Origin of the sequence: Paraburkholderia sp. CNPSo 3272, assembly GCF_024206495.1 — a bacterium.
Classification (GTDB): domain Bacteria; phylum Pseudomonadota; class Gammaproteobacteria; order Burkholderiales; family Burkholderiaceae; genus Paraburkholderia.
This window is the reverse complement of the sequence record NZ_JAMBPQ010000011.1, coordinates 1-57,671: the sequence shown is the minus strand read 5'-3', so window position 1 is coordinate 57,671 and position 57,671 is coordinate 1. Positions and strand designations below refer to the sequence as shown.

46 protein-coding genes and 10 pseudogenes (1 of these 56 running past the window's edge) are annotated in these 57,671 nt (G+C 57.1%); 25 read left to right on the top strand and 31 right to left on the bottom strand.

What is annotated here, in order from left to right:
- The 13 genes from M3I53_RS15915 to nodB all read right to left on the bottom strand — a co-directional run.
- Nucleotides 1-1,061, bottom strand: the 5' portion of a protein-coding gene (locus M3I53_RS15915) for an NAD(P)/FAD-dependent oxidoreductase (protein ID WP_133189702.1). Its footprint begins 628 nt before the window's first position; the window shows 1,061 of its 1,689 coding nt (coding positions 1-1,061); its start codon is at nt 1,059-1,061; its stop codon lies beyond the left edge, outside the window.
- A 661-nt stretch (nt 1,062-1,722) separates the two neighbouring features.
- The gene (locus tag M3I53_RS15910) at nt 1,723-4,767 is read right to left on the bottom strand and encodes an efflux RND transporter permease subunit (protein ID WP_254316869.1); all 3,045 of its coding nucleotides are present in this window, start codon (nt 4,765-4,767) and stop codon (nt 1,723-1,725) included.
- An 11-nt stretch (nt 4,768-4,778) separates the two neighbouring features.
- On the bottom strand, nt 4,779-5,930 hold the full coding sequence (locus M3I53_RS15905) for an efflux RND transporter periplasmic adaptor subunit (RefSeq protein WP_254316868.1): 1,152 nt from the start codon (nt 5,928-5,930) through the stop codon (nt 4,779-4,781).
- A gap of 94 nt (nt 5,931-6,024) precedes the next feature.
- Complete coding sequence (locus M3I53_RS15900; protein ID WP_375541821.1) at nt 6,025-7,524, bottom strand: efflux transporter outer membrane subunit; 1,500 nt, start codon at nt 7,522-7,524, stop codon at nt 6,025-6,027.
- Between the two features lie 186 nt (nt 7,525-7,710).
- Nucleotides 7,711-8,328, bottom strand: coding sequence for an adenylyl-sulfate kinase (gene cysC / locus M3I53_RS15895; RefSeq protein WP_254316866.1), 618 nt, complete (start codon nt 8,326-8,328; stop codon nt 7,711-7,713).
- A gap of 77 nt (nt 8,329-8,405) precedes the next feature.
- A complete protein-coding gene (nodU, locus tag M3I53_RS15890) occupies nt 8,406-10,124 on the bottom strand; it encodes a nodulation protein NodU (protein WP_254316865.1) in 1,719 nt (572 codons plus the stop codon).
- Between the two features lie 13 nt (nt 10,125-10,137).
- Nucleotides 10,138-10,767: a nodulation methyltransferase NodS gene (gene nodS, locus M3I53_RS15885; protein WP_254316864.1), complete on the bottom strand. Its 630-nt coding sequence runs from the start codon at nt 10,765-10,767 to the stop codon at nt 10,138-10,140.
- Between the two features lie 85 nt (nt 10,768-10,852).
- Nucleotides 10,853-11,443, bottom strand: a complete 591-nt coding sequence (locus M3I53_RS15880) for a NodA family N-acyltransferase (RefSeq protein WP_254316863.1) — start codon at nt 11,441-11,443, stop codon at nt 10,853-10,855.
- 218 nt (nt 11,444-11,661) lie between these two features.
- The gene (locus tag M3I53_RS15875) at nt 11,662-12,393 is read right to left on the bottom strand and encodes a sulfotransferase (protein WP_254316862.1); all 732 of its coding nucleotides are present in this window, start codon (nt 12,391-12,393) and stop codon (nt 11,662-11,664) included.
- Nucleotides 12,394-12,501: 108 nt separating this feature from the next.
- Nucleotides 12,502-13,290, bottom strand: coding sequence for an ABC transporter permease (locus M3I53_RS15870; protein ID WP_254316861.1), 789 nt, complete (start codon nt 13,288-13,290; stop codon nt 12,502-12,504).
- Nucleotides 13,291-13,293: 3 nt separating this feature from the next.
- Nucleotides 13,294-14,208, bottom strand: coding sequence for a nodulation factor ABC transporter ATP-binding protein NodI (gene nodI / locus M3I53_RS15865; RefSeq protein WP_254316860.1), 915 nt, complete (start codon nt 14,206-14,208; stop codon nt 13,294-13,296).
- A 64-nt stretch (nt 14,209-14,272) separates the two neighbouring features.
- A complete protein-coding gene (nodC, locus tag M3I53_RS15860; RefSeq protein ID WP_133189682.1) occupies nt 14,273-15,508 on the bottom strand; it encodes a chitooligosaccharide synthase NodC in 1,236 nt (411 codons plus the stop codon).
- Between the two features lie 427 nt (nt 15,509-15,935).
- Nucleotides 15,936-16,601 carry a chitooligosaccharide deacetylase NodB gene (nodB, locus tag M3I53_RS15855; RefSeq protein WP_254316859.1) on the bottom strand — a complete coding sequence of 222 codons (666 nt, stop codon included), beginning with the start codon at nt 16,599-16,601 and terminating at the stop codon, nt 15,936-15,938.
- Between the two features lie 245 nt (nt 16,602-16,846).
- On the opposite strand from nodB, the gene M3I53_RS15850 reads away from it, so the two are divergent.
- Nucleotides 16,847-17,755 (top strand): LysR family transcriptional regulator, encoded by a 909-nt coding sequence (locus M3I53_RS15850; protein WP_133189678.1) that lies wholly within the window; start codon nt 16,847-16,849, stop codon nt 17,753-17,755.
- Between the two features lie 8 nt (nt 17,756-17,763).
- Here the strand turns inward: M3I53_RS15850 and M3I53_RS15845 are convergent.
- The 4 genes and pseudogenes from M3I53_RS15845 to M3I53_RS15830 form a co-directional block, all read right to left on the bottom strand.
- A pseudogene (locus M3I53_RS15845) lies at nt 17,764-18,534 on the bottom strand (IS5 family transposase).
- Nucleotides 18,535-18,585: 51 nt separating this feature from the next.
- Nucleotides 18,586-19,899: an acetyl-CoA carboxylase biotin carboxylase subunit family protein gene (locus M3I53_RS15840; RefSeq protein ID WP_254316858.1), complete on the bottom strand. Its 1,314-nt coding sequence runs from the start codon at nt 19,897-19,899 to the stop codon at nt 18,586-18,588.
- Between the two features lie 14 nt (nt 19,900-19,913).
- Nucleotides 19,914-21,137, bottom strand: coding sequence for an ATP-grasp domain-containing protein (locus M3I53_RS15835; protein WP_254316857.1), 1,224 nt, complete (start codon nt 21,135-21,137; stop codon nt 19,914-19,916).
- Nucleotides 21,134-21,847, bottom strand: coding sequence for a hypothetical protein (locus M3I53_RS15830; protein ID WP_133189674.1), 714 nt, complete (start codon nt 21,845-21,847; stop codon nt 21,134-21,136). The genes M3I53_RS15835 and M3I53_RS15830 overlap by 4 nt, the downstream gene beginning before the upstream one ends.
- A gap of 456 nt (nt 21,848-22,303) precedes the next feature.
- Here M3I53_RS15830 and M3I53_RS15825 point away from each other — a divergent pair, with 456 nt between their 5' ends.
- From M3I53_RS15825 to M3I53_RS15790, 8 genes and pseudogenes are all read left to right on the top strand, one after another.
- Nucleotides 22,304-23,236, top strand: a complete 933-nt coding sequence (locus M3I53_RS15825) for a LysR family transcriptional regulator (protein ID WP_254316856.1) — start codon at nt 22,304-22,306, stop codon at nt 23,234-23,236.
- Between the two features lie 439 nt (nt 23,237-23,675).
- Nucleotides 23,676-25,322, top strand: coding sequence for a nif-specific transcriptional activator NifA (gene nifA / locus M3I53_RS15820; RefSeq protein WP_254316855.1), 1,647 nt, complete (start codon nt 23,676-23,678; stop codon nt 25,320-25,322).
- A gap of 229 nt (nt 25,323-25,551) precedes the next feature.
- Complete coding sequence (gene nifE, locus M3I53_RS15815; RefSeq protein WP_133189668.1) at nt 25,552-27,045, top strand: nitrogenase iron-molybdenum cofactor biosynthesis protein NifE; 1,494 nt, start codon at nt 25,552-25,554, stop codon at nt 27,043-27,045.
- 22 nt (nt 27,046-27,067) lie between these two features.
- Nucleotides 27,068-28,423, top strand: coding sequence for a nitrogenase iron-molybdenum cofactor biosynthesis protein NifN (gene nifN / locus M3I53_RS15810; protein WP_133189666.1), 1,356 nt, complete (start codon nt 27,068-27,070; stop codon nt 28,421-28,423).
- Between the two features lie 55 nt (nt 28,424-28,478).
- Nucleotides 28,479-28,892 (top strand): annotated as a pseudogene (gene nifX, locus M3I53_RS15805) (nitrogen fixation protein NifX); the annotation flags it as partial.
- A 75-nt stretch (nt 28,893-28,967) separates the two neighbouring features.
- A complete protein-coding gene (locus M3I53_RS15800; protein WP_246089400.1) occupies nt 28,968-29,168 on the top strand; it encodes a CCE_0567 family metalloprotein in 201 nt (66 codons plus the stop codon).
- Between the two features lie 15 nt (nt 29,169-29,183).
- Nucleotides 29,184-29,492 (top strand): ferredoxin III, nif-specific, encoded by a 309-nt coding sequence (gene fdxB / locus M3I53_RS15795; protein WP_133189662.1) that lies wholly within the window; start codon nt 29,184-29,186, stop codon nt 29,490-29,492.
- 16 nt (nt 29,493-29,508) lie between these two features.
- Nucleotides 29,509-30,075, top strand: coding sequence for a nitrogen fixation protein NifQ (locus tag M3I53_RS15790; RefSeq protein ID WP_254316854.1), 567 nt, complete (start codon nt 29,509-29,511; stop codon nt 30,073-30,075).
- A 340-nt stretch (nt 30,076-30,415) separates the two neighbouring features.
- On the opposite strand, the pseudogene M3I53_RS15785 reads toward M3I53_RS15790, so the two are convergent.
- A pseudogene (locus tag M3I53_RS15785) lies at nt 30,416-30,820 on the bottom strand (transposase); the annotation flags it as partial.
- 39 nt (nt 30,821-30,859) lie between these two features.
- On the opposite strand from M3I53_RS15785, the gene M3I53_RS15780 reads away from it, so the two are divergent.
- Entirely contained in the window at nt 30,860-31,894 is a 1,035-nt protein-coding gene (locus M3I53_RS15780; protein ID WP_254316853.1) for an IS630 family transposase, read from the top strand.
- A gap of 925 nt (nt 31,895-32,819) precedes the next feature.
- On the opposite strand, the pseudogene M3I53_RS15775 reads toward M3I53_RS15780, so the two are convergent.
- Nucleotides 32,820-33,110: pseudogene (locus M3I53_RS15775) on the bottom strand (IS110 family transposase); the annotation flags it as partial.
- A gap of 299 nt (nt 33,111-33,409) precedes the next feature.
- Here M3I53_RS15775 and M3I53_RS15770 point away from each other — a divergent pair.
- Nucleotides 33,410-33,627 (top strand): annotated as a pseudogene (locus M3I53_RS15770) (IS66 family transposase); the annotation flags it as partial.
- Between the two features lie 112 nt (nt 33,628-33,739).
- Here the strand turns inward: M3I53_RS15770 and M3I53_RS15765 are convergent.
- The 7 genes and pseudogenes from M3I53_RS15765 to nifV form a co-directional block, all read right to left on the bottom strand.
- A complete protein-coding gene (locus M3I53_RS15765) occupies nt 33,740-34,225 on the bottom strand; it encodes a hypothetical protein (RefSeq protein ID WP_254316852.1) in 486 nt (161 codons plus the stop codon).
- Between the two features lie 76 nt (nt 34,226-34,301).
- Nucleotides 34,302-34,601: a ferredoxin family protein gene (locus M3I53_RS15760; RefSeq protein ID WP_133189656.1), complete on the bottom strand. Its 300-nt coding sequence runs from the start codon at nt 34,599-34,601 to the stop codon at nt 34,302-34,304.
- Nucleotides 34,598-35,911, bottom strand: coding sequence for an FAD-dependent monooxygenase (locus M3I53_RS15755; RefSeq protein WP_254316851.1), 1,314 nt, complete (start codon nt 35,909-35,911; stop codon nt 34,598-34,600). The genes M3I53_RS15760 and M3I53_RS15755 overlap by 4 nt, the downstream gene beginning before the upstream one ends.
- A gap of 11 nt (nt 35,912-35,922) precedes the next feature.
- Nucleotides 35,923-37,035, bottom strand: coding sequence for an electron transfer flavoprotein subunit alpha/FixB family protein (locus M3I53_RS15750; RefSeq protein ID WP_254316850.1), 1,113 nt, complete (start codon nt 37,033-37,035; stop codon nt 35,923-35,925).
- Nucleotides 37,032-37,883, bottom strand: a complete 852-nt coding sequence (locus M3I53_RS15745; RefSeq protein ID WP_133189650.1) for an electron transfer flavoprotein subunit beta/FixA family protein — start codon at nt 37,881-37,883, stop codon at nt 37,032-37,034. The genes M3I53_RS15750 and M3I53_RS15745 overlap by 4 nt, the downstream gene beginning before the upstream one ends.
- Before the next feature lie 85 nt (nt 37,884-37,968).
- Nucleotides 37,969-38,196: pseudogene (locus M3I53_RS38635) on the bottom strand (nitrogenase-stabilizing/protective protein NifW); the annotation flags it as partial.
- A gap of 65 nt (nt 38,197-38,261) precedes the next feature.
- Nucleotides 38,262-39,398, bottom strand: a complete 1,137-nt coding sequence (nifV, locus tag M3I53_RS15740; protein WP_254316849.1) for a homocitrate synthase — start codon at nt 39,396-39,398, stop codon at nt 38,262-38,264.
- A gap of 407 nt (nt 39,399-39,805) precedes the next feature.
- Here nifV and nifB point away from each other — a divergent pair, with 407 nt between their 5' ends.
- From nifB to M3I53_RS15710, 6 genes are all read left to right on the top strand, one after another.
- A complete protein-coding gene (nifB, locus tag M3I53_RS15735) occupies nt 39,806-41,407 on the top strand; it encodes a nitrogenase cofactor biosynthesis protein NifB (protein ID WP_375542536.1) in 1,602 nt (533 codons plus the stop codon).
- Nucleotides 41,408-41,474: 67 nt separating this feature from the next.
- A complete protein-coding gene (locus tag M3I53_RS15730) occupies nt 41,475-41,669 on the top strand; it encodes a 4Fe-4S binding protein (protein ID WP_133189644.1) in 195 nt (64 codons plus the stop codon).
- 64 nt (nt 41,670-41,733) lie between these two features.
- Nucleotides 41,734-42,138, top strand: coding sequence for an iron-sulfur cluster assembly accessory protein (locus tag M3I53_RS15725; RefSeq protein ID WP_254316847.1), 405 nt, complete (start codon nt 41,734-41,736; stop codon nt 42,136-42,138).
- A complete protein-coding gene (locus M3I53_RS15720) occupies nt 42,135-42,599 on the top strand; it encodes a nitrogen fixation protein NifZ (RefSeq protein ID WP_133189642.1) in 465 nt (154 codons plus the stop codon). Before M3I53_RS15725 ends, M3I53_RS15720 begins: the two co-directional genes overlap by 4 nt.
- A gap of 116 nt (nt 42,600-42,715) precedes the next feature.
- Complete coding sequence (nifT, locus tag M3I53_RS15715) at nt 42,716-42,934, top strand: putative nitrogen fixation protein NifT (RefSeq protein WP_133189640.1); 219 nt, start codon at nt 42,716-42,718, stop codon at nt 42,932-42,934.
- Between the two features lie 13 nt (nt 42,935-42,947).
- Nucleotides 42,948-43,214, top strand: coding sequence for a hypothetical protein (locus tag M3I53_RS15710; RefSeq protein ID WP_254316846.1), 267 nt, complete (start codon nt 42,948-42,950; stop codon nt 43,212-43,214).
- A gap of 572 nt (nt 43,215-43,786) precedes the next feature.
- Here the strand turns inward: M3I53_RS15710 and M3I53_RS38630 are convergent.
- Nucleotides 43,787-44,473 (bottom strand): annotated as a pseudogene (locus M3I53_RS38630) (neprosin family prolyl endopeptidase).
- Nucleotides 44,474-44,705: 232 nt separating this feature from the next.
- Here M3I53_RS38630 and M3I53_RS15705 point away from each other — a divergent pair.
- Nucleotides 44,706-45,293 (top strand): hypothetical protein, encoded by a 588-nt coding sequence (locus M3I53_RS15705; protein ID WP_254316845.1) that lies wholly within the window; start codon nt 44,706-44,708, stop codon nt 45,291-45,293.
- 21 nt (nt 45,294-45,314) lie between these two features.
- Nucleotides 45,315-45,845 (top strand): transposase, encoded by a 531-nt coding sequence (locus M3I53_RS15700; RefSeq protein ID WP_254316844.1) that lies wholly within the window; start codon nt 45,315-45,317, stop codon nt 45,843-45,845.
- Between the two features lie 510 nt (nt 45,846-46,355).
- Here M3I53_RS15700 and M3I53_RS15695 read toward each other — a convergent pair.
- The 4 genes and pseudogenes from M3I53_RS15695 to M3I53_RS15680 all read right to left on the bottom strand — a co-directional run bounded on the left by M3I53_RS15695 (nt 46,356) and on the right by M3I53_RS15680 (nt 50,028).
- A pseudogene (locus tag M3I53_RS15695) lies at nt 46,356-47,671 on the bottom strand (IS701 family transposase).
- Between the two features lie 822 nt (nt 47,672-48,493).
- The gene (locus M3I53_RS15690) at nt 48,494-48,736 is read right to left on the bottom strand and encodes a zinc ribbon domain-containing protein (RefSeq protein ID WP_254316843.1); all 243 of its coding nucleotides are present in this window, start codon (nt 48,734-48,736) and stop codon (nt 48,494-48,496) included.
- Between the two features lie 12 nt (nt 48,737-48,748).
- Nucleotides 48,749-49,330 carry an ankyrin repeat domain-containing protein gene (locus M3I53_RS15685; RefSeq protein WP_254316842.1) on the bottom strand — a complete coding sequence of 194 codons (582 nt, stop codon included), beginning with the start codon at nt 49,328-49,330 and terminating at the stop codon, nt 48,749-48,751.
- Between the two features lie 89 nt (nt 49,331-49,419).
- The gene (locus M3I53_RS15680) at nt 49,420-50,028 is read right to left on the bottom strand and encodes a hypothetical protein (protein ID WP_254316841.1); all 609 of its coding nucleotides are present in this window, start codon (nt 50,026-50,028) and stop codon (nt 49,420-49,422) included.
- A gap of 436 nt (nt 50,029-50,464) precedes the next feature.
- On the opposite strand from M3I53_RS15680, the gene nifH reads away from it, so the two are divergent.
- The 6 genes and pseudogenes from nifH (at nt 50,465) to M3I53_RS15650 (ending at nt 57,435) form a co-directional block, all read left to right on the top strand.
- On the top strand, nt 50,465-51,346 hold the full coding sequence (gene nifH / locus M3I53_RS15675) for a nitrogenase iron protein (RefSeq protein ID WP_254316840.1): 882 nt from the start codon (nt 50,465-50,467) through the stop codon (nt 51,344-51,346).
- A gap of 79 nt (nt 51,347-51,425) precedes the next feature.
- On the top strand, nt 51,426-52,889 hold the full coding sequence (nifD, locus tag M3I53_RS15670) for a nitrogenase molybdenum-iron protein alpha chain (protein ID WP_254316839.1): 1,464 nt from the start codon (nt 51,426-51,428) through the stop codon (nt 52,887-52,889).
- Between the two features lie 71 nt (nt 52,890-52,960).
- Nucleotides 52,961-54,520, top strand: a complete 1,560-nt coding sequence (gene nifK, locus M3I53_RS15665; protein ID WP_254316838.1) for a nitrogenase molybdenum-iron protein subunit beta — start codon at nt 52,961-52,963, stop codon at nt 54,518-54,520.
- Between the two features lie 162 nt (nt 54,521-54,682).
- Nucleotides 54,683-55,439: pseudogene (locus M3I53_RS15660) on the top strand (IS5 family transposase).
- A 351-nt stretch (nt 55,440-55,790) separates the two neighbouring features.
- Nucleotides 55,791-56,156, top strand: a pseudogene (locus tag M3I53_RS15655) (ATP-binding protein); the annotation flags it as partial.
- Nucleotides 56,157-56,187: 31 nt separating this feature from the next.
- Nucleotides 56,188-57,435 carry an IS701 family transposase gene (locus M3I53_RS15650; RefSeq protein WP_254316997.1) on the top strand — a complete coding sequence of 416 codons (1,248 nt, stop codon included), beginning with the start codon at nt 56,188-56,190 and terminating at the stop codon, nt 57,433-57,435.
- Nucleotides 57,436-57,671: the final 236 nt, after the last annotated feature.

The following is a 57,671-nucleotide window of genomic DNA, read 5'->3' as shown; positions in this document are numbered from 1 at the left end:
CGGCTGAGAAACGTTTCGTCATCTGTCAAGCAATGAACCATCTGCATCGCCCTGTTGTTGCTGGTGACGATCACCCGGTCAAAGGTCGCAATTTCGTTATTGTCGGTCACGAGCTTGATCTCTGCACCTTCTTTGTAGATGCGACCGACGCCGCTGAAGCGAACCCGTTCGGCGACGGTGCTTCCATAAATATTCTCGTTTGCAATACGTTCAGCCAACGTTGAAATTCCGCACGAGATGAGGCGTTGATCGTCCATGTAACCGTTAATGACGAGACGCAAAATTTCGGTGAATCCGGCCTGATAGACGGAGAGAAAACCACCCGAGCCAATCCCAAGAGATCCAAATAGCTCGAAGTCGTACGGCCTTTCCCAAGCAGTACCTCCAGGCGGGCAAGGACCCGTGAAAATGGTGACGATGGCGGCATAGAACGAACTGTCGCGAAATAAATCCAGCCATGTTTGCCACGCGGCGCATGCCTCATTAAAGCGCTGCGATTTCAACATGGCCGTAATTTCGGCCGGCGCGACGAGAGATGTGCCATTGATCACGCATCCATCCTGCAAGAGAGCTCTCCAGCCTTCGTGTACACGCCTGAATAGAGGCGGTGGGGGATTTCCGGCCGGCCAGATATGGCGAACGCCGCGATAATGTAGTTCCGTATCAACGACTCCAGGATCGGGGAACGATGCTGTGGTGGGAATATCGTACCGGTCAAGGTAATGAAAAAGACCGGTCGCACTTGGAGGAAACCGCATTGCGCCCATTTCGGCGATGAGATCTGGGTGCTCTGAATCAAACGGCTGTGACCACAACCTGCCGCCAATGCGATCGCGAGCTTCAAACACAGTGACGTCGCCTACACCTGCTCGCATCAGTTCGTTCGCGGCCACAAGGCCGCTGACGCCTGCCCCCACGATAGCAACGCGTGGACTTGCGATATCCGAGGAAAGCGTTCCGATTGCCCCAACAGATGCGCCCCGCTCCAAAAACGGAGCATAGTCATACAGTAGATCGACGGTCGGCGATGGAACTTTCGAAGATGTGACGTAGTTTTTCATGGATTCCTCTCCTGTAATGGCAATGCATCGAGGCGAAAGACGATGATGGCGGGAATGACGCACGCATCTCGATAGAACAAGTCGAGATCCTATAATTCGTTGCCGATAACGTGTTGCTCGTCAGTAGAAAATGCCGCGCCGGAATGTCTATGCAATCGACGATAGCAATCTCCTGTAGCGGAATCAAGCAAGTAAAATTGATGTCTTTAGCAATCTGACGCGGGCTATGGATAGTTGTGTCGATAGTGTGAAAATGGAGGTGCTATACCTGAGATCCGACAATGTGCTCTGGGTCAACCTTAAGGGCGGTGACAACGATGGACTTTTCATCGGGTCAGAAACCTCGTCGCGCCCGCGCGTTTGCGTCGGGTCACGACGCCAGCACCTTGATCCATGTGCCATTGCAAGCGTGTGACGCTTCATTGTTCTCTTTTCCACCTCATTGCCTGTGAGCTCAATAGCGCTCGACGAGCACGACCAGTGGACCTTCCAGCATTGGCTTCCCTAACTGCAGAAGGGTGGGTTAGGCGTGCTCCACGAAATCCAAAGCCAAGCAACGCATCGCTCGTCCTCACGCGGCAATTACGCTGACGCACGGGTGCCGGGGAGTGCGTATTTGGAATAGGCGAAGACATCGCTACTGCACAGATGGACAACCAGTTCATGACTGGTCTTTTGGCGTCCCTTGATGATTTGCACCCAGCAACATATACATTGCTGGTACGACGAATAGTGTGAACGCAGTGCCGATCGACAGTCCGGTGAAGATCACCAGGCCCATTGCGTTCCGGCCTGCTGCGCCCGCGCCCGAGGCGACGACTAAGGGCAGTACGCCGAGCACCATGGCGACCGTCGTCATGAGGATCGGGCGCAGGCGTGCACCTGCGGCTTCCTCCAAGGCTTCTCGCTTACCGCGGCCCATGCGCTGAAGCTGGTTCGCGAACTGCACGATAAGAATCCCATGTTTGCTGACGAGCCCCATGAGCGTGACAAGTCCGACCTGCGTATAGATGTTGAGCGTCGAAAAGCCGGTATTGATGAAGACGAGAGCACCGAAGAGCGCCATTGGGACGGATACCAAAATGACTAGCGCATCGCGGAAGCTTTCGAACTGCGCTGAAAGCACAAGGAACACGATAATCGTTGCGAACGTGAGCGTGACCAGGAAGTTACCAGAATCTTGCATGAACTGGCGCGATAGCCCTGCGTAGTCGGTGTTGTAACCTGCCGGAGCTGCGTCGGTCGTGGATTTACGAAGGAAGTCGAGAACTTCGCCCTGGGAGACGCTAGGTGAGATCACAGCGGAGATCGTTGCCGCATTGAGTTGCTGGAACCGATTGATCGATTCGGGGACGACCGTTTGCTTCAGGTACGCAACCGTCGCCGCCGGAATCATGTTGTCGTCCGGCGTGCGCAAGTAATAGTCGAGTACCTGTGACGGATTCAGTCGATCTATTTGCTGGACTTGCGGAATCACCTTGTATGAGTGGCCAGCGATCGAGAAGTAGTTTGCGTAGTTACCGCCGAGTGCAGCGCCTAGCGCCTGTCCCACATCGCTTTGCGTGAGGCCGAGCGACGCGATCTTGTCGCGGTCAACCGTGACGACGGCTTCAGGCTCGTCGATCCTTAGATCGCTATCGACAAAGAGAAACATGCCACTTTCACGCGCTTTCTGAAGCACGGCTTTCGTCACCTCGTCGAGATTCTCGAAGGGCTCTGTCGTGCTGATCACGAATTGCACGGGGAAACCCTGTGCGCCCGGCAAAGGCGGGAACTGGAACGCGGCGACACGAGCACCAGCAACGCTATTCCACCTCTGCTGAAGGTCCTGTTGTAGGTCGGTTGCGCCTCGTTTCCGCTTGTCCCACGTCTTGAAGAGCACGCCGCCGAAGCCCTGATTCAATGTCGGCAGGCCGGTCAACTGAAACATCTGGGCATACTCGGGCAAGCGCCTTGACATTTCTAATACCTGATCGGCGTATGTCTGCATTTGCTGGACTGTGGCATTAGGCGGCCCCTGGATCAGCGATAGCACGATGCCTTGGTCCTCCTGCGGCGCAAGCTCTGCTTGCGATGTCGAAAAGAGATACACGGTTCCGCAAAGCAGCATAACTCCCATGACGACGAACACGGAAGATGTGTCGAGGGCCGCATGCAAGAGCCGGGCATAGCCGGCATGCACACGATCTAGCTGTCGATTGACGAAAACGGCGAAACGCCCGGACTCGTGCACGTTCCGGAAAATGCGCGAGCACATCATCGGCGACAGGGTTAGCGCAATCACGCCTGACACCGCGACGGCGCTCGCAAGGGTGAACGCAAATTCAGTGAACAGGGCGCCTGTCAGGCCGCCCTGAAAGCCGATAGGCAGATATGCGGCGATCAGCACGGCGGTCATTGCCAGAATCGGGCCGCCAAGCTCGCGCGCGGCGGCTAGCGCGGCTTCCATGGGAGGCTTGCCTTCATTCATGTGGCGGTCGACATTCTCAACGACGATGATCGCATCGTCGACCACGAGCCCAATCGCGAGCACCATCGCGAGTAACGTCAACAGATTGATCGAGTAACCGAGCAACTGCATCATGAAGAACGTGCCAATCAGCGAAAGCGGCATCGCGACCACGGGTACGATGACGGCGCGCAAACGGCCGAAGAAGAGGAAGATAACGGCCGTGACAATCAGTAACGCCTCGACGAGCGTCTTCACTACTTCATCAATCGCGCTGTTGATGAAGTCTGTCGCGTCGTAGACGATATCACCAGCCATCCCCGTCGGGAACTGCTTTTGCAGATCGGGAAACACCGCTTTAACGCGTCTGGCCACATCGAGCACGTTTGCGTCAGGCGCTACCTTGATTCCGATAAACACAGAACGCTTGCCGCCGAATGCGACGCTGGAATCGTAATTGTCCGCGCCTAGCACGACATTGGCAACGTCCTCGAGACGCACTATCACTCCGTTCTTCTGTTTGACAGCCAGTTTCTGAAAGTCCTCCACCGAATGGACATCGGTACGCGCGTTTAGACTAACGCTGGTCATCTGGCCTTTCGTTGTGCCGAGTGTCGCGAGGTAGTTATTGTTGCCGAGTGCTGTGTAGACATCAGAAGCAGTGACACTATGCGCTGCGAGCTTGGTTGAATCGAGCCATGCGCGCAATGCGAACTGGCGACCGCCCAGTATCTCCGCGGTCTGCACGCCCTGAATGGAGTCGAGCTTCGGCTTCACGACGCGCAGCAGATAGTCGGTGACATTGTTGGGCGGCAGCACGTCGCTGTAGAAGCCCATATACATCGCGTCGGTGGTCTGACCCACCTGCATCGTCAGCACCGGCTGCTGGGCCTCGCGTGGCAACTGGTTACGCACTGACGCTAACTGTGTATTGATCTGGGTGAGTGCGCGGTTCGGATCATAACTCATGCGTAGCGTCGCGTTGATCGTCGACACGCCCGTGCTGCTTTTCGACGACATGTAGTCAATGCCCTGCACCTGAGCGATGGCCGCCTCCAGCGGCTGCGTGATAAACCCAGCCATTGTGTCGGCGCTCGCCCCGTAATAGGAAGTGGTAAGCGTGACTACGCCCGTCTGGGTTTGGGGATATTCACTGACCTTCAGCGTGGAGAGCGAACGCAAGCCTAGTACGAGGATCAGCAGGCTCAGCACCGAAGCGAGGACCGGCCGGTTAAGAAAAATGTCGGTGAATTTCATCGGGCGGCCTCTCACTGCTCCTGAGGCGTCGGAGCAGGGCTGTCCGCAGGTAGCACACGATTATTGATGACGAGCGGTGTGCCGTTCTGTAGCTTGAGCTGACCGCTCGTGACGACCTGCGCGCCCTCGTCGAGACCCTTCAGGATCGCCACCTGATCGCCGCGCGTGGGCCCCGGCGTCACGAATACCTGTTGCGCCACCGGCATCGTTTCACCGTGCGCGTTTTTGTGCTCGCTCGGTCTAATGACGAATACCGTTGCACCGTACGCATTGTGCGCGATCGCGGTTTGCGGCAAGGTCAGATAGCGCTGCTCGCTACCTACATCGATCTTCACGTTCGCGTACATGCCGGGCAACAGCTTGCGCTCGCGGTTGTCCAGGACGGCTTCGATCTGCACGTTGCGCGTCGTGCTGTCCACGCGCGGATTTATCGCGCGGACTTGGCCGCCGAAGCTGAGGCTCGCAAATGTGCTCGTATTTACGGCGACTTGCTGTCCGGCCTCGAGATGCCCCAGTTGCTCCTGGGGTAGATGAAAGTCGACGTAAATGGGATCGACGGCTTGCAGGGTAACAATTGCGTCCCCCGGGCTGATGTACTGGCCGGGATTAACGGTGGTGATCCCCACGCGTCCTGCGAAAGGTGCGCGAATGGTTTTCTTGGCGACGAGGGCAGCTTGCTGTTCGACTTGCGCCCGTTTGCTCTTCAGTTCGGCAGTGTCGGCATCCAACTGCGCTTTTGAGATGGCCTGAATCTCATACTGTGCCTTGTCGCGCGTGTAAACCGTTTGCGAAAGGTCCGCGGCAGCTTGTAGCGATGCGAGCTGTGCGCGATCAGAGTCGTCGTTGAGGCGCAGGAGGACCTGTCCAGCTTTCACCTCCTCTCCGGAACTGAATTCGATCTCGCGCACGAGGCCTGCCACTTCTGTCGTCACGTCGACGCCGCGCACCGCGCGCAGGCTGCCCGTGGCGGAAAGCTGTGGCTGCCAAGTCTGATAGCTGACCACAGCTGACGTGACCGTGGCGGCGGCCATGCCATCGCGCATCATGAATTTTTTAATGGTATGCGCTTTGTAAAGATTGAAGCCGATCAGCGTGCCGAGCAGACTGCCCACGCAGATCAGCATGATGATCATCCGTTTTCCTGTTGGTCTTTTCGTCGTCATCGTAGTGTCCTTGCACGGCAAACTCTCGAGGCACGAGCGTCTTTAGCGCGCTGCCCGGGAAACGTATGCAGCGCGCAGCAATCGTCATGAGCATTCACTGGGAGCGGAGACCGGCGTTGGCATGCCCCTTCTCGTCATACGCCGTGTCATTCCACCAACTACCACCCAGTGCCTGGAATAACGCGGCTGTATCTGCATAGCGAGCTGCTTGCGCCTGCGCGAGATTCACGACGGCCTGCTGATATTGGCGCTGTGCGTCGAGCAGCGACAGATAGCTGAGTCCGCCGACTCGAAACTGTCCGCGCGTCACATCCAGTGAACTGCTAGCCGCGCGCGAGGCTTCGGTTTGCGCGGCAAGAGCAGCCGCGTCGTGATCGAGTGCGCGCAATGTATCCGCCACATCTTCGAATGCGAGCAGCACGACTTGCCGATATCGCGCGTTGGCCTCGTCAAATGCGGCTTCCGCCGCCCTTTTCTTTGCGGTCAACTGCCCACCATGGAATATTGGTTGGGTGAGTCCCGCGCCGATGTTCCAGATCATGTCGGCATACTTCAGCATGCCGGCCGGCGTTAAAGACTGCGGGCCGTAATTCGCGGAGAGCATGAGTTGTGGATAGAGGTTTGCCGTGGCGACTCCGACCTCGGCGCTCGCCTGGTGCAGCACGGCATCGGCGGCCAAAATATCCGGCCGCTGCCGGACCAGCGAGGAAGGCAGACTGACCGGCAAGGTTTGCGGCAGCGTGAACATCGACATCGTGAATTCGGGCACACCTGTTTCGCTCGGTAATCTGCCCGAAAGCGCGGCAAGCTGGTGTCGAGTCCGATCAAGCGACTGCCGCAGCAGCGGTAGCGTCGCCCGTGTTTGCGCGACTAGCGTCTCTTGCGCGAGCACGGCAATCCGGTCCACACCGCCGAACTCGAATTGCTTGCGCAGAACGCCAAGCTGCGTCTCCTCGTCGGCTACAATGTTCTCGGTCGCGCTGATCTGCTCACGCAGCGACGCTTCCTTGACGGCAGTCGTGACGATGTTTGCCGACAGTGCGAGGTAGGCGCCTTGCAGCTGAAAGCGCTCAAAATCGACCTGTGCGCCCAGCGATTCGAGCTCGCGCCGAACACCACCAAACAGATCCAGATCATACGAAACACTTACTGATGCGTTGTATAGAGTCAGTATTTTGTTGACGTTGGGCTGCCCCAACGTCGCGCCGTTCAGCTTTTCACGTAGAGCGTTGGGCTTGGCATCGACGGATGGGTAGAGTGCGCTCCCTGCTTGTGCGCGCAGATCCTCGGCGGCTCGGCGTAGCGCGGCACTGGCTGCTGCGATCGTTGGGCTGTGTTTAAGTGCTTCGCTTATCAGCGTGTTGAGCGGCTCGCAGCGATAGAGCGTCCACCATTGAGCAGGCAGGTCGCCGCCGGCCGCAAACCGCTGCTCAAGTCCCGCTTCGCCCTGCGACGATGCCGTGCGATCAGGTAAAGGCGTCGGTGTGTAACGCTGAATCGTGGGTGGCGCTGGAGGGTGGTATTCGGGGCCGACCGTGCAGCTGGCCAGCGAGCCGAGCAGTGGAAACACTCCAGCGATTACTGCGGCACGCATGACAACCGGGCCTGTTGTGCAGTGAAAAGCTGCCGCGCAAGATTGCGGACGCAAACGTGCACGACCGGAGCTGCAATGGACCTCGTCATTCATCTATCTACCTGGCTTGTGAGCGATGAGTGTTGTCAATATTTGGATGCAGAACTCCCCCTGGTTCAACGGTGTTGCTGCGAAGCGTGTATGCAATCACGAATGATGGCAACGGTCAGAACTGTGGAGCCAATTCAGGACCATATCGGCACCTTCGTCGACGGACTTACAACATGTGTCAATCAAGACGTCTGGATCTGTCGGCTCCTCATACGGGGAGTCGATGCCAGTGAAGCGCTGGATTGCGCCGCGCCTTGCCAGCCGATACAACCCTTTAGGGTCACGGGCCTCCGCCGCGGCTAAACTCGCGTGAACATGGATTTCGGCGAAATTATGGCTGCCCGCCGTAGACCGGGCGAGTTCCCTATCGCGGCGGAACGGCGAGATGAGGCATACCAACACTACGATGCCGGCGTCGGCCAATAATTTTGCGACCTCCGCGACGCGCCGTACGTTCTCGTGACGGTCTGCATCGGTAAAGCCAAGGTCTTTGCATAGACCGAGCCTGACGGAGTCGCCGTCAAGAATGTAGGTGAGTCGGCCGGCTGTATGGAGACGCGCCTCCACGGTGTCAGCAATAGCCGACTTTCCCGCGGCTGATAGGCCGGTAAACCAGAGAATGGCCGGTGTTTGCCGAAGCAAGCGTGCTCTTGCCTCCGGCGGAACCCGGAAGCCGTGCGCATACAACTCTGAAGTCGAAGGCTCATTCGCCATACTTGCCTACTTAGATCGGTGCGGTCGGGGTATGAGCTTGCGCTCACTTGTTGCGGCATTGCGGTGAAGATCCCAATTCATGCAACCCGAAAAGATTTCGGCTCGTCGACTGACGCCGATATCTCGTTTCTGCATGTCTTGGTGAATAGAAGACCATTGCACCAAACGTGTTCGACACCTCCCCATTCACACGCCGACGCAGCATCGGGGAAAAAGCCTCGTCCCAGGTGGTTGGCGCTGGTGTTGCACAGCAAGGGAAGGCCTGTGAGCTTCTCGTATTCGATTAGCAACTGCGCTACAGGGTGTTCGGATGACCTTGCAATGGTCTGCAATCGCGCAGAACCATCGAGATGCACGACGGCAGGTATCCTGTCCCGCCATTCGTCGCGTGTTTGATGATCGAACAGCATGTAGGGATCTGGAGTGCCTGGGAGAAATACAGCAGGCGCCCGGTCTTCAAGACATATGGGCGCCACAGGACGGAAATATTCCCGATGCTTGACATCGTTGAGAAGAGCCTTCATGCTCGGCGAAGTCGCAGCGGCGAGAATACTTCTCGCCCCAAGTGCTCGGGGGCCCAGCTCGGCGCGTCCGGCAAGGAAAACGACGGGCCTATTTTCGGCGAGAATATGTGCAAGTTCAGCTAGGGAACAAGGTGACGCAGACCAGCCGGCCGCTCGGTTGCCCGTTTTCATTGCGGGGCCGCTATATACCGACCACTCTAACGGCATGAAGCCCTCGTTCGCGGCTATTGCGCAGCATGCGGTGCCGATCGCCGAACCGCTGTCGTTCGGAAAGGGCGGAATCCAGGTAGCATCGAACAAGCCACTTGCGCGTAATGCACTGTTCCATTTGATATTGAGTCCGCATCCGCCGGATATGCACAGGTTGCGCGGCCCAGGAATACAATGGCGCCGCAGAGCCTTTTCCATTTCGCGGACGAGTAGGCGCTCGAGGAAGGTATGGAAAGAGGCGAGTACGTCTTCGGGAGGTTTAGCCTGCAGCTCCGGCACGCATGCGCGGAAGAAATTGCGTATCGCTGCGAGCGATGTACTCGGAAGGTGGAGATTCTGGCGATAGTTTCGCGCAAGTTCTGTGTCGCCTGCAAAGCGTTCAAGGTAAAGATGGCGAAATATAGCAACGATTTCTTCGTCGACTGACCCCAAGGCGATGTATGCCATTAGCTTTCCGGCCACTCCCAGGTCCCACTCCGCACCCGCCGCCTTTGCGTACGGCCCGAAATGATGTCCGGCCGCCGCATACATTTGACCGATGATGGGGAACAGCTGGTCAATGAGCCGCACGTCGTCGCGTCCTACATGGTACAACCGTGGCACCATGCCGCCATCCCACACCAGGCATAACGCAGGTTGCCCAAGTTGTGCGAACGGACTCGTGCAGTATGCGGCGGCGACATGGCCGGACACGTGAGGGTAGCTCGTGTACCGATATGACTTGCCACCGATCAGCAGCCCGGTGCCGTCGACCGAAGCCAGAAGATCGCCGTTTTTTCGTTCCGTATAGGGGGCACCCTCAAGGACGATTGGGGTGGGGCCGCTCAGCACCTGAAACTGCGACGTCACTTCGCCGTCCCAGCCGTCGATCACAAATTCGTCGATGTCGTCAGTCCGTAGACCGTGCTCGGCTAATGCGGTCTCAATTGCATCGAGGTTCCGTATATCGTGATATCTCGGATTGTTGTCCCGCTTCTCCTGTTCGATGCAAAAAACGAGCTTTCCATCTTCGACAACGGCGATTGCTGCGTCGTGTGTCAGCTTGAGGCCACAGATGCGCATGGTATCTTTCACCCTAGCAAGGGAAATCTGATTGATGGGAAAAATGCACTGCGTTCTGGAAGCGTGCGAGCAGGCAATCCTCATCGGACGACTGGCCGACGCACTCGACTCGCTCAATCTCGGTGAACCGTTCGTTTAGCATCTTCAGCACCGTTTCAGCACCAGCAATATGTCCCCAGCGTCGACAATTGGCGTCACGCGCTGAACCGAATATCAACTGGCCGTCAGGCGCGAGTACGCATGCCAGTTTGCGGATAGCATCCCGCACTTCGGCGATGTCGGCGAGATAGTAGAAAACCTCCGCGACTACGATCAGTTCGAACCGCTCTGCGCTGGAAAAGTGCTGGACGTCTGCAACGATCCAGTTCACGTTTGGCGGGTAATTTAGCCGCTTGCGTGTCCTCGCAAGCGCTTGCGGCATCACATCCATCACGGTGAGCCGCTGACAGTATGGCGCCAATTTCTCTGTGAACGCGCCGCCGGCACATCCGACCTCAAGAGCATGGGCAACGGGACCTTTAGAGAGCGATAATCGAAGCATGTGCATATGACGCTCATGCTCGAACGGATTGCTGTCCAGTTGCCACGGATCGTCCGCGTCCAACTCCCGACGCAACAAGTCAAAATGCGTTACGTTTTTCAATTTAGCTTACCTGAGAGTGTGCGTTCAAATCTCGTTGCAGGACAGATCGAGGCGCTGACCGCATGTCCGGTCAGATGCAGGCGAGTCATAGCTCAGGGCCATTGCGTTCGATTTCAGTCCCGTGCGGCCACTCACTCATACCCCTATCAATCGGCATAATCACCGCCAGTACATCTTCAACACGTGTTGCCGGCAAATCGAGGTGAACGTTGGGAAGCGTTGAACGGACGCGAACCCCCGAGATGATCGTTCCCATTCCATGTCGACATAACCTGGTGAAGTGGTTCTTCAAAGCATGGCGGACGGTGCCGAATGCGAATGGCACGCGAAGCTCCTGCAATACAGGATACATCGCGCGAATGGATTGGCTGATTCCGAGCCCCTCTAGGTCTGGCCGCACTCCATACAGACCCAGTTCCGCCACCAGCACGTCGGTTGCGCCAACCTTGATGAAGCGGCGCAACGAACCCATGTGCGCCGCCACACCTTGCGAATCGTAGGCAATGGCGCGGAGTTCGGGCCTCGCCCCGGCCCAACTTCGACCGCCGTCGAACGGCTTTGCATTGAACGGTCCGGTTGGACCATACGTTATCCGGAAAAACTGGGCCAATTCGAGATGATCGGAAAGCTGGAGCTCATTCTCCCAGCACAGTTTCCACTGCACCTTTGAGGACATGGAAAGTTACCTTGTTCAGTTGCGTTTACGCGCAACCCGTGGCGTGCGATTGCCCAGAAGGCGGAAGCATCGCATTCTGGATTTTGCGCCAGTAGGAAACGCAAAGATCGTAAAATGAATCTTTAGATAGCAGACTTGTTAGAAGGATAGATTTGGTGCTGTTTCTATGGAAATGAACATGGGCGAACATGGGTCATGCGATCACGAGAAAGTCCATCTCACGCTGTTTCAAAAAATCTCTCATAGTGCCCGCGACTGAAGTGACCTTTCAACTCGTCGAAGTTGAGTACGGTTTGCTCCAGAGGCCGTACTTCCTGCCTTTGAAGCGCCGTCCTGTGAGAGCAGGGATGCACGGAAGTCCCAAGGAACGTCTGCACCGCTTCCATGCATCGGGCGGGGTCATCGAGGAGGTTTTCATAGTCTATTGAAAGCAGATTCTCTGGCGCAAAAGAGTCGACGACTTGACGATGAAAATCGTCTGCAGCTTTGAAGTAGGCTTCGCATAATTCAATAGTCAACGCGACCTGCGGAGGCGGAGCTGATCCATTGTCCGAACCGTACTTCAGCCATTCACCACTTTGTCTCGCTTGCACCAGGGATCGCAGAGATTCCAGCGTATTCCTGCGGACTACAAGCATCGCCTTCAGGCATGGCCACCGTGCCAATTCTTCAAAGAACCCGGGGCGCTCCAGAAATTGCGGCTGATTGATCTTGCAACCGATATGCGTGGCGTACGCCTTTCCCTTTTGGACCGGATAGCGAAGATAGGCAAGTTCGAGAAGTTCCCGATTGCTGCACCTAAACCGGTTGGTGTCAGGCCAATTGGTGTCGTGGGTGTTGAGCAACTCGCCATTGCTCAAAACGTTCGGATGAGCATTCAGCAGTTCTTCCAGATAGTGAGTGCCGGTTCTGGGCATCCCGAGAATCACGAATGGCTGAGTTTTCGGCATGAAGTGGGTCATGGCGTGCATTTAATTAGGTTGAAAGCGGTGGTTCGGATGTAGCCCCCAGTCCGACGCTTATCACAAGACTGCTTCTGAGGCGCAACGCCGTCAGCGTCAAGACATCAGGCGGCGGCGGACCAGTGTCGCAGACAGGAAGAACGGCAGTATTGTGTAGACACAAAGCACGCAAAGATGCAGCCCCATGTCGCCGACCGGACGTGCAAGCATCGCCGGACGGATCAATTCAACGGAGTGGGCAAGCGGCAGGAACTGTGCAAGGTATTGAAGCGCGGCAGGCAGTTGGCGCACAGGGAAGACGACACCACTCAGGAACAACATGGGCGTAAGCACAAGCGTCTGGTAGAAAACGAAATAGTCATAACTCGGCGCGATTGCGACGAGTACCATTGCCACGCTCGCGAAAGCGAGGCCAGTGAGAAAAACGACAGGGATCACAGATACGATGCTCGAAAACGCCGCGTAACCGAGCGTCGCCGCAACCACCATCACGGCGGAGCCCGCGAGAAGGGCTTTTGTAGCGGCCCATGCCAATTCGCCAAGAATAACATCGCCAATTGTCAGTTGGGTGCAGAGCACGGCTTCCCACATGCGCTGAACTTGCATGCGAGCGAAGGCAGCGTAAATCGTTTCAAAAGTCGCTGAGGTCATGGCGCTTGTCGCAACCATTCCAGCCGCTAGGAACGCAATGTAAGGAGCGCCGTCGATGTGACCTATCATTATTCCGACGCCGAAGCCGAGACCAAACAGGTACATCATCGGGTCCGCCAGGTTGCCGAGAAGGGAGATAAGTGCCGCTTTTCTCCACGCCAGATAATTGCGCCGCCATACAGTGCGCCAGTTCCAAGCGTTGCCGGGTAGGGCAATCATAAACTCTTCGCGCATTATTCAATCCTTCATTTCTCGTCCGGTCAGCCGAAGAAAAACGTCCTCCAGGTTCGCGGGACGTTGCACAATACGCAGACCTGTGCGCTCGCGCAGTTGCGTGCACACCTGTTGTGGATCGGCCGTGTAGCAGAACAGTGCATCACCGCTTACCTCTGTACGCTGCGCAAACGGCATCAGCAGCGTTTTGAGTTCATGTGGGTTGCCGCCATATATCTCGAGAACGTGACTTCCAATCTGCTCGTGGATTAATGCATCAGGTGCCCCCTCAGCAATGGTGCGTCCTCTGTCGATTACACATAGCCGATCGCACAATCGCTCTGCCTCTTCCATGAAATGAGTAGTGAGAAGAATTGTTTTGCCGCGTGCGAGTAAACAGCGCAATCGATCCCAGATGAGGTGGCGCGCATGCGGATCTAGCCCAGTCGTCGGTTCGTCCATGACAATAAGTTGCGGATCGTTGATGAGCGCGCGTGCAATGGTTAGGCGGCGCTTCATCCCGCCCGATAACTCGGTGACGCGTGCGTGAGCCCTGTCCTCGAGGCGTGCGAACTGCAGCAAGGATGGAACCACCGCCTCGATTTCGCCTGTGCTCATCCCAAAGTAGCGCCCGAAGAGCTGCAGGTTCTCGCTCACACTAAAACCTGGCTCCAGGTTGTCGAATTGCGGAACGACACCTATGCGCCTGCGCGCCAGGCGTGCCCGCGCTGGCACCGGTTCTCCGAGGACGGTAATCACGCCTGCGTCAGGCAGCGCCATACCCAGCACCATTCGCGTGGTAGTGCTTTTGCCGGCACCATTAGGCCCGAGCAGACCGAAGCACTCGCCGGGTTCCACACGGAAGGACAATCCATCGACAGCAAGCTTACCGCCGTAGGATTTCCTTACACTCGAGAAGGTGATCGTTGCATTAGACATGGAGCCAGAACTGTATACAGACCACTGTTTAAGGAAGATTCCGCGGCGCGCGCGACGCTACGCATTACTCGCTCTTGGGAACACGGTGCTCGCCGCGGTCTTTGACGGCAGAACTGCGGGAAAGCCAGTCACTGTTGTCCAAGGTACATAGAGCGTATGCCTTTACAGGAAGCAGCAGCAAAAGATTGATGAGTGTGTGCACTGAAAATCCAAGAAATCGAAGCTCTTGGGCGCGAATGGCAGCAACGGAGCAGCGGACCATCGTCATTGAAGCAATAACGAAGCCTGCCTGCCAAGGAGCTGTGGCTGTGAGCACGATCTGCAGAAAGCCGGAGATCATTGAAATGGCGAGCAGCAGAGAGCCAATGTTCTGCGCTACCACATCAAGAGTTAGGTAGCGGTCAAGACGAGGCAAAAGGCGAAGGGCGAGCAGGGTGTCACGATAGGTGCTGCGCGCCCAGCGCAATTGCTGGCGCAGGTACGGTCGCAGCTTATCTGGAACCACGGTCGCGGCGACTGCATCTCGAACGTACTCCGTCCGATAGCCCGCCGCGAGCATGAGAATTGTCAGATGGCGATCTTCGCCGAAATCGCTGCGCTTGCCCCGGAACATTTGCGTTTCGTACTGGTCCAGCAGCAGAAGAAGCGCTGTGCGCCGGTATATTGCACACGGTCCGCAGCAGCACATCACAGCGCCAAAGCGCGCTTGAGCCGCGCGCTCCTCGTTGCACGCAAGCCAGTATTCCATATCGATCAGGCGGGTCAGCCACGTGTCGCGGCGATTGCTGGCTACCAATTGACCCATGGCTGCACCGACCGATGGGTCGCTCATTGTCAGCACGAGTTTCTTTACTGCGTCCGGCGCCAGAGTGGTGTCCGAGTCTACGTTAAGTATGAGCTCTGAGGTCGAAGAACGTATCGCGGCGATTTGCGCTTTGCGCTTTCCCACATTCTGTGGAAGAAGCAGGACATTGAATCGCGGATCATGCTCGTGCTCCCGATACACCACGTTCAACGCATCGCGGTTGGCGGATCCATCATCGACCACGTGAACCCTGATGGCGCCCGCGTAATCCTGGGCGCCAATCGAGTCGAGACACGCCCGTAGCGTTTCTGGGTTTTCGTTATAGCACGGGACGATGATGTCGATGTCCGGCAAATACTCGGTGTCGGATATCTTGATGCATGCAGGTGGGCCGCTAGTCGGCAGAGTGTGAAGAACCTGCGCGCTTTTATAGATGGCCGAAAGTGACGCGTATAATAGGACAGATGTCGTGTTGATTGCGGCAGGAATGTTCATCGGGGTCGGTGTGCTAGGAGACGTTGGGATTCTCAGTACAGGCCTGCCGGGAGCGATGGCGCGGGAGTCAGGCACGGTAATACCATCTAGGTTCACGCGCGATTCGAGGGGCAATTATTCTCGTGCATGTAGAGTTGGCGTTTCTTCATGGAGCAGGAAAGACGCTGTTATAGCGTGCGAGAAAAATGTCCAGTAACGTACCTCATGGTAGCGAGGTCGACAAAACGCTTCCATCGGCGTCGGCTGAAAGTCAGATCAGCCTACGCCTTCTTCGGGGTCAGTATTTCCTTAGTTCTAGCCATGATCGTCAGCGCGCAGACCACGCGCATACTTATCTATTGGTAAGACGTTTCTAATGGAGTATATCGTCCACTTGTCGAGCAGTTTGGGGTCAGAGATGCTCGTAAAGCGAGATTTTCCATTGAACTTACGGAAGTGAACTGATGACGAAGCCCCTTTCCTTCAATCCTAGAATCAGGCGCGATAGTGCTATGACAGTCTGCACGCGCGAAGCATCGCGATGATGCAAGTCGCACTCTTCGGGAGGAGCCCCGTCGTGCAGCAGTACTATCGAGCCGGGCAGAACGGATGTCAGTACAGAATCGACAATCGCCTCGGCACCCGGACGGGACCAATCTCGTGGATCTACCGACCAGTGGAGTGACATTAATCCCGCTTTCATGGATTCGGAGATAACGTCGTTCGTCCATTTGCCATACGGCGCGCGCATATATCGCACCGCTGCCGCTGGGCAAGCACGCTGGATAAGCGCGTTCGCTTCTGCTATCTCGTGCCGTATTTGACCTGGCTCACATTTCGACAAATCCCGATGGGAGAGGCTGTGATTCGCGACATCGTGGCCTTCCGAGACCATGCGCCGGATCAGTTCCGGATACTCAGCCGCGTAGGCACCGAGTACACAGAAGGTTGCCGGTACCCGTTGCCGCGCCAGCAGATCTAGTATTTTCGGGGTCCATATCGGGTGTGGTCCGTCGTCAAAGGTAAGGTAAACCTTACGCAAACCGTTACGTTCGCGCTCGTTTGGCACTTCCGCAATAGATTGCAGCATTTCACAATCGCTCAGTCTTCTCATGGTCTTCCACTTATCTTTGGATGAGTCGCCGTCTGCCTTGGAACCAGCCACAGTCGCAATCGCGAAATGCCGCGTAGTAGCTCAATATCTGGGAGTGGATGTCGAGAGTTGTTCAGTACAACGACAGGAATACTCATATCAATGACTTGCATGTCAAGCTGAATTGCCGTAACTTTGCGGTACCTCAGTTAATTTGTACAATCGATTCTGTCGATGTGCTTCATCCATAACGCGGATTATTAAAAATGCGCTTCAAAGGCCTCGATCTGAATCTTCTCGTCGCGTTGGACGCATTGATGGCGAAGCGTAACGTCACGCTTGCTGCACGCGATATCAATTTGAGTCAACCTGCCATGAGCGCTGCGGTGTCGCGGTTACGAGACTATTTTCGCGACGACCTCTTCGTGATGAGAGGCCGAGAGTTTGTGCCCACGTCACGAGCGATAGAGCTTGCCGGACCGGTGCGGGAGGCTCTATCGCATATCCAGCTTTCCATCATCTCGCGCGACGTTTTCCAGCCGGCCAAGTCGGATCGCCGGTTCAGGGTCTGCCTCTCTGATTTCATGACGCTCGTCTATTTCCAGAAGGTCATTAAGCGCGTTGCACGCGAGGCTCCCGCGGTCAGTTTCGAATTGATTTTCCCAGACGACGAGCCTGGGGATTTGCTGCGGCGTGGCGACGCCGATTTTTTGATTCTGCCCGATCTATTCCTGCCGGATACTCACCCGAAAGCGCCGCTCTTCGACGAGAAGCTCGTGTGTGTAGGCTGTCCCGCCAACAAGCAGTTGTCGGAGCAGCTTCCGCTTGACCGGTATATGTCCATGGGACACGTGACGGTGAGGTTCGGGCGGGCACGCAGGCCTACGATCGAAGAGTTTTTCCTACTAGATCTCGGTCTCAAACGGCGCGAAGAGGTCGTCGTCCCGACCTTTCACCTCATTCCGGCGGTGCTATCGGGTACCCGTCGCATTGCGACGATCCCATTAAGGCTTGCCAGGCATCTCGGGGAGGCCTCTCCTCTGCGGATCGCCGAAGTACCGCTCCCGCTATCCACTTTTACTGAGGCTATCCAATGGCCTGCGCTGCATAGCGGTGATCCTGCAAGTATCTGGATGCGCGAGCTATTGCTGGAGGAGGCGCAAAGTCTTGTTTAGAGGCGGTTTCATAAAGACTGTTGAGCCCGCTGAAGGATGTTCCAGCAGATCAGGCAACAGCCGAGTTTGAGAAACGTTTCATGAATGTCGGCGCGACGTTCGAAGCAAATACGTAGACGGTGGAAGTTGTGCAACCAGGCATGTGTACGTTCGACGACGGATCTTTCCACGGCCACTGCCGTGGGGGAGGCCGCGTCGCGCGATGCTGGTGGGAATGCTGCGCCCGTGAAGAATGCGTCGGTATTTGTCGTGGTCATAACCCCGGTCAGCGTAGGCGCGGCCGGGACGGCTCAAAGGCCTCCCACGCACGCCGCTAATCGGTACGATGGCCTCAATCAGCGGAACAAGTTGGGTGGCGTCGTTACGATTGGCGCTAGTCAGGATTGCCGCGATCGGTGTTCCGTGGGCGTCGGTGGCGAGGTGGTGCTTGGATCCTGATCGCGCTCGATCAGTGGGATTCGGGCCAGTTTTCGCCGGCCCCAACTGCGCGAATCGACGACGAGTCGACGACCACGCGCGAGAAATCGATCTTGTCGACCGCCCTCAACTTCGCCAGGATGCGTAGCCTGCGCCAACAACTGACGCCGGAGCCGCCCCCCATCTCGGCTGGCAAATCTCGCAAGCGGATACCGGTCTTCAGCACGAACAAGATGCCGGTCAGCACAGCCCGATCCGGTACCGGTTTGCGGGCCCGGATGCTTGAAGCGCCGTGGCTTCGCTGGTGGTAGCAGTGGCTCGATCAGTGCCCACAGTTCGTCGTCGATGATTGGTTTGCCCATCTCCTCGATCCTGTTGATACGACGATCGAGGTCAACGGGTTACTTTACGAGTTAACAGCCCCTATGAACTCTTTTGAAACCGTCTCTTAGGGTGATGTCATGTGTACTGCTATTCGGCGAGCCCACGCTTTCGGCCAGCGTGTATCGGAAATCGCGCAACGTCGCGCGAATTGCCCTGTCGATTTCTTCCTCCGATGCGCCGCGATAGCGGAAGCGTGCGAGGATGTTGCTAGAGCGGCGGGAACCGTTGAATAAGTGACGTCTCACCGGGAAGATAGCTTCGTAAAGCCCCGGGATAGCGTTCGGCAATTGTGCGTCGACGAATATCTTGCCGACGGGCTCTGGCAGCATCAAGAATCCACCGCGTGTGGGCGAGGTTGACGCGACTGACGCCGCCTGCGCCCGTGCGGCGAACCGCGCCTCGTCACCTGATTGGTGGGTGACCCAGAGGTCGAAGAGGTCGACGCCGTACAATTCATGGAAAAGAAAGGGGATTTCCCCGCTGCCGACACGGGCACCGACTTCCAGAAAATAGAATCCGTCGCAAGCTCCGATTATCTCGAGATGAAACGGTCCATTACTCAAGGCGAGCGCTTTCAGGCATGCCGTCGCAAATTCAAGCACAGCATCATTGAGCGGCCCCGGGTCGAGCATCACCGAGCCTAGGGGTTTTCCTTGTGCAAACTGAAGACGGGTGTTGATGTAGCGGGACGCGCGCGCAATTACCCATGTGTTGTCTCGCACGAAACCGTCAACGTGATAGACGGGCCCTTCGATGTACTCCTCGCACTCATACTCAACCAGCGGTAGTGTCGGCCACAACATATCCAAGCGCGTACGGGTGTCGATGAGCCGTACGTCTAGGCTTGCGGCTGCGGTACGTGGCTTTACAATGATCGGGAAGCGCATTACAGGGGACGAATTTGCTTTCGCAAAGGCCACATCTTCCAACGCTGCAACGCGTGGCACACGCAGGCCCGCGGCAGCAACGGTATGCTTCATAATGGCCTTGTCACGAAAGCGGACGACGGTATCGTGAAGGTCGCCAGGTATATTGAACGAATTGCGCAGTCGCGCGGCCTTCAGAAGGTCGAATTCGGACAATGCGATCAGCCTGTCGATGCCGCCGAGCGCCGCTTGACAGGAGGTCATCGCCTTATGCAGCGCGTCTTCATCGAGGATGTCGGATAGCTCTTCGACGTGCGCGGTTTGAGAGGTGTCGAGCGCAGCCGCGCCGTTCGGCGTGCAGATATAAGCGACGTTATTCGCCGCATGATCGATGTAGCGATGGTAAGCTGCAAAGCCGTCAGACCAGCGGTTAAGCACGACTATGCGGCTACGCGGGGCGGGGTTGTTGGTTGTCATGAAGGGCAAACCGTTCAGATATCTTTACAGGCCCGGCGGGATCCGAGCGTTCTCAGCGCTTCGGCAAGGCGCAAATCAAGGGTCGGGCGATCTGGCGCGATGAACAGCACATGGCCGACGCGGCCGCTCATCGCCACTCGCAGTGGCACTGTGCCGCCGATATGAGAATGGACCTCCACCTCCTGGAAACCTGGTATGGCGCGAACGCGTTCGACGGCGGCCGCGTCGCCTTCAGGTGTGAAGAACCGTATGCCGCTAACACACACGGCAGGTTTTGCATCGGCGTCGGGGGCTGGCTCGGGATCGCCGAGGTGGCTGCGTATCGCTATTTCCGGCAGAGAGATTGACCTGCTGAGTTCGATCAGCCGATAGATGCGATCACCTCCGAGGCAGGCCGCGATCTTGATCAGCACCGGACCGTCGCGTGTTATGCGCACTTTGGCGTGGAAAACACCGAGGGTCAGTCCAATCTGCGCCGCGGCGTGCTCGACGTAATTGACGAGCGCGGCTCCTTGGTCCGCGGTCAAAGAGGCTTCGACAAAGTGGCCCAATTTTGTGAAATTCTGCTCTGCGCCCGAGAGATTTTCGGTTACTGCGACGACGCGGGCTCCGTGCTGGCTGCTGACGTAGCCTTCGACGCAGTACTCTGGGCCTTCCAGATACTGTTCAAGGAGCAACACGTTGCCGGTCTTATGGTCGATATCGACAACGCCGTGATGCATTGCGCAATCGACCGCAAGTTGCAACTGGGAAAGAGAATTGACGTACGTCACATGCATGCCTCCGCCGCGGACAGGCTTGAGGACGGCTGGAAAACCTACTTGTAAAGCGGCTGTCATGACGTCGCGATGATGTGCGATGAAGGCGAACACAGGAACCGCCAGTGCGGCGGCGGCGAGATGCATGCGGCTGCAGTATTTATCGCGCGTGAGTGCTGCCGCTTCCGGCTGCAAATGTGGAAGACCGAGGAGCGCCGCTGATTCAGCTGCTACGCCTGTTGCGTATTCGCAACCGGGTACGATCGCATCGACGCCGATGGCGCATGCGGCGACCGCCACGGCGTTCGGCGAGGCAGTGTCTACCATCGTGTACGGCACCGTAGCGGCCTGCAGTTTGCGTGACAGGGGGGGCTCATCGCAGTTGGCCGAAAACACGTGGGTGGCCACGCCAAGGCGCACAGCTGAGGCGACAAGCGCGGTCCCGGACGAACGCGGCTCAATCACGATGATGGCGGTCATTTGAATGCTGCCTGTTCTGTGCCGGGTTCCGGCCGGGGTAGGGTCGCGACACGCAACTCTTCGAAATACTCGTGAATCATTCCGACAAAGTTGTTCAAATAGATCTCCGCTTTCCCCATTCCGCCCCAGCCGCCGATCGCGAGCTTCAGAGCGATCCATGTGGAGTCTTCCAGGCTGCGCGATTCGGCGTACTCAATGTGGCTGAGCGTACCTTTTACGTAGTCGTGCCCGAATGCGCGCGCGGCTGATTCCGCGATGACCTTGTTGTAGCGGCCCGAATACCATGCCTGCAACCAGCTCCAGAGCATCGTAGGGAGGGGGCCATCGCGGACGATGCTGAAGTAGAGATATCCGATTAGCTTGTCTGTACTATTGAATGGTCTAATGCTGTCCACGCTTGCTGCGGTCAGGCCGAACCGCTCGAGGTCATGCAGAAGATGGCATTCTTGCCCATATTCTTGTGCGAGGTGCTGCGCGAGCATCTGCGCGAGCGAGTTATCCTCGCGGCCGATTTTGTAAAGCGCGAACGCGCCTACTTCGTTGTTGAGCCGGATGCGTAACACGGTTTCGACGAGATGGCGGCGATAGTACTCACTGTCGATCCAGTCGCCGCGGTGGAACGCAACGGTTTCCGGCGAAATCGCGAGTATCTGGTCCATGGCGTGCTTGGCAAGCGCCTCGAAGCGAACCCGATCGTTGGGTGTATTCATGTGATCTCCAGATAAGATGAGAAGGAGCGAACGCGGCGCGCTGGGTTGCGGGTCGGCGGCGCATGAACCGGAGACACGAATTCTCGTCGCACGAAGCAATGGTGACTCCCTCGGATTGCGAAAGTCGCCACGCCTGGCCTCGAAGCTGCGCACCGGTCGTTGTGCGACGAGAAGGCGTTGAAGGCCGACCGCTCTCGGGTGGCCCCCAATTGGGTCGCTCTTTGCAGAGCGGTCTGCTTTGGCAAACGCCATCGCATCGAAATGATTTCTGTCAACCGACAACTGGCCCAATCGTCTCCTTAAACACAGCGAATACTTTTTGCAACACGTATCTAGGCATCATTCTCATTCGTTTTTTGCTCACCCATGCTCTCTACGTGGGCGACGGAAGGATACTAACCGCAGCGGTATGCGTGGTATAAGCTGATAATGTTTATGTTTGAATGAGGGAAATTGATGATTCGCGATCTAGACAGCACGCTACTGCGTACGTTCGTGACGGTAGTGGAAGCCGGCAGTGTGAGCAATGCTGCCATGGAGCTACATCGTACACAGGCTGCCGTCAGCATGGCCCTTCGGCGGCTCGAAGACGCAGTCGGCCAGCGCCTCCTTGAACGTTCCCCGCGCGGCGTGAAGCCGACCTCTGCGGGCAACGTTCTGTTGCCGTATGCACACAAGCTGCTCGAAATTGGCCTTGCGGCCCGTTCCGCCCTTACTTCGGGTGAAGTTGCGGGCACCGTGAAAATCGGAATTCCCGAGGACATCGCAATGAGTCACCTCCGCCATGCACTGCGGCAATTTTCGACATTGTTTCCTGATGTAGCCCTGGAGATCGTCGTTGATGCGAGTCCGGCCTTATCGCAGCGGCTCATGAGCAACACACTCGATTTCGCGATTGGTGATCCAGCTCTGATCCCCGCGGAACCGCTCGTCACCTGGCGACATCCCCTTCGCTGGGCGGTTGCGCGCACGCGCAACGATAATCTCGGAGACGGTCCGCTGCCGATTGTTGCATTCGGCGGTGTATGCCGGTGGCAGGAGAGCTATTTTGCCACGTTGCTTGAAGCAGGTATCGCTTGGCGCGTGGCCTGCAAAAGCACGAGCCTCTCTGCGGTTCAGTCAGCCGTTGAGGCTGGGCTCGGCGTTGCGCTGCTTCTGGACTGGCAGGTGCGCCGCGATACGATGCGTGCGATCGATCACCGTGCAGTGGGGTTGCCGCTGCCGCCGGTGGCGGAATTCGGTCTCTTTAGTCTTGGGCACTTAGAAGACCGCTCGTCTGCGGCCAACGCACTTCAGCGTTTTCTTTTCCGTTCGCTGCAACTGAGTACTCTTGGAGACAGTGCACACGACGGAGCGTCAGCAGGCTTGCCACTGCGTGCTTCAAACTGATGAGCCTCTGAGACAAACGCGTCGAAGGGCCGAACTTCGGCGCGCCAAATGGAGGTGCAGACGATAACGTCCTGTTTTTTGAATCCAGCATTAACGCAAAGTGACGCGTATTCTCTAATTCACGCGCAGTCCTGCTATTTCCTCACAAATCAAGTGCGCGACTCATACATTTAAACATAGACTGCCGCACAGATCTAAATTTGTCGCAAAACCTACGTTTTTTTTCGGTAGTATCCCATCTGCGCACAAAGATACCTCGTGTTCTTTGTCACATTTCTGACGCCGCGACTGCGATTGTGTCATCTCTGTCTGCTTTTGTCGGATTTCGTGCCCGTTGCGGCAAGAATTCACCGTGGCTTGCGCAAATGTAGCGCCGCCATTCATTGTGTTGGGACCCGGGTCCCGCGGCGCTAACGTGCAATTTCCGGAGTTCAGATTTATGTCGCATCTCGATGTCAATGAGAGTCATCTCAATTTTGATGTGGTCTACGAAGTAGTAAAGACGTTGACCTCGTCACGAGATACCGAAAGGACGTTGGAGAGATCTTTGCGTTACCTCTCATATGCGTGCGGATGGCGCTCCGCGTTTATTGCGGTCGCTGAGCCAGACGGCCATCTGGGCGGCCTGTGTGGCACGGGGTTGTCAGCGGGCTGGCGTGAACGTCTGCGTTTCCTGCCCAATGACGGGGTATTGGGGCGAATACACACCAACGACTCGGCCGTGGTGGTGGCGAGACTGCGTGATGAACCACTCTTCGTGGACAGCATCGAGATGTTTGACGGATTGGAAGGTGAGCATGTGGCACTGCTCGGGGCGCCGATCAGGTATGAAGGGCGTCCGCTCGGCGTACTTGTTGCGTTCTGCGAGAATACGGACGGACAGCGCGTCTTTGCTAGCGACCTCCAACTCATGAAGGTCGTCGCGGCGTCGATGGGCCAGGCACTTCTGCTTGATGGTGCGTCGGGGCAGATGCACCAAACCGCGCGACAGGAGATGAGACGAGCGGTCAATGCTGACCAGACTTCGTATCGTATCGACAATGTGCTCGGAGAATCTGCCGCTATGCAACGCGTCTTTTCGCAGGTTCATCAAGTAGCGCCTACGCGGACGACGGTGCTTTTGCGCGGCGAGAGCGGAACTGGAAAGGAGCTGATCGCGCGCGCGATTTATGGGTTATCGCCCCGCAAGGACCAGCCGTTCATCTCAGTGAACTGTGCGGCGCTCACTGAAACACTGCTAGAAAGCGAATTGTTCGGCCATGAGAAGGGAGCGTTTACCGGTGCGCAATATCAACGCAAAGGGCGTTTTGAACTGGCACACGGCGGGACACTTTTCCTCGACGAGATCGGCGACATTTCGCCTTCGTTCCAAGCCAAATTGTTGCGGGTTTTGCAGGAGCGAGAGTTCGAACGGGTGGGTGGCACCACCCTGGTAAGAGTCGACGCTAGGCTGATCGTCGCCACGAACCGCAACCTCGAACAAATGGTGAAGGCGGGGGAATTTCGTGCGGATCTCTACTACCGCATCAACGTCGTGAGTATCCTTTTGCCGCCGCTGCGCGAACGCCGTGAGGAAATTCCGGCAATGGCGCAGCACTTTCTGGACCGCTTTAACCGCGACAATCGTCGATCTTTGCATTTCAATGAACAAGCGTTTCGGGTTCTGTCCAGCTGCTACTGGCCTGGCAATGTGCGCGAGCTGGAAAATTGCGTTGAGCGTACCGCGACCATGGCGGATCACGACACGATAGATCGATTTTCCTTTCTGTGTGAGAGAGGCCGGTGCCTCACCAAAGAACTGCATTACATCGAACGAGAAGACGCTGTGCGTCCTGCCCGCACATTGGACGCTACAAACAGTGAAGTGCCGAATGCCCTGTCGAGCGTAAGTGCCGGTGATTGGAATGAGGGTAGCTTCGAGACGCGAAGCGGTAGCGACATGCCGGGGAGCGAGCGGGAACAGCTTGTGTGGGCAATGGAGCGCTGTGGATGGGTACAAGCGAAGGCCGCACGACTCCTACATATCACGCCGCGGCAGATCGGCTACGCACTGCGTAAACACGGGATCAAGCTGCGCCGCTTCTGACGGCCGCGGCGGTTGCGCGCATGCACTTGGAGAGACTGGGCGAGAAGACTACCGGCAGGCAGGCTCTTGCCTGTCGGATCACTGTAGTGATTGGTTGAACTTCTTCAACGCAGGTAACAAGAACGACAAATCTGGCTTCGGCATAGCGCCGCTATGACCGCTAACTTGGGCTGCGATGGTGGTACGCAATTTGCCTGCAGTCGTGGACTTCTATCGTCAGGACTCTACGATGTGGCTAAAGACGAGCGCTGTCGAGATCTTCAACGAACCGGGTTGCGCAAAGAACCTGGCGAAGAGCGAAAAGGAGCGCAAGCAAGGCTGTTCGAAGCAGGTTTCGCCGGGGGCGGCCGCCGGCGGATGCGCATTCGACGGCGCGCGGATCGCATTGCAGCCCGTGGTCGACGTTGCACACTTGGTGCACGGGCCTATTGCATGTGAAGGAAACTCTTGGGACAACCGCCATTCGGCATCGTCTGGGCCGACTCTCTACCGCACCGCGTTCACAACCGATATTAACGAACTCGATGTAATTTACGGTGGCGAGAGGCGGCTCTTCAGGAGTCTGCGTGAAATTTTCGAAAAGTACGATCCGCCCGCCGTGTTCGTCTATCAGACGTGCGTGACCGCATTGATCGGCGATGACATAGACGCCGTATGCAAGCACGCGTCGGAAAAGTTCGGTAAGCCCATCATACCGGTGAATGCGCCCGGTTTCGCAGGATCCAAAAACTTCGGCAACAAGCTCGCAGGGGAGACGATCCTCGATTACGTCATCGGCACGTGCGAGCCGGCGTACAAGACACCATTCGATATCAATCTTATCGGTGAATATAACCTCTCGGGCGAGTTGTGGCAGATAAAGCCGTTGTTCGAGGCGCTCGGCATCCGGATTCTGTCCTGCATCTCGGGAGACGGCCGCTACAGCGAGATCGCGAGCGCACACTGCGCGAAGGTCAACATGGTGGTGTGCTCCAAGTCCATGCTCAACGTTGCGACAAAAATGCAGAAGCGCTACGGTATTCCATACCTCGAGGGTTCATTCTATGGAATTGGCGACATGAGCGACGCGCTGCGCGGGGTCGCGAGGCTACTGGTGGAGCGGGGTGCGCCGGACGATCTTATCGTGCGCACCGAGCACCTTGTCAAGGCAGAAGAGGCGCGCGTATGGGGGCGCATTGCTCCGTACAGGCAGCGGCTCGATGGCAAACGTGTGCTGCTCATCACGGGGGGCGTGAAGTCATGGTCGGTGGTCGCGGCGCTGCAGGAGGCCGGGCTCGAGATCGTCGGCACGAGTGTGAAGAAAAGCACGGAGGGGGATAAGGAAAGAATCAAGGAGATCATGGGCGATGAGACGCGCATGGTCGACAATTTGACGGCGCGCGAGATGTACAACATGCTCCGGGATGCGAAGGCCGACATCATGCTGTCTGGCGGGCGCTCGCAGTTTGTCGCACTTAAGGCGCGCGTGCCGTGGCTCGACGTGAATCAGGAGCGACACCATCCATACGCTGGCTACGAGGGCATTGTTAAATTGGTGCAGGAGATCGACCGTGCAATCCAGAACCCAGTCTGGCAGCAGGTGCGTATTCCTGCGCCGTGGGACGACGAAGGGCTAGTGCATCGCGAGGGGATTCGTAAGTCTTCCGCGCACATCAATCCGATTCCGCGGGGCGCAGACGGTGAGGCCTACGATTGGAACTTCCGCGCGGCGGTATCGAGTTGAGTTTCAGAGTGGGGCACATATCATGGCGATAGTCGTCGAGTCTGGAAAAGCCTGTACCGTTAATCCCCTAAGAATGAGTCAACCGCTCGGCGCGACGTATGCAGCCATGGGTCTTGATGCATGCATGCCGGTAATGCACGGCTCGCAGGGCTGTACGTCCTTCGCGCTCGTACTACTGGTGCGCCATTTCAAAGAAGCCATTCCGCTGCAAACAACGGCGATGAGCGAGGTCACCACGATTCTCGGCGGATACGAGAACGTAGAGACAGCGCTGCTGAACATTCGCAAGCGCGCGGCGCCTAAGATCATTTTGCTCTGCACGACGGGCCTGACTGAGACGAACGGCGAAGATGTGGAGGGGCACCTTGCGATGGTGCGAAAACGCAAGCGCGAACTGGACGATACTGAACTCATCCTCGTATCGACACCGGATTATATTGGTGCCTTTGAGGACGGCTACAGGCGCGCTGTGACCGCGATCGTCGAGACACTGGTGAAGCCGTTGCCGACGGTGCCTCAGCAGATCAATCTGGTGCCGGGCAGTCATCTATCGCCTGGCGACATCGACGAGCTTCGCGAGATTATTTGCGCATTCGGACTGGAGCCGATTGTGCTTCCAGATGTTTCCGGCTCCCTCGACGGCCACCTTGATTCTGCGTGGCGTGGCACGACGCTGGGCGGAACGACGATTGATCAGATCCGTGCCGCGGGGGCTTCGTCGTTCACAATTGGCGTGGGTGAGCAAACGCGCGACGCCGCCAAGACGCTCGAAACAATTGCCGGCGTGCCGTTCGAGATCCTCGAGCGGCTTACGGGGCTGGAGCCGAACGACCGGTTCTTGCATCGCCTTGCACAACTTTCGGGGCGTGCAGTCCCGGCCCGGTATCGCCGGCAGCGCAGCCAGCTACTGGATGCGATGCTCGACAGCCATTTTTATACTGGCGGTCTCAAAGTGGCGATCGGTGCGGAGCCGGACCTGCTGCTTTCGATCGGTTCGCTGCTCCGTGAAATGGGTGCGGAACTATCTGTTTGCATTAGTACCACTGCTTCGGCATCGCATGCGCTGTTGCCGGCAAGCCAAGTCATATTGGGGGACCTGGAGGACATGGAACGAGGCGCGAATAATTGCGACCTGCTGATCACGCATTCGCACGGCAGGCAGATGGCCGGTCGCCTCGGAAAGCCGCTGATGCGCGCGGGCTTGCCGGTGTTTGACCGCGTCGGCAACGCCCATCGTTGCCAGATAGGTTATCGCGGCACAATGAATCTTATTTTCGAGATTTCCAATCTCATGGTCGAGAGGATCTCGCAATCTCATCCGGGCGACTGGAAACTGCCGCAATCATTGGGCGGTCTTGATGTTTCGGTTCCGGGTTAGGTTTAAGAGAAGGGTGTTACATGCCGTAACTTGAACTTTATGAGGAGACCAGCGCATGAAGATCGCATTTGCGACACAGGACAAAGTGCACGTCGACGCTCATTTTGGCTGGGCGAAAAGCATTGCGGTCTACGACGTGACGACGGAAGAGCATACACTTTTACAGATTTTTGATTTCGGCGACAAGCCGGTGCAGGACGGCGATGATGAGAAACTTGCGCCGAAGCTCGAAGTGATCCGCGACTGCGCGATCTTGTATGTCGCGGCCATAGGCGGTACTGCGGCTGCGCGCGTAGTAGCACTTAATGTCCATCCAGTGAAAGTGCCGCAGCCGTTGCCGATCGAAGAAATTCTAATCAAGCTGAGCAGGGTTCTGAAAGGCACACCGCCTCCGTGGTTGCGCAAGAAGCTCACCAGGGAACGTGGCAGATCGTACGATTTTGCAGGGGACGATGAGTTGCCAACTGGCCAAAACCGATCTTCGAGTATGGCGGTTCATGTTGCCAGTGACGCCTGTAGTGCGTCGTCCGATAAGGAGGGCATGATGAGTAACGATTCGCGGGAACTTAAGACGCGCCTGAAAAGACTCAACTCGTTGGCCACGCAGGCGAAGATGGATCTGCACGATCTGTCAGAAGAACTTCCAACGGGTTGGGAGCAGATAATGGTAGTCGCGCAACGCTGTCACGACGCGCATGCCGCGCTGATGCAGGCACGTCAGACCGCAGTTTCGGCTTCCGATTAAACTCCGGATCTCCAAATGAGCCATCTTTTTAGCGTGATACTCCCAAGCGGAGAGGTCTGGATACCTCGCTTTGTAGATTCACTCGATGAACAAAAATGCATCGGTTGCGGGCGATGTTTCCGGGTGTGTTCTCGCGGCGTACTTCAACTGTTAGGCATCGATGAAGCGGGGGATCATGTTCCACTGGATGATGACGATGAAGACGAGGACGAGCATGAAAAGAAAGTCATGACAATTGCGTATCGAGGTCTCTGCGTTGGCTGCACGGCATGTGCGAAGATATGCCCGAAAGGATGCTACACACATGCTGCGGCTCAAGTGTGAGCAAGCGAGGATTCCTATGGATTACTACGCGGGGTTAATGCGCTATGCGAGAAACCCGGACGACTTGACGGTGCTTGCGGTCGCCGGTGTGCTCGCAGCCCTGGTCGACGAAGGCGGTACGGAAAGATTGCCTATCCCCGGACTGGATGCCGAGGAGACACACTGGCTGCTTGCTCGCTGGTTCCCCGATGCTGAGAGTTCACTGGGCCTTTACTTTGGCGCGCCGGCTGCAGATTCACAACCAGGACCGTCTTATGACGACATCGATCTTGTAACGTTGTTAAAGACATACGCCAATCCGGTGGCAGGCACAACGACCGAGATCCATTGCATTTCTCACGCACTGGCCTGCGCTTGCGCAGGCAAAAAACATTTGTGGCAGGAGCTACGCCTTTCTTCGCGCGGCGAATTGTCGGCGCTTCTCGAGTACTGGTTTCCGGCGCTTGCTGAAAAGAACGTTCACGGCATGAAGTGGAAGAAGTTTCTCTACAAGGAACTTTGCAGGAGCGAGGCGTTGAACGTGTGCCGGGCCTCAAGCTGTGGGGAGTGTGCGGAATATTCTAGTTGCTTCGGGCCGGAATGATTTTGCGGATCAGTCGCGACTCGGATTGGTATAGATATATTTGATGCCTTCTTCTGACGGTTGCAGGATGAATCACGTAGTGTATGTGATGTGGTGCACAGTACGCCTAGTGATATGAATCCAAAACGATTAGGAATATTAACGTTAGTCGGTGGGGAACAGTTATGAAGAAGTTAAAGAGGGTGCTCTGTGGTGCTCTGATGGTCGCTGCGCTGGTGGCGGCGGCGGCGCTGGCTTCTGCTGCCTCGGAAAAGGAATGCGCGTGGCTAAACGCGGAGAGCCCTTTAGAGAGTTTTACCGTTTACTGGTGGCCCGGCGGGGGGTGCCCCTATGTGGTTCGTCAAGCGGTTGGGGCTGACTTGGGTTCGTAAAAGGTGCCGTCTCGCAGCATAGCGAACAGGACGTCGCAGCGGCGCCGTGCCAGTGCGATGAGCGCCTGGTTGTGCCGCTTGCCCTGCTGGACCTTGCGTGCGTAGTAAGCCCGTGCGACGGGGTCTCTCAAGGCGGCGAAGGCCGATAGAAACAATGCGCGTTTGAGCACCTTGTTGCCGCGTCTGGACGGATGCTCGCCACGGATGGATGAGCCTGAGCGCCGGGTAACTGGTGCGAGGCCAGCGTAGGCCGCCAGGTGACCTGCCGAAGCGAATGCTTTGTGCGCGACCTCGGTGAGGAGTCTGGCGGCGGTCCTGACGCCGACTCCCGGCATGCTGGTCAGGACCGGCCAAAGAGGGTGAGCAAGCACTAGTCCATTGCGTCATTAAAAAAGCACCTGAACTGGTATTCAATGAAACACATGGAAAAGATGAACTTGACGACGCTTGAGCGCAAACAATTGCTGTCGGCGGCTCGTAGCCAAACGGTGCGCGCAGCGGACACGCGGCGCGCCCGGTTGATCCTGATGCTTGACGACGGCGAAACACGTGAGGCGATCATGCAGCGGCTGCGCTGTGACTCCCGCTTCATTAGCCGTTGGTCGAGCCGGTTTCTGGCCGAGCGGCTGGCAGGCCTGTACGCGCGCCATCCGGGACGAGTTCCGGTGCATCCGCCTGAAAAGCTGGAGGCGCGGGTTCTGAATCTCACGCTCAAGCAGCGGCCCCCGGACGGCTCGACGCATTGGAGCAGCTATAAGCTTGCCGCGGCTTTGGGCGATGTGGGCGCTTCCACGGTCCAGCGCATCTGGCGCAAGCACGGCGTACGCCCCCATCGGCTCGATACGCACATGGTCTCAAATGATCCTGACTTCGAGACCAAGGCGGCAGACGTGATCGGTCTGTATCTGAACCCGCCCGCACACGCGGTGGTGTTCTGCGTAGACGAGAAGACGGCAATTCTGGCTCTGGACCGTAAAGACCGGATGCTGCCGCTGTCGCCCGGGCGCGCCGAGAGCCACGGCTTCGAATACAAGCGCAACGGCACGCTGAGCCTGTTCGCCGCGCTCAACACGACAACCGGGGAAGTCATCGGCAGGACGGCGCCGCGCCATACCAGCGAGCAGTTCGTGGCCTTCCTCACCGACGTTATCGCCAGCCAGCGGCCCAAACAAGAGATCCATGTGATCTGCGACAACGTCAGCAGCCACAAGACCCCGCGCGTGCAAGAGTTCCTGCGGCAACACCGAAACGTGCGGTTGCATTACACGCCGACCTATACCTCCTGGCTGAATCAGGTCGAGAACTGGTTCTCGCGCATTCAGCGCGACGTGATCGCGCGAGGCATCTTCACCACAGTAAAGGATTTGGAGCGCAAGCTGATGCGCTATATCCGCGAGCACAGTGCGACACGTGTCGCCGTCAGCCGCGCGTCAAGCGGCATGCAGTAGGCGGTAAAGCTCGTCTCTGTCTTGTCACGCTTCACAAAATACCGTGTTGCCGTGACCTGCTGTACGGCCAGCAGTTGCCTACTTGGACAGGCGCGGCGGGTAACTGCCGGGTCTGAAGCTCCAAGGACAATGTACTCGTCGAAAGACACCACGCTCGGCGACGATATGTGGTGACGCTGCGAGCCGTAATGCGGCGTCGAGGCTAGGCAATTTCCGCATGCGCAACGAATGTGAATCGTCGATAAACCTCGTAACGGATGATGGGCCGAAGCGGCTAATGGGCCCAAACCAAAAGGTATGCAGCCGGTTGCTCCTCTTTTGCTTGGGGGTACGCCGTCATAATGCTGCCGGGGAATAGACGGGCGCTAAACGGATAGGCCCGGTGGCATTCGGGTCGGCAGAAACGGGAACGTGGTAAACCCGATCCTCCGCCACGATTTCGGATTATTGAAATCGTGGCAGGTACGCCGTAAGAGCAAGCTGTTGGGGGAGCGGGCATGAGAACGCGGAAAAAGCGAACGGCGTGCGGTAATAGCTCGCATAGGGGTTCGAGATTTGCCCTAACCCGAAAGGGTGCAGACTTCCGCGTGGTGCAGTTGTCGCGAGTCCACGTTTTAGATTCATCGAGGGGAAGCTTGTGAGAGACCCGGTATCACTACGGTTCAGCACCCTTCGTCTCAGCGATGAGGCGAGTCAACAATGTGACGCTTGCGAAGGGCTCGTGCAGTTGGCGAGACCGGCGTTAATGCGACGCTTAATGCTGTGCTCGAGCCGTATGCGGGGAAAGCTCGCACGTACGGTTCTTCGGGGGCCGCGTTTCCGAGAGGGAATGCGGCTACCCACTACAAGAATCCCCGGCCGATTAAATGGAAATACGACGATCCATCTCGGCGAATTAGACCAGTGCCATTTCAATGACGCAGTCGACTAGCCGCTCAACTTCGGCGGCGATTTCGTCGCGCTGTTTGCGCAAGGAGGCGAGCTGCTGGGCTAGACGGGGCATGACGATGGTGGCGGCCTGCGTGCCGGGCACGATCACGGCCTGTTCACCCAGCGCCTGAACGACTTCGGCGGCCAATCCCTTGCCCATGCGTGGCGCGAGCTTGGTTAGTCGGTTGGCAAGCGTCTTCTCGCTGGTTGCAGCAAGCGCCGCTGGAGACGGGTAGCGCTCGAGTAGATCAAGCACGGCTGGATGTTCGAGGCGCGGTCCGAGAACGCATCTCGTTATACAGAAGTGGCGCAGTAGCAGCCGTTTGTCCGAAAGCGCATTGAGCGATGCACCTGCGTGATGGGTGTTAACGGGCGGATTTTCGCGTTTCGCAATTTACTCTCGACTTTTCGAATGCAGATTCGTAATGAGCCGGGAGCGTGGGTGGACGAGGAATTTGAAACACTGGATCTGGGTGACCCGAGGCGGACTGGCGACAGCCGGTCGATGCGGCCAGACCCTGCAGCGCTTCGTGAACGTATGTGACAACGCACGCGTAGCACAATGCACGCGCGTAAACTGCCTGCATGGCATCCAGCGACGCTACGCTTCCGGACGACATCGAGGCCGTGAAGGCTCTCGTGCTTGCACGTGAGGCGGCGTTACGTGAGCGCGAAGGTGATCTGCGGATCTGCGCGATACTGTGACGACGCTCCAGAAGTCGCTCTCGGACCGGGCGCTTGAAATCGAGCACCTGAAGCTGTGGATCGCGAAGCTTCAGCGCATGCAATTCGGGCGCAAGTCAATGTAGCTTGCCCGGCCGGATTGAGCAGGGGACGAGGATTCGTCGCCGGATTGCCGGCCTGATGTATTGGAGGGACTTCACGCGAGGTAGGCGGCTGGCCTGCCGGTAGGGCTTATCGGCGCCCGGACTGCGCGAGAAGGGCTTCCACCACGTTGAAGCCGACGCAGTCGGCCGGGTCCAGCCGGCGCAGCTTGGCAAGGAGCTTTAGGGCAACCGCGCGTTCGCGGCGGCGAACGCTGATAAAGGCCAGCGCCTTCAGCGTGAAGAGCCAAAAGCGTGCCGGTCCAGGAATCGTGAAATCTGTGTCGCCTGGCTGTACCGCACACCAGTCAATGTCAATTGACGCTTCCCGCGCTGCAGCTGTCAAAGCCTTGGTTGCAACTTCCTTCGCCTCGCCAAGCTCGCCCCGGTTCGCGTGAAACTTGTATAGCAGATAGTAGGGTGGCAGGCAGCGCGGGTGACAAATAACGGCGGTCCACAGTGCAGCGGTAACATCGTCACAGCGGCCGCCACGTGTGTCCTCGATTAGGTGCAATACGGAAGGAGGCACGGCGCCGCCAAACAGATCTGTCGACTCAATGCCAGTAAGGAGATTCATTGACTTGCTCCGAAACGATAAGGCTTCTGACCCTTCCTGTGATAGGCGGAAGCCGAAATGCCGAGGTCGTATTCGTCTATCCAAACTTGAACTGGATTCCGTGGCCACCCCTCGGGTACTCCCAAGAAAGGTTGTGGTGTTCCCTGCATAGAATGCGACAACTGCCGCACTCAAGGCAGCCGTCGGTAATTAGTGTCACGGCGCCGTTGTTCTCGTTCCGATAACAAGAAGCGGGGCAGACGAACGTACAGCTTTTATCGCTACATTCATTAATGCAGGTCTCGGGATTTTTTATTTGGACGTGTGGTCGGCCGACGTCAACGCGGTAACGGTTTTGGAATAGCTTCTCGTCGATGTTCACAGTAAGTCTGGTCATCGGAAGGCCCTCCAGAGTTTGTACGCGTCGCCCACCAAGCCTGTTAGTGAGCGACTTTTGCGGAAACTCGCCATGACCTCACCCTTCTTGGTCTGCTTGTCCACGCCGTCGACCGTAATCATTGTCCGAGCCGCTTTGGCGACGAGATCAGGATATGTGGTGAAAAAATGCGGATTGCGATGCAAGATCTTCGGCATGTCTCGGTACTTGAACAGGTCCTTCATCACGAAACTCTTGTCGAGCGCGGCCTTGTACCCGGAGAGGGCGCAAGCCCGATAGCTGTGGCCTCCGGTGGCTTTTGCGGCTATCGCGGTCTCCGCGGCGAGACGTCCTGTCGTCATGGCAAGATTAGAACCTTCGCGATGTGCGGAATTGACGAAGCCACCGGAATCGCCGACGATCATCCAGCCATTGCCGTACACTTCCGGGATTGCATTGAAGCCCCCTTCGGGGATCAGATGCGCACAGTACTCCTTCATTTCACCGCCGGCGATGAGCGGGGCGATGGACGGATGACGCTTCATTTTTTCGAGCAACACATACGGGCTTGTACGGTTCGAGTTGTTTTTGAAGTCGCTCAGCATACAGCCGACGCCGATTGTCAGCGACTCCTTGTTAGTGTACAAGAAGCCGGTTCCAGCCATGCCGTCGGTGATTCGGCCGACCATCTCAATGACAACGCCCTCGTAATCGGCAACGTTAAAACGCTGGCAAATTATTTCCTCAGGCATAAAGAGAATCTCCTTCACAGCCAGCGCGACATTGCCCGCCTTGATTTCGCCGTGAAAGCCTGCCTTACGCGCCAATGTCGAATTGACGCCGTCCGCGAGGACCACGATGTCCGCATAGACTTCGCCGTGTTCGCGGTCGCATTGCACACCGACAACCTGGTCTCCGTCCACAATCAGGCGATTTACCGTGGTCTCGCAGATCAGCAAAGCGCCTGCTTCACGTACTTTCGATGAAAACCACTTGTCGAACTGTGCCCGTATGATCGTGTAGCGGTTATATGGGGGATTGTTGTAGTCTTCGCTGCGCGCGTGCGTGCCGACAAACGAGGTATCGTCGAGCATCCACAGGCGCTGCTCGATGATGTGGCGCTCGAGAGGGGCATCGTCGTGGAAGTCTGGAATGATCTCTTCCAGTGCATTGGCGTAAAGGATCGCGCCCTGAACGTTTTTGCTTCCGGGATACTCGCCGCGTTCAATCTGAAGCACTTTCAGCCCGCCTTTCGCCATAACGTAGGCTGCGGCGTTGCCTGATGGTCCAGCTCCGACCACAATGGCATCGAATTTTGGGGAGGTTATCATGTTTGTTTTCCTTACGAGTCTAGCCGCTGCGGTGTCAGGTGCTGCTTAAAGGCCTGTGTTAGTTCTGGTAGTACGCGCATTGCGTCCCCCACAACCCCGTAGTGTGCGTAGTCAAAAATCGGGGCGTTTGGGTCGGTGTTGATTGCGACGATGACGTCAGAGCTTTCCATTCCGACCCGATGCTGGATCGCACCAGAGATTCCCGCGGCGATATAAAGCTTGGGCCTGACAGTTTTGCCGGTTTGTCCGATCTGGCGTTCGGCTCGGACCCAACCCGCCTGAACGCATGGGCGGCTGGCGCCGACTTCGCCACCGAGCACCTGCGCCAGCTCGAATAGCAGCTTGAAGTTCTCGCGATTCTTGAGTCCCTTGCCGCCGCTCACGATCACGTCCGCGTAGGCGAGGTTGATTTGATCGCTCGTTTCGTCGGGGATGAAGTCAAGCAATTTAGTTACTATATTGGCCTCGATCATCCCGAGCGTTTCCTGCACGATCTCGCCACTGCGGCCTTGCTGCGCCGGCGGCATGGACATGACTCGTGGGCGCACAGTCGCCATCTGAGGGCGAGATTCGAGCGTCATGATCGTACATAGCAGAGAGCCGCCGAAGGTCGGCCGCGTCGCAGCTAGTGCACGCGAGGCGGGATCGATATTCAACTCGGTGCAGTCGGCTGTAAGGCCAGTCAGAAGCCGTGTTGCGACAGAGCCCGCGAGATCTCGGCCCATTGAAGTCGCACCGAGCAACAGTATCTCGGGGCAATACTTGCTAACCAGATCTGACAGGCCTTTCGTGAACGGTTCATTGCGATAACCGCGCAACACCGGATCGTGGATGACATACGCTTTGTCCGCGCCCAGGGTGAACGCCTCAGCGGCAAACTGCTCGAGTGGCTCTTCAGTACTGCCGAGTACCGCTACAGCGACGTTGCTGCCTAGTTTGTCGGCGAGCTTGCGAGCCTCACCGATCAGTTCCCACGATACGCTGTGCGCTCGGCCACGGTCGTGCTCGATGAAGACCCACACGCCCCGATAGTCTTTCATACGGTCGGGAAGTTCCACGTTGCAGCCGTTAGCCTGTGCGATCGGCGCACCCGGTTTTTTTTTCCAAGCAACAAGCGAATTCATGCATTCCTCTCCGTGAGCCGCAGGTCCGCCTCCAGCGTCGGATGGCGAGTGAAGATCTTATGCACGAGTTGAGCCGCCGCGTCGTGGAGACTCGACTCGTCGAATTCGATCATCTCGGCATCTTCTTCACGCGGCGTTGCGCCGAACACCTTACGTACGACGGTATGTGAACCCTTCAGCCCGATCTTGCTGACGTCATCGATCCCGGCCTGCTCGCGGTTCCACTTGCGTACGGGGAAGCGAGCGGCATGGATTACTCTAGGCAGTGTTGCGAAACGCAGATCGTTCGTGTTTTCAAGCATCGTAACAAGGCACGGCAACGCAGTCTCGAGTACCTGAACGCCCCCTTCAGCACGGCGTTCGACCATGATCGTGCGTCTGACGAGGTCGATCTCGAGGATTCTCGACACGTAGGTAAGCAGTTGGATGCCCATGCGCGTCGCGATGCCCGGGCCGACCTGGGCTGTATCACCGTCGATCGTTTGTTTGCCCGTAAAGATCATATCCACTGAGCGTTCACTCGCGATCTGGCGTGTCGCGGCGGCCAACGCATAAGAAGTGGCGAGCGTGTCGGCGCCGGCGAACGACCGGTCGGTGATGAGCACGGCGTCGTCTGCACCGTAGCTGATGCATCTACGCAGTGCGTCCTCGGCCTGTGGTGGTCCCATAGAAAGTATCGTGACCCATGCGCCGAAGCGGTCTTTTAGCCGCAACGCTTCTTCTAGCGAGAAGAGATCGTAAGGGTTGACGATTGCCGGCACGCCTTGCCGCATGATGGTGTTGGTCACAGGGTGAACCCGAATCTGGGCAGAATCCGGTACTTGCTTGATGCAAACGACAATATGCATTGAGGCTCTCCTGATCAGAGGCCGCTGCGTGCCGACAGCAACGCGCACAGGCTTTTGAGGAAGACGACATGCCGGTCTGCGGCCTTCTAACGACTTTAAACACTCGTTGTTCAGGGGGCCTGGATACAACGAAGTCGTCGCAGGCCTTCCGCAGCAAGCCGTGATAGGTAAGCCGTCGCGGGGGCGGCGTGTCGTTCTGATATTTGATGTACCGAAGGAAGCGTTTCATGATGTGCAGGCGGTTCAACTTCACTATCCTTTCGTCGAGGGCAATGCAAAAGACTCGGAAATCCTCCATAGATGAAAGTGGACGAAGTTTCGAATAAGTTCTTCCATGGGTTTGCTCCTCCTAAGTCCGTTTTTCGCTATGAGCGGCCTTCAGGACGCTCTGACTAGCGTGCTCCGTGACTCACTTAAAAAGCGGCGGAGATCGATTGCGCTAGGCGGCTGCTTATGTTGCGTGGCGAAGGCGCGGATGCGCGGTAGCAGTAGCGGCACAAGCCGCTCCGATACCTTCAGGCCCAAAGCGTCATATGCGTCACGCACGCCTTGAGACCCAGAATGTTTGCCGAGCACCGTAGACCGTTGCCGGCCCACCTCTGCGGGATCGAATCCTGCGTAGGTTGCGACGTGTTTGGTAAGGCCGTCCGTGTGAATTCCCGCTTCGTGAGTAAAAACGCCTCTACCGACGATGCTTTTTCCAAAGGAGACGGCTCGGCCCGACGCATGTTCGACCAGCGACGAAATAGCGGGCAGCGCTTTAGTGTCGACCCCCGTATCTCGTCGCAGAAGATGACGTGCTCCCATCACGACTTCCTCTAGCGCCGCGTTGCCGGCTCGCTCGCCAAGACCGTTGACTGTGGTGCTGGCATGTGTTGCGCCTGCCGCAAGGGCCGCTAACGTGTTGGCTGTGGCCAGCCCGAGATCGTCGTGCGCATGGATTTCGATCTCGAGGTCCACGGCAACGCGCAGCGCCGCAATCGCGTGGTATGTCTCAAACGGATCCAGCACGCCAACCGTGTCTGCGAAACGCAAGCGCTGAACCCCGTGCTGCTGTGCGCATTGAGCCACTTCGATGACAAATGAAGGATCCGCGCGCGAGGCGTCTTCCATGCCGAGAGAAATCGTTGCGCGACTTCCGATTGCTATGTCGACAACTCGCGCAATTTGACTCAGAACCCACGTACGCGACTGCTGCAGCTTGTGGCGCAGATGAATATCCGAAACAGGGATGGAGAGGTGAACGATGTCGGCATTGCAACGCAATGCCGCCGCGAGGTCGCCTTCGGTGAGGCGTCCCCAAACGATTATACGGGAGTCGAGATTTAACCCGGCAATTTCCGCTATGCACGCCATTTCCTCGTCGCCCATTGCGGGAACCCCGACTTCGAGTTCCGGCACGCCGGCCTGAGACAGGGCGCTCGCGATCGCGCATTTTTCCTCGACGCGAAATGCAACACCTGCAGTCTGCTCACCATCGCGGAGCGTCGTATCATTAATAATTGGAACATGCATGTCAAGTCTCCCGAGAGATGTCGATAGCGCTGCAAACATCGTGCCAATGGGATGCTACGGCCGGAGTGCGGTTCTGTTTGACCCTGAAATGCGTCATGTCGGGAATCTGAGTACGTGGTGTGATAAGTCGCGTCGGGAATGTCCCATTCCCAACAGTGTCGCGCTTGAACCTGGCCGATCGGGTTATCGGCGCACGCAGAAGCGGTTGCTTTTATCGCGAGTAATTCAAATGAATAAGAACTGAGACACAGCGCCAGCGCAGCTGGACTACCCATGTGTCATGGCGACGGAGCACGGCGATGCTCTCGGCTTCAAGTATCGTCCGCTCGCACATCGTGCGTTTTCGCGTTGGCATGGATTTCGCTGTGAGCGATGGCACGCACACTGTTCATTGCGGAGAGATATCCATGCACGATTGCGCAAATGCCGGCGCTCTGATCTTGGCCGACGGCGCCAGAGTCACACACATCATGCCATCGGTGTCGGCCGCGGATCCAATTGCCCGATACGGCCGCTCTGATTCAAATGGCGCACCAGGCGGGTCAAGTTGCTGTTCGACCGACGCACCAGAAAACATCAGTGTGGAGGTGTGGGAAAAGGTTAGAGATCACCCGTGTTATTCGGAAGAAGCGCATCGCCATTATGCGCGCATGCATGTCGCAGTGGCGCCCGCCTGCAATATCCAATGCAACTACTGCAACCGAAAGTATGATTGTTCGAACGAGTCGCGGCCTGGTGTGGTATCAGAGAAGCTCACGCCGGATCAGGCCGTGAAAAAGGTGATGACCGTCGCCTCGAGGATTCCGCAATTGACTGTCGTCGGGATCGCGGGCCCGGGGGATGCACTGGCCAATCCGAACAAAACGTTCGACACCTTTCGTATGCTTCGCGAACTCACGCCGGACATTAAGCTATGTCTTTCGACGAACGGGCTTTCGCTGCCTGACTATGTCAACGAAATTTGCGATTACGGCATTGATCACGTGACGATCACTATCAACATGGTCGACCCTGTCATCGGCGAAAAGATCTATCCGTGGATCTTTTGGGATCACAGAAGAGTCACGGGTGAAGAGGCCGCGCGAATTCTGCACGAGCGTCAGATGCTAGGGCTCGACATGTTGAGCGCGCGTGGCGTACTTACGAAGATCAACTCGGTACTCATCCCTGGCATCAACGACGAGCACCTGGTCGAAGTGAATCATGAAGTAAAGAGGCGGGGGGCATTTTTGCACAACATCATGCCGCTGATCTCGGATCCTATGCACGGCACGTATTTCGGTGGCCGTGGCCAGCGCGAGCCTACCGCTGGCGAGTTGAAGGCCGTGCAGGACGCCTGCATGGGCGGCGCGGCCCTAATGCGCCATTGCCGGCAATGTCGTGCAGATGCCGTAGGCCTTCTGGGCGAAGACCGCCATCACGAGTTTTCGCTCGCAAGCATCGAACACCTGGACGCCGTGGACACGCTTGAGCTTGGCCGTACACGTCGACACCGCGTCGACGCCGAATGCGATGGAGAGTGCAAGATGAAACATAAGACACGAGGCTTGTCAGGAGCGACCCGGGTGCTAGGCGATGTCGAGGTGCGGATTGCCGTTGCGACGAAGGGAGGCGGGCTCGTCAACGCACATTTCGGCCATGTTTCCGAGTTCCAGATTTTCCAAGTCAGCGCCGCTGGAGCCCTGTTTGTCGCGCACCGCCGCGTGGGCGCTTATTGCCGCGGCGGCGATGGCGCTGAGGATGACTTGGTGCCGATCATACACGCGATCAACGATTGCCATGCTGTGCTGGTTGCAAAGATTGGCTTGTGTCCACGGAAGTCGCTATTAGAAGCGGGAATCGAACCCGTGGATATGTACGCCCACGAACCAATCGAAAAAGCCGCGCTTGCATGGCTCACCGACTATTGTGGCCGTCTCGCGACTGGCGAAATTGACCACACGGGCCGCAGCGACGCGGCAATACCACAGATCGGATTGACTAGGGTGGGCGAAGATGCCCCTGTTTGAGCGGCAGGTAGCGTAGTCGTCACGACGTGCTCGGTTACACAGGAAATCATCACAAGGAGTGCCTGGTATGGCCCTAAAGATCATTGCCTCCGCCTGCACTGGCTGCTCGGCGTGCGAGCCGCAATGCCCAAACGTCGCCATCATCGAGAAAGGCGGCGTCTTCGCAATCGATCCGCGGAAATGTACCGTGTGCGAAGGGCAATTCGAAAGTCCGCAATGCGTGGCAGCGTGCCCTGTGGACGGGTGCATCGTGCCGGCCTAGCGCTGCGGTTCCGCTGCTTTGCGCAGTGTTACCGACGATTATTCAATTCGACGATTTCTAAATCATGTTGCCAAATTTTGCAGTGACACCTGCCGCCGAAAAGTTCCTGCACCGTATCGTGCGCTTTTCCGGGCTGCCATCCGGTGCGGGCGTCCGTATTTGTGTGAGTACCGGCGGTTGCTCCGGATACGAAGCCGAACTTAGCGCCGTCGCCGATGCGCAGCCCGGTGATGAGACTACGGAGATCAATGGACTGCGGATTTTCTTGTCGGCAGAAAGTCGGCTGTTGCTGGACGGCTTTACCGTCGACTTCGTCGAAACACAAGACAGGTGTGGTCTTGCATTCAACAACGGCAATCAAGCATTTGGCGTCGCCGCGCGCGATGGCGCAGGCAAGTCGAGCGTCTCTCGCATCGACGCGAGTGCGATCGGGCGCGGACTTAACTCATTGCCGCGGGAGGTGTCATGAAGCGTGCATCCCTGTATTTAAATGAGCTGGGCGTGAGGGACGTTGAGAGCGACGATGCAGTCGAACTCGCTTTTCCACCGCGGTTCGCCGTTGGCGAGCGAGTGATTTCACGCGCCGTGATTCGTAACGACGGTACATACAACGGTAAGGCTATGGGGGAACTGCTCGTGAGCCAAGGCGATGCCGGTTATGTCAGCGCAATCGGCACGTTTCTGCAGCGGTTCTACGTCTATGCGGTTCACTTTTTCGAAGGAGACCGCCGTGTCGGAATGCGCGCGAAGGAGCTCTGCACGCTCGACCGCCTGCCGCAGGACGTGCTCGCACAACTGGGGAGGCGCGCCGACGCGCTTCGCTGGATCGGTTCGTGGCACGCCGATATGGAGAAGGAGAACTGCGTGCAGATGCCGACGCTAAGCGCCGAGCGTATTAGTGAGCCGCTCGATGATGGTGGACTCCCTTAACTCAGCCTGTTTGTGTGGGATAAGGCGGCATCGTACTGCGCACGTGCGGCATATCCGCCGGTTGTCGCAGCCATACGTCCGGCGGGAATCGCTTAACCAACCCGGGAGATATAAACGTGAAGGTCACGATCCGAAAGGATGACAATGGCGTATTCAGGGCTTATGTTCCGAAGAAGGATCTCGAGGAGCCAATCGTCTCCATCGATGGAGCGCAGCTGTGGGGTGCACGTATTACGCTTGCTAACGGCTGGCAGTTTCAGTTGCCCGAACTTGCGAACGACACCACGCTTCCGGTAACTGTCGAGGCGCGGCGCGTGTCAGGTGGGTGCGAATGACATGGGCCTTACTGTGGAACAGATTCATGCGATAACTGAGCTGGTTTGTACCGAACCGACGCTGCTGGAAGCCGCGGTAATTTGGCGAAAGCGCTATCCCGAGGTGCGCATCATTCGGATCACCGCGGTCGAGCTAAGCGATGAGAAGCCCTTCCTCGAGTTCCGTGGTCGCCGGGTCTATCTAGCGACATGGACAGGCATTTGCATTAACGTGACCACGGACGCAGCGAAAGCGGATCTGCTAATACTGGCAGAGGAGGCGTTTTACGATGGCGACTGAAGAAATCGCACGCGAGCTGGCCTACCGGACCACGACGATCCAGGTTGTTTTCGCGGGCTTTCGAGTCGTTAGAGGATGCCGTTGTCGCGGTGACTCGACGCTTGGCAGCTCGATGGCCCTGCGTGTGCTGGGCATTGGGACGGGTGACGCAATTACCAGCGCACCCTGCACGCCCCATCCCATAGACTGCACGTTGAATTACCGTGGCCGGCTTAGGGCCTTGCCTGTATTTGCCGATATCAACCTGACTCGACGTGAAGAGGACGGTGCAGAATATCGGTAAGCGGACGTACGCAATTAGTCAGTGACGGCGAACGCTTGGCCTACGAATTACAATACCTGTTTTGGGTGACAGGAAGGTGGTTTGAGCGTCGGTGTCGAGCGGTTCTCGTGTGCAGTTTAAGGCTGGCACCGGGTGAGCTCTCCGCCTCGTTCGGCATCGCGCACATAGAAGGCCTCGATGAACCAATTGCCAAACGCAACATGTGGAAACCTCGCTAGCGCGAAGCCTCGGGACGTCAGGCGGTGCTATGCATCATAGAACAATACTAATCGCGCGCTCTATGCCGTCTTCATCTGCACTGTGTTCCGCCCGGGCCACCAACGAAGGTGTATCGGGTCCACCAACTCGGATCGTGGTTATCGGCGGGAATATTACCGCCATCTCCGTTGCTGAATGGCCCGGCCGCGTGGTAGCAACTCGATTGTCCCCACAAGTGCGGATCATCCCAGGCCTTGTAGTAGTAGAGGTTGCGCTGATAAGCTGCATGGCCATATAGTTGACTCTCCCAATTACCACTACCCGCGCCTGGCCAAGACGTAAGCCCAGTTGTTTCTGTTCCAAACCCAATCGACGTCGCGTTATGACTGTTCTGTCCGCTTTGATAGAGCTCCGCGGGGTAGTAACCAATCGCGACGCCGTTACGAAAGAGCCACCAGTTCCCGTGTGCGTAGCGACGATTTCGGCACTGAACTCGTGCTGTTGACCGCCGGGAAAACTGACGTCAACTAACGCGCCCCCGAGCACCGCTTTCTCCGAAATCTGCACGAAACCCGCGGCTGTTGTTCCGGCATCCGGTGTTCGCGTAGTTATCGGCGGTGCTGTATATGAAGAAGTGCGGCAGATTGTCCGCAAACATGGAAGGAGAGACTACCCAGCCGGTCTCTTCTGACTGAAGAGGGTTTGCACCGCAGGCTCTGTCTCCACCAAGGATCCAGATCTGGGACAAACTGAAATACTGACCCGCTGCAGCATCCACTTTCGGATTCCGGACATTGAATGTGACGTTGCCTCCGAGGTTCTCCACGTTTTGCACGAATGTCGCATATTTGTGTGCATAAGAATCCGCGAGAGTAATTGACTCGCGATAAAGGGTGCGCTCGCGGATTCGCTGCCTGACGGGAGCCTAGATACTATGGAGGGGCCGCGGAAGTAAGCCTCCTTGAGTAAAACGAGGATTCCGACACCCGTTTTCCGAGAGGAGTACGCAAATGAATGCGCCTCGCACAGCCCCTCACGGGCAAGATACAACCATCACCGGATCGCTGTATGTCGCCTTTGAACTGGGTGACAGGAGCTGGAAGCTTTCGCTGGGCGATGGGGTGCGCGCGCAGAGCCGCTGCACGGTGGCCGCCGGCGAGACGGCCGCAGTCTTCACGGCGATTTCTAAGGCCAAAGCGCGCTTTCATCTGGCCACTGATGTCCTGGTGCGCAGCTGTTATGAAGCCGGGCGTGACGGCTTCTGGCTGCACCGCTGCCTGGAAGCACATCAGATCACGAACATGGTGGTGGATTCAGCCAGTATCGAAGTGAACCGGCGCAGACGTCGCGCCAAGACCGACCGTCTCGACAGCGACACGCTGCTGTCAATGCTGATGCGCTACTACGGCGGTGAGCGCCGCGTTTGGGCGGTCGCACGTATCCCCACCCCCGAACAGGAAGATGAGCGGCGAGTACACCGTGAACTCGATCGCCTGCGCCAGGAGCGCACTGCCCACAGCAACCGCATCCGCTCGCTGCTGGTACTCCACAACCTGCGGCCCGAGCGAATCGGTGGCCGCGCGTGGGCGCACTGGTAGGCGCAGCACACCGCGCAGCTGTTGCCAGCCCTGCGCGCGGAGATCGAACGGCTGTTGCTCGCTGCCAGGCAGATCAGGGCGCTCGAGGTACAGCAGCAGCGCGAGGTGCGCAGCGGTGCGCAACCCGCGATTGCACAGCTCGCGCGCCTTGCGGGTATCGGAACCGGCAGTGCCTGGGTCCTGATCAGGGAACTGTTCGGTTGGCGGCAGTTTCACAACCGCCGTGAAGTGGCCGGCTGCCTGGGCCTGGCCCCGACGCCCTATGCCAGCGGCACCAGTGAAGTTGAGCAGGGCATCAGCAAGATCGGCAACAAGCGAGCCCGATGGCTGATGGTGGAACTGGCGTGGAGCTGGTTGCGCTTCCAGCGCAGCAGCCAGCTAAGCTGCTGGTTCAACGAGCGCTTTGCCGGCGGCGGCAAGCGCGTGCGACGCATCGGTATTGTGGCGCTTGCGAGACGTCTCGTGATCGCGCTATGGCGCTATCTGGAATTCGGCGAGATTCCCCTCGGGGCAACCCTCAAGCCCCCTGCGAAGAAGGTGACAGCGACCTGAGTAGCCAACGTCGAGCGGCAACAGCGTTTGAAGGTTCGGCGCGCCCGGACAGTGAGAGGGTTACCTTCGCAGGTAACCGTAGTTCTAGATGGGGCGCGTCTGTAATGGGGTGGTTCCAGCGCCTTGCACATGCGGTATGTGGTGCCTGGTCTAGTGCCAGCACGGATAGAAGTTGGTCCGGTCAAGTGTCCGGACTTCAGACACCCCGACCTCACTACTGTTCTCGCTTGATATGGAGGATTGCAGAACATCTGAATCGAGCAGGTTATCCACCGCCGGCCAGCGTCCTGGTCGTAACAGGCGACCCGCCGGCCGGCCGTGGATAACCTGTCACGCTCTCGAATGGGAGATAACTGACGGAAAATTGGATCGCGAAAGGGCTTGACTTCTATTGCCCCATAGAAGTGTCACTGTGTCATAAAACTAGTTGCGCGCTCGATTGTTGTACAGGAAGAGTGGCATCGTTGCATGAGCCTTTGACCGAGTAGGATACGCAACGTAGCAATGGAATCAGGAACGTGGCGTTGAGCGCGCTGGACTGCCCCGGGGGATGTAATCCGGGGGAAGGACAGGCAGCGCGCGTTCAAGGAAGTTTTTTTACCACGTCCATCTGATTGCATTCTTAGTCGTTGAGCCATCAGAAACCCATACGAAGCGATACTCAGTGTGGCGTGATGGTGAAAGCCACGCCAGCCTCGCCCTTCATAGTGACCGAGCCCGAACTCCTGTTTCAGGTCCTGATAGTCGCGCTCGATGCGCCAACGCATCTTGGTCACGAACACAAGCTGCTCGAGGGTCGCCTCCTCGGGTGCAGTAGTGAGAAAATATTTGAGCGACTTCGTATCGCCATCAGGCCATTCAATAAGCAGCCATTCTTCGTCGCGAACGGCACTTCGCCAAGTGTCGCGATGTGCGGGACGAACCCGCACGGCGGCAAAGCGTAAGGAAAGTGCCGCGTTGCTGCCTTCCCGCCAGGTTACGGTCTGCCAGACGTCCACGGGTAATTGCATGACCAGCTCCTTCACCACAATCGGCTCGTGGCCGGGCGCACGGCGCAGCAATGCCGGTGGCTTGCCGCGCCCGCTCCAGGGCTTGGGTGGAAGCGGCGCAGTACCAGGTGCCCAAACAGAGGTGCCCGGCCGGATCCCTACCGCATACAACAAACCCAGTTCAATTACGCTTTCACGGAAAGCGGTTTCGTCGCCGTACCCGGCATCGGCGAGCACAATGCCCGGCACAACGCCGGATGCTATAGCCTCTCGAAGTTGGGCCAGCGCAATCTGTGGCTTGGTCTCGAAGGCGAGATCGTCAGGAATGCCCGCGCGACGCGCTCGTTCCCGGTCGTCAATCCATTCCTTGGGGAGATACAGCTGCCAGGCAATCGGCAGGCTGCCGCGTTGCGTCGCGATCGACAGGCTCACGGCGATCCGGCAGTTATCCTGTTTGGCCAATTGCCCACAATATTGCCGCGCTACGCCGACCGAATGCTTGTCTTTCTTCGGGAAGCATGTGTCGTCAATAATCCAGTAATAGCCAGCCTCTTCAGCAGTGTGCAGGCCCAAGGCGGGCATCACCCATTCGCGCACCCGATGCAGAACCGCCCGGTCAGACCATTCTGCCTTGGCCACAAAATGGTGGAGTGACTGGTGTTTCGCGCTCGCGTGAAGGGGAGCAATATGCGCAGCCATTGGCTCGACGCTCTTGCGTGACAACGGCATTGCCAGGCCCGAACAGTAACCCTTGAGGCCGGCATGGCGATCGGCGTGCCCCAACGCCTGCGCTAGATGATTCAGATACGCGTCAAATTCGTCGACGTCTTCTCTCATCACGGTCGCCCAAAGTTTGTATTATTCAATACTACCAGGTATCACTTTGCTGAAAACGTCTTTTGGTGACACAGTAGTACCAGTCATCGGTGGAGGCGCCTTTCTGTGATATGCAGCTACTGTCGTAAATCGACTAAGCTCTTCCAATGTGACTCTATTCAAGGGGACGCTGCCCGTACCACAGCCTCCCATATTCACACCATTTTGCAACTGTTCAGACGACCCTATCGATCGGCTGGATAGGTCACGGTTGAGGTTTGTCGCTGACGCTAACTGTGGAGGTGTCGCGATTTGGCTTATTTGATATCTCCGGACAACAGGTTGCTCCATCACCGGAACGCAGTCATAGGTTTGGTCGTTCGCAAGAAAACTCTTTGACACGTGTACTCCATTGTAACGTTCAATAATCGCTTGGCGCATCCCTTCGAAAGCAGACGGATCATTGACTTTGTATTTACGCGATATTGGGGGTTGATGATCTGACCCAAGAAACGCCCCTGATTCGGGCCAAGAGCGACCAATAAAATCCTGAGCGGCCGCAGCTCTCGTGTCAGCCATGAATCTGTCAAATGATTCAATATGGGAATCCACGCGCTGCGCGTATGCGGGCATTGTCCATGTCAATATCCCGGACAAACACACAGAAGACACATACTGAATTGTGTTTGCAAGTCTACCGAGTTGTTTGTCGTTGCCGGGACTTACAGCGGGGAATTCTTGTATGCTGAGGTAAATAGACCGAGTCGACATATAATTTTCCTTGGAGTTAGCTTTTTTGCAAGGCAGATATGGAATTGCAGGCGCCAGCTCCTTGGGAGCGCTTCAAGGTCGATGCAATAATTGTACGCGCTCAGCCGCGGAATAATTGCTCAAATGCCCTTCACGAGCGGCCTGGCGGCGTGCTGCCGTAATGAGTGCCTTGTTGCGTGGAGGGGCGGACGGTGCGCTGACCTCCTTATCCAGCGCATTACCGCTGCAACGCGGACAGGACGCCAACGAATTGGCGCGTACGAGTGTCTCGAACCGTAAATTGCAGTTGCGGCATACATAGTCGTAAAGAGGCATGAGACGTTTTCCTCAATGCGCAAGGTTGTGCGACGGAGCATCATTGGCGAAACGCGACGATTCGCGCATGGCGTTTTTGAGTCGGTCTACCGTTAGCAGCAGCTGTAGTCCAAAATCCGTGGCCATGTCGAAAGCAGTTCGCCCATCTGGCGCGACCAAGCTGTCACTCGCACCAAGGGATATTAGCAACCACATGACGTCGACTCTGCCGCTGGCTGCTGCCTGCATCAGGCATGTGACGTCGTGCGCATTGGCATGATCCACATTAAGACCGGCACTGACCAACAGTAGAATCGGCTCGGGCGTTCCGTATAGACATGCGTACCATAGCGCATCGTTTCCGTCGTCGTCGAGCGCACGGACGGGTGCACCTTCGTCGAGCAACGCGGCGACGATACGGTATTCCCCATGCATCGCTGCGAGCATCAGCGGCGTTATGCCGTCAACGCTGCAGGAATGGGCATCCGGAAAGTCGTGCGCCGACAGCCATCTAGCGACTGACGAACGTGCACGAGTTTGCAGACCTTCATCAGCGTGCGGGAGGCTTTGACCGTTCCCTTTTCGACGGGCGGCAGCATCGATTAGCAATGCCATGGAAATTCTCCAGTTAGATTGCGTGAGCATTGTGATAGCTTGTGTGCATGGGGGCGTCCTCATGAGGAGGCGCCGTGGCGAAACACAACTTAAACCGGTCTGTTTTCGTTAGGATCACGGACTGGACCCATCAGTTCGAGTCCCTGCGCGTAACTGATGGGATCGAAACACAAGTCGAACTTCGACCCTGCGTCGGCGACCGCATCGAGTTTTCCCGCAGTGTCCATTTTCTTCAGCTCTGCCTTATCGAGATACAGGAGTTCAAGTGTTTCGTTGTAGACCGTCGATTCCACGATCGGCAAGACATAGAATACTGCGCCCTGATAGTGCGCCTGATAGCGACTCGAAAGATCGATGTTGTCGCAGAACAGAAAGTACTTTCCGTTTGGCGAGAGGGCGTCTCCCAACACTTCGGCGACGTCTTTCAGATGTTCGAAACTCAATAGCCACCCCGCAAAAAATAAGAGATGCGGGTCGCCGAGGTCGGCCACTGCCGTGACCTGCTCGCAAGACAGCTCAGGCGGGCGGGCTTCGTCAGCGAGTTGCGGTCCGAAGCGCAGCGCGAGTTCGCCGCGAAAACCGATGCGCCGAGGCGTACTGGTGGGGCCCTTGAACACTGCATTGAGTAAACGGCCCTCGAGCTGCAAGCGGGCGAAAACAGTCTGGTCAAGTTCCTTGTCGATAGTCATATCGTTCATTAGGTTTTCCTCTCAAGTTTGTATAGCTTGTGAAATGGCAGTGACAGTTCGTATTTGGTCAAGAAGCACGGAGTTTCGTACGCAACTTCCGTACCACCAATCCCTCTCTTAGTGGCCCACTGCCATTGACCGAGGCGGGCCGAATCAAATCTGGTTTGCGACAACAACGCACGGTTTGTCAGGAAGCCGACGCTGCGGACGTCGGTAGGCGCCATGCCGGCACGCTTGCTGAAAGCGCGATTTGCAATGCATTTCAACGACTCTGGAGCGTTGGCATAGAAACTGCTCTACAGCGATTCGCGCGGACACCATCCGGCCGATGCGTGACTCCACAGAAGAAGATCATATGGACACTGCACGCTGAGCGCATGATCGCGGCTTTGCAGCCTTGATTGGCAACCTTGGTTTAATCCTTCTATCTCAATGGAGTACCACGATGGCTCAACTTCGGCAGATCGCTTTCTACGGAAAGGGCGGGATTGGAAAATCGACCACGTCGCAAAACACGCTCGCGGCGCTCAGCGACCTCGAGCAAAAGATCCTCATTGTCGGCTGCGATCCGAAGGCAGACTCGACACGGCTGATACTGCATGCGAAGGCGCAGGACACAATTCTCTCTCTCGCGGCGGAGGCCGGCTCTGTGGAGGACCTCGAACTCGAGGATGTCATGAAGATTGGCTACAAAGACATACGCTGTGTGGAGTCGGGAGGTCCTGAGCCAGGTGTCGGCTGCGCGGGTCGCGGGGTGATTACATCGATTAATTTCCTGGAGGAGAATGGCGCCTACGACGGAGTGGATTACGTCTCATACGATGTGCTGGGCGACGTGGTGTGCGGAGGCTTTGCAATGCCAATTCGCGAGAACAAGGCACAGGAGATTTATATCGTGATGTCAGGCGAGATGATGGCTATGTACGCTGCAAACAATATCTCAAAAGGGATTCTCAAGTATGCCAACAGCGGTGGTGTGCGTTTGGGCGGCCTCATTTGCAACGAGCGCAAGACCGACAAGGAACTCGAGCTTGCGGAATCGCTCGCAGCGATGCTCGGCACACGTCTGATCCACTTCGTGCCGCGCGACAACATCGTGCAGCATGCGGAGCTACGCCGCATGACGGTGATCGAGTACGCGCCAGAGAGTGCACAGGCCGCCCAGTATCGCGCGCTTGCAGAGAAGGTGCATAACAACGCCGGCAATGGCGTGATCCCAACGCCGATCACGATGGACGAACTCGAAGATCTCCTGATGGAAAAAGGAATCATGGTGCAGGTCGATGAGTCGAAAGTTGGCAAGACAGCGGCTGAACCGACCGCCTGACGGCTGCGGGGATGACGGTTGCCGTGCGGCGTACGGCAACCGATTCCGGCAATCATATTTCTCCACTTATGGATATGCAATGACCGAAACGGTTGAACAACGTAAGGCAGCTAACAAGGCTCTCATTGATGAAGTGCTGCGAGCTTACCCCGAAAAGATGGCCAAGCGACGGGCCAAGCATTTGGGCACTTTCGAGCAGGGCAGGCCAGACTGTGGGGTGAAGTCCAACATAAAGTCGCTGCCTGGTGTGATGACGATTCGCGGCTGCGCATATGCCGGTTCGAAGGGCGTGGTCTGGGGACCGATCAAGGACATGATTCACGTCAGTCACGGACCGGTCGGCTGCGGCCAGTATTCGTGGGGTTCGCGCCGCAATTATTATGTCGGAACAACCGGAGTCGATACGTTTGTCACGATGCAGTTCACTTCTGACTTTCAGGAGAAGGACATCGTGTTCGGTGGCGACAAGAAACTCGACAAAATCGTCGATGAGATTCAGGAGCTGTTTCCGCTCAACCGAGGCATATCGGTTCAAACCGAATGCCCGATCGGTCTAATCGGCGATGACATCGAGGCGGTCTCGAAGAAGAAGAGCGCCCAGTATGGCGGGCACACAATCGTACCCGTACGCTGCGAGGGATTTCGCGGCGTATCGCAGTCGCTTGGGCATCATCTCGCGAACGATGCGATTCGCGATTGCGTGTTCGACCGGGTCGATCCGAATAACCATTCCGCGCTCGAGTCAACTCCGTACGACGTTGCGATCATCGGTGACTACAATATCGCTGGCGACGCGTGGTCAAGCCGCATTCTCCTTGAGGAGATGGGTTTGCGCGTTATTGCGCAGTGGTCGGGCGATGGTACGCTCGCTGAACTGGAGAATACGCCGCGCTCAAAGCTTAACCTGCTCCACTGCTACCGGTCGATGAATTACATCAGCCGGCATATGGAAGAGAAGTATGGTGTTCCTTGGCTGGAATACAACTTTTTCGGTCCTACCATGATTGAACGGAGCCTGAGAGAGATCGCGAGCCGATTTGACGACACGATCAAGACCAATGCCGAGAAGGTGATCGCCAAATACCGCCCGCTGATGGATGCGGTGATCGCGAGATATAAACCACGCCTCGAGGGTAAAAAAGTGATGCTCTTTGTAGGCGGCCTTCGCCCGCGCCACGTCATCGGGGCATACGAAGACCTCGGCATGGAAGTCGTCGGCACCGGCTACGAGTTTGCCCACAACGATGACTATCAGCGCACTACACATCACATTCACGACGGCACGCTAATTTACGACGACGTGACCGGATACGAATTCGAGCAATTCGTCGAACGCATGCGGCCGGACCTCGTCGGTTCAGGAATCAAGGAAAAGTACGTCTTTCAGAAGATGGGTGTTCCGTTTCGCCAGATGCACAGTTGGGATTATTCAGGACCGTACCACGGCTACGACGGATTCGCGATCTTTGCGCGCGACATGGACATGGCAATTTCGAGTCCTGTCTGGACTCTTTCCAAGGCGCCGTGGAAAAAAGCAGCGTGAGCTAGGCGGGCCGTTGGCGATACGGCCGTGTCGCCGGAAGGCTCTTCAGGAAATCGATTCAGGAGCGAGTCATGCCCCAATCAAGCGACAACATTCTCGATCACGAGCTGCTCTTTCGCGAGCCGGAATATCAGGCGCTTTTGCGCAACAAGAAGCAAAATTTTGAGTTCAACCATTCTGATGAGGCAGTGAGGGAGGTTGCCGAATGGACAAAGACTGAAGACTACAAGCAGAAAAACTTCGCGCGCGACTCGCTAACCATCAATCCAGCGAAGGCGTGCCAGCCTCTTGGGGCGGTATTCGTGGCAAACGGCTTTCATAAAACACTGCCGTTCGTGCACGGCTCTCAGGGCTGCGTGGCCTATTATCGCTCACACTTTTCGCGGCACTTCAAGGAACCGACGTCGTGCGTGAGTTCGTCAATGACCGAAGACGCGGCGGTCTTCGGGGGCCTCAATAATATGATCGACGGTCTGGCGAATGCATACAACCTTTATAAGCCCGAGATGATCGCCGTATCGACGACCTGTATGGCAGAGGTCATCGGTGACGACCTCGATGCATTCATCAAGAATAGTAAGCAGAAGGGGAGCGTTCCGCAAGGCTACGATGTGCCGTTCGCTCATACGCCCGCGTTTGTCGGCAGTCACGTGACGGGTTACGACAATGCTCTACTGGGCATTCTCAAACACTTCTGGGACGGCAAGGCCGGTACCGCGACACCACTCATACGTGTGCAGGACGAGAGCGTAAACTTTATCGGTGGCTTTGACGGTTTCGTGGTGGGCAACATCAAGGAGGTTCGACGTATCTTCGATCTGTTCGGCGTGAGCGTCAACATCATCTGCGATCCTTCCGACACATGGAATACACCGACGGATGGCGAATTCCGCATGTACGATGGTGGGACCACGAAGGAAGAAGTTGAACGTGCACTGAATGCGAAAGCAACGTTCATTTTCCAGGGGTATTGCTGCGAAAAGACGGCGAAGTTTATCGCGGAACATGGCCAAGAGGTAATTGTGCTTAATTCGCCAGTCGGCGTTGCTGGTACCGACCATTTCCTCATGGAGATATCACGTGTCACGGGCCAACCGATTCCACCTAAACTGGAAAGGGAGCGGGGGCAACTCGTTGATGCAATCGCGGACAGTCAGGCTATTCTCCATGGCAAACGCTATGCACTCTACGGCGATCCCGATCAGATGCTAGGTTACACGCAATTCCTGCTCGAGCTCGGTGCAGAGCCGGTGCATGTTGTGTCGACAAACGGTAACGACGGCTGGGCAGAGAAGGTCAAGGCGTTGTTGGACGCGTCGCCGTACGGTGCGGGATGCAACGCCCATCCGAAGCGCGATCTCTGGCATCTGCGCTCGCTGCTATTTACCGAACCAGTCGATTTCCTGATCGGCAACACTCATGGGAAGTACCTGGAGCGTGATACGGGGACACCGCTAGTGCGACTCGTGTTTCCTATTTTTGACCGGCACCACTATCACCGTTTTCCGACGTGGGGGTATGAGGGAGGATTGCGCGTTCTATTAGCACTACTGGACGAATTCTTCGAAAAGCTCGACGCGAGTACGGTCGATATTGCGAAGACTGATTACAGTTATGACATTGTTCGCTGATGGCAGAATGGTTGTTGCCTAGGCTTGGTTTGCCCAGCCCCTCGACGTGGGCCATCGTGCGCGGCCGCTCGGCAGAGTGCGGTCCGCACGACTTTTTGACTAAGGGCTGTTTACATTCGATGAAATGTGTTTACATCTTGTCTTTTGCGCGAGCGGGCCAAGATGATTCGAACGTTATTGAGCGATGAAGTATGGGCCCGAATCGAATCCGTCTTGCCGGGCAAAGAAGGCGATCCAGGGCGAACGGCGACCGACAATCGTTGGTTTGTCGAAGCTGTCCTCTGGATCGGCCGGACCGGCTTCCCGTGGCGCGATTTGCCGAAGGCGTTCGGCCGATGGCATACGGTGTACATGCGTTTCTCCAGGTGGCGTCGCAAGGGTGTGTGGGAACGCGTGATCCTCGCCGTGGCCGACGAAACCGAGATCAAGCATGTGTTGATCGATTCGACCATCGTGCGCGCACACCAGCATTCGTCCGGAGCTCAAAAAAAACGGTCCGCAAGCGCTCGGTCGCTCGCGAGGTGGACTGACCACCAAGTTGCACCTGGCCGTCGATGACGCCGGACGCCCCCTGCGGTTGATTGCCACCGAGGGACAAGTTTCCGATATTTCGTGCGCGAATGAACTGGTTGAGCATTTGCGCACCGGTGCGGTCATCGCTGACAAGGGCTACGACTCGAACGCCTTTATGGAGAGTATCCGCACTACGCGTGCGAAGGCCGTAATCCCGCCGCGTTCGAACCGCAAGACCAAGCGTCGCTATAGCCGTGTGCTGTATCGGACCCGGAACATCGTCGAACGCTTTTTCAGTCGTATCAAACATTTTCGTCGTGTCGCCACTCGCGACGACAAACTCGCAGGGAACTATCTCGCCTTCGCTTCGCTTGCCTGTGCCTTTGGACCGCTGATGAGAATGTGAACAGAACCTAGTTTTCCACAGCACCCAGGTATGGCCGCGCTCCGTCGTCCGATTCGCATCTATCCTCTAAAAGCCCCTGCTCGAAGTTGCAAATCTCGATGAATTAACTCGATGCAATTAGAGAAGGCAGCGGCAGTAAGCCCGACTGGTGTAAAGGAGGATTCGCACACTCATCTTCTCCGAGGAGCACGCAAATGGACGCGTCGGACACATCCCTCCGAGGGAGAATACGACGCTAGGTGGCCGCCTGCACATGGCATTTGAACTGGGCGAGAAGACTGGAAGCTCTCACTGGGTGATGGACGGCGAGCCGCTGGCCATGCGTGATGTGATCGCAGAACTCAGGAGCTACGTATGCAAGGCATAGCCGCTGCCTCGAGTAAACTGCTGGAACAGGGCGAGCTTGAACAGTCAACGGGGCGGCGGTCGCTTGAGCAGTTGCTTGCCGCTGAGAGCGTTGATCGGGCCGTGCGCGTGGTCAACCACCAGATGTGGTTGGCGAAGTTCCCGGTGGATCGCGATCTGGGTGGGTTCGACTGCGACGGCTCGCCAGTTTATCGCAAGCCCGGTATGCGTCGATCCAGCGCAGTTGCGACTCGTGCTCCGCAGGCTGATGCCAGCATGATTGCTCGCCCAGCGGTACTCACATATGGCTGGCAACGGGTGTTAGTACTACTGTGTCAGAAAAAGCATCTGCAGCGAAACGATACCTGGTAGTATTGAATAATACATATTTCGGGCGATCGTGCTGAGAGAAGATGTCGATGAATTTGACGAGTATCTGAATCATCTGGCGCAGGCGTTAGGGCACGCCGATCGCCATGCCGGCCTCAAGGGTTACTGTTCGGGCTTGGTGATGCCATTGTCACGCAAGAGCGTCGAGCCGATGGCCGCGCATATTGACCCACTTCACGCGAGTGCGAAACATCAGTCACTCCACCATTTTGTGGCCAAGGCAGAATGGTCTGACCGGGCGGTCCTGCAGCGGGTACGAGAATGGGTGATGCCCGCGTTAGGCCTGCACGCTGCTGAAGAGACTGGCTATTACTGGATTATTGACGACACGGGCTTCCCGAAGAAAGGCAAGCATTCGGTCGGCGTAGCGCGGCAATACTGCGGGCAATTGGGCAAACAGGATAACTGCCAGATCGCCGTGAGCCTGTCGATCGCGACGCAACGCGGCAGCCTGCCAATTGCCTGGCAGCTGTATGTCCCCAAGGAATGGATTGAAGACCGGGAGCGAGCGCGTCGTGCGGGCATCCCCGACGATCTCGCCTTCGAAACCAAGCCACAGATTGCGCTGGCCCAACTCCGCGAGGCTGTCGCATCCGGTATTGGACCGGGCATTGTGCTCGCCGATGCCGGGTACGGCGACGAAACCGCTTTTCGGGAAGGCGTAACTGAACTGGGTTTGTTGTATGCGGTAGGGATCCGGCCGGGCACCTCTGTATGGGCACACGGTACGGCGCCGCTTCCGCCCAAGCCCTGGAGCGGGCGCTACAAACCCCCGACATTGTTACGCCGCGCGCCCGGCCATGAACCGCTCGCAGTGAAGGAACTGGCTATGCAACTGCCCGCAAACGCCTGGCAGACCGTAACCTGGCGGGAAGGTAGCAACGCAGCACTTTCCTCACGCTTTGCCGCCGTGCGGGTCCGTCCCGCACATCGCGACAATTGGCGAAGTACCGTTCGCGACGAAGAATGGCTGCTCATTGAATGGCCTGCTGGCGATACGGAGCCGCTCAAATACTTTCTCACTACGGCCCCCGAAGAGGCGACCCTCGAGCAGCTCGTGTTCGTGACCAAAATGCGCTGGCGCATCGAGCGCGACTATCAGGACCTGAAGCAGGAGTTCGGGCTCGGTCATTATGAAGGACGAGGCTGGCGTGGCTTTCACCATCACGCCACACTGAGTATCGCTGCGTATGGGTTTCTGATGGCTCAACGACTCAGAATGCAATCAGGTGGACATGGTAAAAAAAACTGCCTCTTTTGAAATCCGAGTGGGCGGTTTGGCGGGTCAAGGGCGGGCGTGAGCCCGGCGCAGGGAACCCTTGAGGGGCTTTGAATCGACAAGCTGGCGCATGGCTGGTTGCGGCAGAATGCTGCAATCAGACATGCGGGACGATGCGAGTGACGAATCAACTCTTTGAAGCCGCCTTGGGAATCAAGGCACCGTGGTACGTGCAAGGTGTCGACTTTGATACGGCCAAACGACAACTCACGATTGCC

Coding starts and splice junctions, on each gene's coding strand:
- M3I53_RS15910 (WP_254316869.1), bottom strand. CDS start 4,767: ATGAAATTCACCGACATTTTTCTTAACCGGCCGGTCCTCGCTTCGGTG.
- M3I53_RS15900 (WP_375541821.1), bottom strand. CDS start 7,524: ATGCGTGCCGCAGTAATCGCTGGAGTGTTTCCACTGCTCGGCTCGCTG.
- M3I53_RS15905 (WP_254316868.1), bottom strand. CDS start 5,930: ATGACGACGAAAAGACCAACAGGAAAACGGATGATCATCATGCTGATC.
- M3I53_RS15790 (WP_254316854.1), top strand. CDS start 29,509: ATGGATTACTACGCGGGGTTAATGCGCTATGCGAGAAACCCGGACGAC.
- nodI (WP_254316860.1), bottom strand. CDS start 14,208: ATGTCTAATGCAACGATCACCTTCTCGAGTGTAAGGAAATCCTACGGC.
- M3I53_RS15840 (WP_254316858.1), bottom strand. CDS start 19,899: ATGACAACCAACAACCCCGCCCCGCGTAGCCGCATAGTCGTGCTTAAC.
- nifD (WP_254316839.1), top strand. CDS start 51,426: ATGACCGAAACGGTTGAACAACGTAAGGCAGCTAACAAGGCTCTCATT.
- M3I53_RS15760 (WP_133189656.1), bottom strand. CDS start 34,601: ATGACCAGACTTACTGTGAACATCGACGAGAAGCTATTCCAAAACCGT.
- M3I53_RS15745 (WP_133189650.1), bottom strand. CDS start 37,883: ATGCATATTGTCGTTTGCATCAAGCAAGTACCGGATTCTGCCCAGATT.
- nodU (WP_254316865.1), bottom strand. CDS start 10,124: ATGCGCATCTGTGGCCTCAAGCTGACACACGACGCAGCAATCGCCGTT.
- M3I53_RS15765 (WP_254316852.1), bottom strand. CDS start 34,225: ATGAATCTCCTTACTGGCATTGAGTCGACAGATCTGTTTGGCGGCGCC.
- nifE (WP_133189668.1), top strand. CDS start 25,552: ATGTGGCTAAAGACGAGCGCTGTCGAGATCTTCAACGAACCGGGTTGC.
- M3I53_RS15750 (WP_254316850.1), bottom strand. CDS start 37,035: ATGAATTCGCTTGTTGCTTGGAAAAAAAAACCGGGTGCGCCGATCGCA.
- M3I53_RS15880 (WP_254316863.1), bottom strand. CDS start 11,443: ATGTCCTCAAAGGTGCAGTGGAAACTGTGCTGGGAGAATGAGCTCCAG.
- M3I53_RS15780 (WP_254316853.1), top strand. CDS start 30,860: ATGAAACACATGGAAAAGATGAACTTGACGACGCTTGAGCGCAAACAA.
- nifV (WP_254316849.1), bottom strand. CDS start 39,398: ATGCATGTTCCAATTATTAATGATACGACGCTCCGCGATGGTGAGCAG.
- M3I53_RS15875 (WP_254316862.1), bottom strand. CDS start 12,393: ATGCCGAAAACTCAGCCATTCGTGATTCTCGGGATGCCCAGAACCGGC.
- M3I53_RS15825 (WP_254316856.1), top strand. CDS start 22,304: ATGATTCGCGATCTAGACAGCACGCTACTGCGTACGTTCGTGACGGTA.
- nodC (WP_133189682.1), bottom strand. CDS start 15,508: ATGAACATTCCTGCCGCAATCAACACGACATCTGTCCTATTATACGCG.
- M3I53_RS15850 (WP_133189678.1), top strand. CDS start 16,847: ATGCGCTTCAAAGGCCTCGATCTGAATCTTCTCGTCGCGTTGGACGCA.
- M3I53_RS15870 (WP_254316861.1), bottom strand. CDS start 13,290: ATGCGCGAAGAGTTTATGATTGCCCTACCCGGCAACGCTTGGAACTGG.
- nifN (WP_133189666.1), top strand. CDS start 27,068: ATGGCGATAGTCGTCGAGTCTGGAAAAGCCTGTACCGTTAATCCCCTA.
- fdxB (WP_133189662.1), top strand. CDS start 29,184: ATGAGCCATCTTTTTAGCGTGATACTCCCAAGCGGAGAGGTCTGGATA.
- M3I53_RS15830 (WP_133189674.1), bottom strand. CDS start 21,847: ATGAATACACCCAACGATCGGGTTCGCTTCGAGGCGCTTGCCAAGCAC.
- M3I53_RS15755 (WP_254316851.1), bottom strand. CDS start 35,911: ATGATAACCTCCCCAAAATTCGATGCCATTGTGGTCGGAGCTGGACCA.
- nifH (WP_254316840.1), top strand. CDS start 50,465: ATGGCTCAACTTCGGCAGATCGCTTTCTACGGAAAGGGCGGGATTGGA.
- M3I53_RS15690 (WP_254316843.1), bottom strand. CDS start 48,736: ATGCCTCTTTACGACTATGTATGCCGCAACTGCAATTTACGGTTCGAG.
- M3I53_RS15680 (WP_254316841.1), bottom strand. CDS start 50,028: ATGAACGATATGACTATCGACAAGGAACTTGACCAGACTGTTTTCGCC.
- M3I53_RS15705 (WP_254316845.1), top strand. CDS start 44,706: ATGAATGCGCCTCGCACAGCCCCTCACGGGCAAGATACAACCATCACC.
- cysC (WP_254316866.1), bottom strand. CDS start 8,328: ATGGCGAATGAGCCTTCGACTTCAGAGTTGTATGCGCACGGCTTCCGG.
- M3I53_RS15720 (WP_133189642.1), top strand. CDS start 42,135: ATGAAGCGTGCATCCCTGTATTTAAATGAGCTGGGCGTGAGGGACGTT.
- M3I53_RS15730 (WP_133189644.1), top strand. CDS start 41,475: ATGGCCCTAAAGATCATTGCCTCCGCCTGCACTGGCTGCTCGGCGTGC.
- M3I53_RS15800 (WP_246089400.1), top strand. CDS start 28,968: ATGAGTAACGATTCGCGGGAACTTAAGACGCGCCTGAAAAGACTCAAC.
- M3I53_RS15725 (WP_254316847.1), top strand. CDS start 41,734: ATGTTGCCAAATTTTGCAGTGACACCTGCCGCCGAAAAGTTCCTGCAC.
- M3I53_RS15835 (WP_254316857.1), bottom strand. CDS start 21,137: ATGACCGCCATCATCGTGATTGAGCCGCGTTCGTCCGGGACCGCGCTT.
- nifK (WP_254316838.1), top strand. CDS start 52,961: ATGCCCCAATCAAGCGACAACATTCTCGATCACGAGCTGCTCTTTCGC.
- nodB (WP_254316859.1), bottom strand. CDS start 16,601: ATGAGAAGACTGAGCGATTGTGAAATGCTGCAATCTATTGCGGAAGTG.
- M3I53_RS15685 (WP_254316842.1), bottom strand. CDS start 49,330: ATGGCATTGCTAATCGATGCTGCCGCCCGTCGAAAAGGGAACGGTCAA.
- nifA (WP_254316855.1), top strand. CDS start 23,676: ATGTCGCATCTCGATGTCAATGAGAGTCATCTCAATTTTGATGTGGTC.
- nifB (WP_375542536.1), top strand. CDS start 39,806: ATGCACGATTGCGCAAATGCCGGCGCTCTGATCTTGGCCGACGGCGCC.